The organism is Bradyrhizobium icense (assembly GCF_001693385.1).
Taxonomy (GTDB): Bacteria; Pseudomonadota; Alphaproteobacteria; order Rhizobiales; family Xanthobacteraceae; genus Bradyrhizobium; species Bradyrhizobium icense.
On the sequence record NZ_CP016428.1, the window covers coordinates 7,542,560 to 7,597,774 of the forward strand.

Genomic DNA, 55,215 nt, shown 5'->3' on the forward strand with positions numbered 1-55,215 from the left:
TAGGCCCGGCGCAGCGCTTCGTTCAGCTCGGGATCCCTGGGCTGGGGTTCAATCGCGGCGGTGGCGTAGCTGATCACCGCGAGGCGATCCTTCTTGCTTTCCTTGTTCGTGACCGGGCCCTGAACGGAGGAAGCCGACGCCAGTTCGTACCGAGCGGCAGGCACGCTGTCGCGGCCGAGAATGGCGGTGACGGCGGCGCCGGCCACGAGAAAGCAGATCAGCGCGACAATCGTCATAGTCTTGGTCAAAAAGGTCTCCATTCCCGCCGACGTTTGGTCCTTTTGCCGAAAACTGGATGACAATTGAGGCTATACGATGCCAATCGCCGCGCTGACGCGGTCGAAAAAGATGGGGAAAAAGTCCCGAAATTGTCCCGGAATCAGGCCGCTGCGGCCAATTCATAGGCCTCCTGGATATCGGCAACGATATCGGAGGCCTCCCACAGCGCGTCGGGGGCGACCTGCTGCAACGTGACGGTCCAGTTGCTCTTGCGGTTGCGCGGCATGCTGACGACGTCGAATTCGATCCCGCGGCACAGTGGATGCCGGTCGAGCGCAAACATCACCCGCCGCCGGATCTCCTCGAGGGTCGCCGGGGTTTTGGCAAAATGCCGATCGAAATCCATTCCTTACCCCTTCAATTTGCCGTCCGACCGTGGCAGCGGGCCATCGTCTGGGGCTATTGTTGGGGCCGATATGGTTAACGGAGCGTTAAGCCTTGGCAAGGCCGGGGACGCGAGCAAACGACGGAGCGGAACAGCCCGGCATGGCTGAAGCGACATCCCAGACGACGTCAGTCGCGGCCGGACCGTCGGTTCGCGCCGCGCTGGCAGCGGCCATCGCGATTTCAGTCTTCACGCTGTCGATTGCGACGTTCGAACTGTCGATGGCGGACTGGCCGTCCGGCCTCGTCCTGCTCGTCGTCGTGCCGCTGGTCGCGCTCGTGTTCTTCGGCTGCATGGTCTGGTCGGCTTCGCTACTCCCAAAGATCCGAACCAGTGGAGCGAAGTTCGCCCTCCCCTTCCTGATCTGCGCGCTGACGCTCGCCATTCTCGCCTACGCGCCGCTGCACCAGGTCGCGCTCCAGCAGAACTTCCGCTGGCACCGGGCCGACCGCGAACGGATCGTGGCGCGCGTCGAAGCCGGCGAACTGAAACCCAACGTCTCCGACAACAAGAGCCTGATCGCGCTCGGCAACCGCGAACCGAATGTTTCCGTAGGCAACGACATCGTCGTCGACGAGACGGATCAAGGCACCTATGTGCTGTTTTTGACCTCACGCGGCCTGAAGCACTATTTCACCGGCTTCCTTCACGTGCCGCCGGGCGGCGATCCCAAGCACTTCTTCGAATTCGCCAACAAGCCGCCGAGCCGGCTCGAGCGCTACGACGAGAATTGGTATTTCGTGGCGAATTAGGCGGCTTTCGCGCGAAGCGAGCCGCCAGCGACGCTGCCAAGCGCGATGCCGCCGATGATCAGCGCCATCGCCAGAAAAAGCGACGGCTCCAGCGGCTCGTTCAGGATGGCGGTCGCGCTGACGATTCCGAACAGCGGCGTCGCCAGCAGGCACAGCGAGGTGGTGACGGCTGGCAGGCTCCGGTTCACCATCGTCATCGCCCAGTTGGCGAATGCCGTGCAGATGATTCCGCTATAGAGCATCAACGCGGCAAGGCGCCATGTCCACGCGATATGTAGCGTGCCTTCCACGAACCACGCGATGGTCGCAAGCAGCGCGGCCGCCAGCAACACCTGCCAGAACACGAGCTGAAAGGGCGTCGAGATCCACTTGTGGGCGCGGACGTAAACGATGTTGCCGGCCCAGCAGAATGCCGCGAGCAGGATCAGGCCGCTGCCGAACAGCGCGTTGCGGTCGTCCCAGTTCAGCGTCTGCGGATTGAAGATGATCGCGAGACCCGCCAGGCCACAACCGATACCGATCGCGCGCCGGCGCGTGATCTGCTCAGACAGGAACATGGCTGCTCCGATCGCGACCCATAGCGGCGTCGTGTAGCCAAGCACGATCGCCCTTCCCGCCGGCACGAATTGCAGCCCGGCCGCGACCAGCGCGGAAAACGCCACCAGGTGCAGGATCGAGGTGCAGAACACGACCGGCAGATCGCCGCGCTTCGGCACGATGAAGGTCCCCTGCGCCCACAACATCGGCGCCAGCGTCGCGGCGGCGATCATGCAGCGCAGCGCCGTCGCCCATAGCGGGGACACGTCGTGCACGATCATCTTCGTCACCGGCCAGTTGGTTCCCCACGCGAACACGACGCCGGCAAGTAGCGCCGCCGCGCCGCGGGTTGAAAGTTCACTGGCCATCTCGAACAGGTCCCGTCATGAGCCGCTCGGCATTGCCTAGCCTTTCAACTGGCCCTAATGAAAGAACCAGTCTTGACGATTTGCTGGGGCCAGTTGTGGACGACCTGCTGCCCGGGATGCTGCATCTGGCGCGCGACAGCGGCGCGACGCTGACGCGCCAGCTCACTGACCAGTTGCGGCACCTCATCACGAAAGGACGCCTCGCGCCCGGCCAGCGCCTGCCCTCGAGCCGGCAACTGGCGCAATCGCTCGCCCTCTCACGGAACACGGTCTCGTTTGCGATCGAGCAATTGGCCGCGGAAGGCTATCTCTCGCTTGCCGCCGGACGACGTCCGGTCGTCGCCGCAGGCCTGTCGCTCGATCGCCGCAAGATGTCGCCGCGAAGCAGCCGCGCCGGAAGCGAGCGGATGGTGCTGTCGTCCTGGGCGCGCAGCCTGCAGCGGGCGGACTGGCCGCCTGTTCATGACGGACGGCCACGGCCGTTTCAGCCCGGGCTGGCGGATGAGCGCGAGTTTCCGCACGATGTGTGGAGCCGCTGCCTGCGGCGCGCGGCGCGAAACGCACCGCTGCGCCGCGACCGGCCCATCAATCATCGACCGCTGCAGGAAGCGCTGCTCGGGCATCTCGTGGTTCATCGCGGGATCAAAGCCAAGGCCGACCAGATACTGATCGTGCCGACGGCGCAATCCGGCCTGACGCTGGTCGCAGATGCGCTGCTCGAGCGCGGCGATCACGCCTGGATCGAAAGCCCGGGCTATGGCGGCGCCAACGTCGCATTGCATGCCGCCGGCGCGACCGTTTCCGCCATACCGCTCGACGCGCAGGGCATGGCCATCATCTCATCCCGCAAGGAGACCCCGCGGCTGATCTTCGTCACGCCGTCGCATCAGTATCCGACCGGACGGCTGATGCCGATCGGCCGTCGTCTCGAACTGCTGCGTTTCGCCGAAGCCACCGGCGCTTGCATCATCGAGGACGACTACGACGGCGAATTTCACTATGAGGCCCGCCCGGTGGCCGCCCTGCAGGGGCTCGCAACGTCGCCGCGCGTGTTCTATCTCGGCACCTTTTCGAAGGCGACGTATGCGGACATTCGCTTCGGTTATCTCGTCGTGCCGGAAGCGCTGATCGAGGTCTTCGAGCGCGCGCAGCGCCACACGGGAATGCTGACGTCGATCACGATGCAGGATGCGCTGGCCGAGTTCATCGCATCGGGCGCCTATCTCGGCCACATCAGAAGGATGACACGCCTGTACAAGAGCCGGCGCGACCGCATGCTGCGGGCGCTTGCCGCTGAGGCCGGCGACCGTCTCGCGACCGAAGCCCCGGCCGGCGGCATGCAATTGCTCGCAAGGTGCAGCGGACCGGTGAACGACCGGCAATTGTCCGCGCGCCTGCTCGACGCCGGCGTCGCCAGCCGGCCGCTATCGAGCATGATGTATCACAGGACAAATGAGCAGGGCCTGTTTCTCGGCTTTGCGGCATGGAATGAAAAGGAGATCGATCAGGCGGCGCGCATTCTTGGTCGAATTCTGCGTTGAGACGCGCGGATGACATTGCGTGACGAACTAGCCTGCCGCCCGCCGGGGCTGCGCATTCGCGACGGCGTCGGCTGGCGCCGGAACCTGCATCAGAATGGTTTGGCTAGCGGGTGCGATTTCCACGCCGTACTCCTGGAATCGCCGTTTCATGCGGCGGTTGAATTCGCGCTGCACCGGCCAGCGGCCGGCATCGGTGCAGCGGATCTGACCGACGATCGAAGCCATCGAGCCGTCCACCTTGTCGACGCCCCACAGCTCGAGATCGCCGCGGATCAGGTGCTGGAATTCGGGCTCGCGCCGCATCTCGGAGACGATGTCCTTCAGGATCTGGCCGGCGCGGTCGGTGTCTTCCTTGTAGGCCACGTTGACGCTGACCGCTGCATTGCCGGCGCCGCGGCTTGAATTGGTGATCGTCGTCACCGCGCTGAACGGCACGATATGCACGGAGCCGTCGCCGGCGCGCAGGCGAAGCGTACGGATCGAGACGTTCTCTACTACCCCCGATAGGCCTGACAGCGTGACGTTGTCACCGACCTGCACGGTGTTCTCGAGCAGGAGAAACAGCCCGGTTATGAGATCCTGCACCAGCTTCTGCGAGCCGAAGCCGATGGCGATACCGACGATGCCGGCGCCGGCGAGCAATGGGGCGACATTGACGCCGATCTCGCTGAGCGCGGTGAGGCCCACGACGACTACGATCAGACACAACAGCGCCGTTCGCAGCATTGGCTGAAAGGTGCGCAGCCGCGCCGCGCGCGCGTAGTGCCCCTCACGCGAGAGCGCGTTGATCTTGCGTTCCAGCAACGCGTTGGTGATTTCCCAGATCGCCGCCGCGGCCAGCGCGGCGACGCCGATCGTCATCACCGCCGAAAGCAACCGGCTGCCGATCTGGCCGCCATAGAACCAGACGACGGCATTGACGCCCCAAACTTCCAGCAGCGCGACGAAGCCGATGAAGGCAATTGCGGCTGAGACGATGTTGCGCAACAGCGGCAGATAGCGGTTGGCACGGGTCTCCAGGCCCGGGAAGCGGCGCTTGAGGTCCGGGCTGATGCGAAAGCCGCGGTCGATCAGGCTCAGCACCAGGATGGTGGCGAGGCGCACGATCAGCGCAACCGCGATGGAGCCGACGAAATATTGCAGCAATAGCGCGTAGCCGTTGCGGATGTTGAGCGCCCAAACCGCCCACAAGGCAAGGTCGAGCGCGATCGCAAGATAGTGCCACATGCCGGCGACGCGATTGCGCACCCTGGCGGCTGTGCCGTCGCGGCCGGCCGGTGCGCGAATGACGTCGGCGACCTGCCTTCGACACTGCAGGATCACGACGACAATAAAAAGATGCACGACCAGCATCACAAGGCGCAACAGTGCGGCGTAGCCGGCGCGATGCAGGCCCAGCAGCAGCGCCACGTTGGCGAAGGCAATCCCCGAGACGGCGACGGTGACGATGCGCCGCGCCCATATCTCGATGTAGGCCGCGGTCTCGGCGCGAACGCGAAATAGGCCGAAAGGTCCGGCCAGCGCCCGTACCAGGCAGATCAGCCCACGTATCAGCGCGTAAGCGTTGACGACCGCAAGGATCACGAGCCGGGTGGTCGCGAGGTCGCCGATATCGGTGCCCAGCAACATCGTGGCGATGCCGAGGAAGACCAGCACCGGGAGCAATTCAAGCACGAGACGTCCGAGAACGAAGGGCAGCCTGACCAGCGACTGCCAGGTGCGCGCCAGACTGAGGCGCCGCCGGTGTTGCTCGGGCGCGGCGGTGACATCAGCCGTGGAAGACGGCGGATCGGCCAAGGCCAGCGTCTGAACCGGGGCGCGCGCTGCTTGCGGAAGACGCGCTTCCAATAGCGCCACCGGCCGTTTGATGAGACGGAAAACCAGCCACTCGGCAGCGAAGGCGCAGAGGAACACCAGCGCCAGTTTCCAGGCGATATCAAACAATTGATGATAGGCCGACGGATCGTTGGCGGTCCGCACGAACCAGTAATAGAACGCCCGGAAATGCGTCAATGTCCGCGCCACGTCGGCGACCTCGCGCGAGATCTCGCGGACCTGCTCGGACACCGTCAGCAGGAGTTGCGCGCCGAGGCTGTCGGCAGTGAGCGGTATCGCGGATTTCTGTTCGGGCGCGGGAGTCGCGCCTTGCGATTGCTGTGAGGCATTGGCGACCGCACGCAGCGTCTCGATCACCTGCGCGCGCTTCTTGTCGTCGGACAGCGTATCGAGCGCCCGCTTCGCCTGTTCGGGCGTCAGGACGTCAGCTTTTTCGGCGGGGGCGGCCGGCGCTGCGCCTGGCTGCGCGAACGCCGGGAAGGCAAACAGCGCGCAGATGAACAGGATCGCGGGGAGGAGTCTGTGCGACACGAAGGCCTCGCTGAATAAAAACGCGCCCGACGGCAAAACCGGAACCGGTCTGCCTTCGCGCGTGCGTCATGTCGGATTGCCTGTTTTCGCCGTCATCCTGTGTCGGAAGTTTGCCACTGCAGCGGCTTTGTCTTGGCATTTGCCGCTTCGGCCCGCTGGGCATTGCTGCATCACAGAAATGCAGTGGCTCGATCGCAGGGAACTCTATTACGCTCTCTAGCCACATCATACGCGCGTGGAAGCTTCCCGATATTCCGCCGCTGTGCGCGCAATCATCTCGTCGACGGAGAGCACCTCCGCCACGCCCGAGACGGAATGGCCTGCGCTCCAGACGTCCTTCCAGCGTTTGGGGCGGTCCTCGCGCGCGCCGACGTCGATGTCCTTGCCGATATCGATCGCGCCACGCTGCGGCAGATTATCGGGATCAAGGCCGGCAGCCGCAATCGACGGCCGCAGCATGTTGGTCTGCAGCCCCGTGAACGCCGTGGTCAGAAAGATATCGTCGGCGCTGCTGGCGACCAGCATCGCCTTGTAGCGCGCGTCCGCCATGCTCTCGCGCGTGGCGATGAACTTGGTACCCATATAGGCGAGGTCGCAGCCGAGCGCCTCCGCTGCGCGCAACGCGTAGCCATCCGAGATGCCGCCCGCCAAGACCAGAGGTCCATCGAAGAAGGCGCGCACCGCGCGCACGAACACGAAGGGGTTGAGCCAGCCGGTCTGGCCTCCGGCCCCCGCCGTCAGCAGCACCAGCCCGTCGGCACCGGCAGCGACCGCACGCTCGGCATGGCGGATCGAGGCGACGTCGGCAAACACCAGCGCGCCGGCATCGTGCAAGGCATTGAGCACCGGCGCGGGCGAGCCGACCGAGGTGATGACCATCTCCGGCCGGTGGCGCAGCAACACTTCGATATCCCGCTCCAGCCGTGCATTGGAGCGATGCACGATCAAATTCGCACAGACCGGCGCTGGCTGCTTGCCGCTGGCATCCGCATGCGCCTTCAACCGGTTGCCGATGTCCGTCAGCCATTGATCAAGCTGTTCGGGACTGCGGCAATTCACCGTGGGAAACGAGCCGATCACGCCGTTGCGGCAAGCGGCTGCCACCAGCTCGACGCCGGAGACGAGAAACATCGGCGCCGCAATCAGTGGCAGGCTAAGGCGATCGCGAAAACGCGAGAGCAGATCAATCGACGGCAAGACGTTCTTCCTGACTTGAGCCACTTGCTTGTTGTGCTAGCGTTAGTTGTTGTCTTGACGCGCTTTCTTCACGCGAACCGGTATCCACTTCGCTCGAAAACGCTATGGACTGCAACCTTGGCACGGACGAAGGCCAATTACAAAACAGCGGGAGGAAGAAAGATGGGCAATCCGCTCTATGCGTTTCCGGCGGCATGCGAGCAGACATTGCGGGCGCTGGCGCGCTACCCGGAGCGCACGGCGTTCGCCTGGCCGGGCGGATCGATCACCTATCGCGGCGCGACCGACATGATCGGGCGCATGCAGAGCGTCTTCATGCAGCTCGGCTTCCAGCCCGGCACGCGCGTCGCGTTTCTCACCGCCAACCGCGCCGACACCTGGTGCGCCGGCGTTGCCGCGCAGTTGTCGCGATTTGCGATTACCTGGCTGCATCCTTTGGGTTCGCTGCACGACCAACTGTTTCAACTCGAAGATTCCGAAGCGCAGATGCTGGTGGTGGACGGGCTCACCTTCCGCGACCGCGGCGGCGAACTCGCGGCCAAAGCGACCGGCGTAAAGACAGTGTTCACGCTTGGCCCCGCCGGTTACGGAGCCGATCTCTTGCAGGCGATTGAAGCCGCAGGCAGCGCCACGGCACGCAACTTCGCCGGTCCCGACGACATCGCCACGCTCAATTACACCGGCGGCACCACGGGCAAATCCAAGGGCGCACTGCGCCATCACCGCGAATATGGCGGGTGGTCCAGCGCGATCCTCGCCGACTTCGAGATTCCGGATACCCCGCGCTATCTCACCGTCGCGCCGATCAGCCATGTCGCGGGGACAAAAGTGCTGCCGACGCTGATGCGTGGCGGCACCGTGCACATGCTGAAGGGCTTTGATCCCGAGGCCGTGTTCAAGACCATCGAGCGCGAGGAGATCAATTTCACGCTGTTCGTGCCGACGATGATCTACGTCATGCTGGATCATCCCTCGCTCGACAGGACCGACCTCTCCTCGCTCGAATTGTTGCTGTACGGCGCCTCTGCGATGTCGCCCAGCCGGCTGGTCGAAGGTATCGAGCGGATCGGGCCGGTGTTCTCGCAGCTCTACGGCCAGACCGAATGCTATCCGGTATCCGTGCTGCGCAAGGCCGACCACGATCCCAGGACGCCGGAATTGTTCCTGTCCTGCGGTTTCCCGATCGCCGCCTGCCAGGTGAAGATCCTCGACAATGACGACCAGGAAGTCGCAACCGGCGAGGCCGGCGAAATCTGCGTGCGCGGCACGCATGTGATGGCCGAATACTGGAAGCGGCCGGACACGACCGCGGAGACGCTGAAGAACGGTTGGCTGCACACCGGCGACATCGCGCGGTCAGACGAACGCGGCTACATGTTCATCCTCGACCGCAAGAAGGACATGATCGTCTCCGGCGGCTTCAACATCTATCCGCGCGAGGTCGAGGATGTCCTGTCGCAGCACGCCGACGTCGCCATGGTCGCCGTGGTCGGCGTACCCGACGACAAATGGGGCGAGGCGGTTACGGCTGTGATCGTGGCGCGCGAGGGTGCCAGGCCGAATCCGGACGAGTTGATCGACCTCGTGAGGGCGAAGAAGGGCTCGGCGCACGCGCCCAAGCACATCAAGTTCGTTAACGAGTTGCCGATGACCGGCGTCGGCAAGGTCGACAAGAAGGTGCTGAAGGCGGGCTTCTGGACCGGCCGGGAGCGGATGGTGGGCTAGCGCTTCCCTCGGCGGAGCGATCCGTGTCCCGGATCAGCGGCGCACCACGTCGCGAAGCATAGCGCGTCGAAGACGCGCGTGAACGCGCTGTTGGCGCTGCGCAGCATCCGGGACGCGAGAGCTATGTCCGCGGGAAGAACTCCGGCCACATCGCCCGCCACTTTTCAGCCAGCGGCCGGAAATCGCTTGGCCCGATCTCGTGGCATTCGGCATTGGCCGCGGGTTGGACCCAAGACTGTGCGCTTCGCATGAACATGTGGGCGGCCGGGTTCAACCATCTGGTCTCGTCGAGTGTCCCCGCGCGAATATTGATGGATTCCGGCCATCCCGCGCGTTCACCGTAGATTCGACCGCCACAATCTCCGCAGAACCAGGATGTGACGTCGGCACCGGTCGGAGACGGACGGCGCCATCCCTTCGGTTCGCCCTTCAGCACACGAAAGTCCTTAGTCGCCACTGGCATGTTGAGCGCAAAGGCGCTGCCGGACGCGGTTTGGCAATCCGTGCAATTGCAGGTGTAGAGCAGCAGCGGAAACGACGATATCTCGTAGCGGATCGCGCCGCACGAACATCCACCGGTCATTGGAAGAACAGGTTGCACCGAATTCATGGTCGGGCCGAAGCTAGACGGTGCAATCTTAAGCGTGAAGCCGCCCCCGCGCAACCTCATCGGCGTCGCCCCTCAGCCGACCGAGCGTCTTTCAGCCGGCCATGCGCTTTTCGGCGAGAGCCTTCTTGTCGAAATTATTGGGCACTTCGATATCGACTTCGAGCGTCGACACGGTCTTGCCGCGCTCCAGCTTAACCATCACCTTGTCGGGATCGAGCACCACGTGCTTCGACACCACAGCGAGGATTTCCTCCCGCAGCGTGGCCAGCAAGTCGGACTGACCGAGCAACCCACGCTCATGCGCCAGCAAGATCTGCAGCCGCTCCCGCGCAACGGGGGCGGATGCATTGCGGCCGCTAAACAGCCGCAGCAAGTTCAAGCTCATGCAGCCCTCCGTCCCAGCAGCCGGTTCATGAAGCCCTTGCGCTCGGCCGGCACAACCATCGCGACTTCCTCGCCCATCAGGCGGCGTGAGGCGTCGATATAGGCGCGGGCCGGCGCGCTCTCGGCGTTGTTGAGCGTCACCGGCGTGCCGACGTTGGACGCCTTCAGGACATCCTGGCTCTCGGGGATGATGCCGAGCAAAGGTGTCGCGAGGATTTCCAGGATGTCGTCGATGTTGAGCATCTCGCCGCGCGCGGCGCGCGCCGGGTCGTAGCGGGTGATCAGCACATGCTTTTCCACGCGCTCGCCGCGCTCCGCCCTCACCGTCTTCGAATCGAGCATGCCGATGATGCGGTCGGAATCGCGCACCGAGGAAACCTCGGGATTGGTAACGATGACGGCTTCGTCGGCATAGCGCATGGCGAGCGTCGCGCCGCGCTCGATGCCGGCCGGGCTGTCGCACAGGATCCAGTCGAACCGGCTCTTGAGCTCCGCAATGACGCGGCCGACGCCCTCGTCGGTGAGCGCGTCCTTGTCACGGGTCTGCGAGGCCGGCAAGAGCCAGAGATTTTCCAGCCGCTTGTCGCGGATCAAGGCCTGCGGCAGCTTGGCGACGCCCTGCACCACGTTGATGAGGTCGAACACCACGCGGCGTTCGGCGCCCATCACCAGATCGAGGTTGCGCAGGCCGACGTCGAAATCAACCACCACTACGCTCTGCCCGCTTTGCGCAAGCGCCGCGCCGAGTGCGGCCGTCGACGTGGTCTTTCCAACGCCCCCCTTGCCCGAGGTAACGACCAGGACCTTGGCCATACTTGATCTCCTTAGCCGGTTAATTCAGCGGTGTAATTTTCATGGTGTCGCCCTCCAGCCAGGCTTGCGCCGGGCGGTTGCGGAGCGCGACGTCGATTTCTTCTGCGGTCTGGTAGTAGCCGTCGATGGCGAGCAGTTCGGCCTCGATTTTCTGGCAATAGATCCGTGCGGCAGAATTGCCGTTGACGCCGGCCATCGCGCGGCCGCGCAACGTGCCGTAGATGTGGATCGATCCGCCGGCGACGATCTCCGCGCCCGACCCGACCGACCCCAACACCGTTACGTCGCCTTCCATGAAGACGATCGACTGGCCCGAACGTACCGGGTTCTCCAGCAGCAGCGAGGTCGGTTTCGGCTTCGGCTCGGGCTCCGCCTTCGTCGGCTCGCTTCGCGTGATCACGCAGGCACGGCCGCCGGTCAGCAACGGCGGCATGTTCGCCGCGAGGCGCTCCTCCTCCACACCCTCGATGCCGAGGACGCGAATATTGCGCTCACTGAGACTGCCGACGAGATGGGCGATGGCGGAGCTTGAGAGGTCGACGGCTGAGAGATCGAGCACGATCGGCTTGCCCACGAAGTATCCCGGCGAGCGCGCCAGCGTGGCGTCGATCTCGGCGAGCCATTCCACGATTGGTACGACAGGGCTGAATACAAACGCGACATAGGAACGGCCGCGCAGCCGGACCAGTTGACGCGTGGGATCCGCTCGGACGTCCATGATGTTCGACTCGCCTTTCTTATTGAATGGTTAACAATCGACGAACTTGGTTAACGAGTAATTAATGCGAAGACCCGCGCTGCGCGCAGAAATCAGCGAAACCGGCGGCGAATCCGGCGCATTTGTGGCTGATTCATGCTGCTTATCGTGCGGAAGGCGCGCAAAAGCCTATGAAAACAGGGGTCGCGTGAGTTGTAGTTAACGCGGACTCAACTTACTTTCGTCATGTTTCCGACCTAAATTAGTCCTCGCGCGGCTCCAACAAACTTATGTGTGCTGGCAGGCCTTTTCCGGTCTGGCAGCTCAATCCGTCGGGCAAGACGGACATTTGCCGGCAGGGGACGAGGCAGTGGAAGCCGTGAGCGTTGTGTGGTCGCGAGGTCCGATCTCGCAAACAGGTGTCGCCGGACGCAGGGACGACGCCGCGCATCTCGATTCAAATCTTCCAACCAAGCTCGATGGCGGACGGAAAGCGGACGTCGATGATCCCGCGCGTCTCTTCCGCGACCTGGAACTCCTGTCCGATAGGTCCGCAGCCGTTTCGCCGCCAGATAATCCGCCGGGCAATCCGCCAAGTGTTCCGTCATGTGTCATGAGGAGTAAGGATATGAGTAGTGTGAGTGAGCAGGACCATATCAATCCCCGCGATCCCCTGTACTACGCGCCGCGCTCGCTACGTGAGCGGTCGGCTTCCCAGCGCGATGCGAGACCTGCGACGACGCCGTTTTCTCCGGCGTCGTTCGATACCCAGCTCGAGAGCGCCGTATCGGATGCGCTGCGCCATCCCCTCGATCCCGAGATCATGCGCGAACCTCAACTGGAATCGAAGAAGGCGTTGTGGAGCGTCGCAGCCCGCTTTGGTGCCGCCATCGGCGTCTCGGCCCTCGTGGCACTGTTCTTCGTCATCGTCGTGCCGGGGTCGCGGCAGAGCGACGGTGAGCCGTCGACATCGGCCGGCATCGCTCAGTCGATCAGGGCAGCCCTGTTCCAATCCGGAGAGGCTTCGCCAAAGCCTGCAATCAACGAATTCCAGGCCCTTCTCGCCTCCACGCCACCGAGCGCTCCGCCTGCGTCCGAGCAGTCTCAGTTGCTCCAGCAATTCATGCAGTGGCGCGAGAAGCCGGACCCGGCGACGCCACAACGCACCAACCCATAATCCAGATGGAGGAATGACAATGCCTGAGAACCGACTTTCCGCCATCTCGTTCTCAAGGAGTTTTGCCATGACCTCGCACCGGATCGCCTTACTGGTCGGGGCCGTGCTCTTTGGTATCGCGGGCAGCGCCCAGGCTGCCGGCGACATTGCGATCGTGCGCGACCTTGCCGGCCGCGTCGGCCCCGTGATCGGTTCGGCCCAGGCCTGCCGCGACATTGCGCGCCCCCGCATCCAGACCATCGTCGACAAATTCTCACAGGTGATCCGGGAAGCCTCGTCGAACGAGGCGGAGCGTTCCGATCTCACCCAGGTGTTCGATCGCAGCGTCGCCGACGGCCGCGCCGCCATCAGCTCGGGCAAAATCGATTGCACCCGGGCCGACCGTCAGCTTGCCGATCTCGAACGCTCGATCTCGGGGCCAAGTCTGTCCAGCGTCATCGGCCCGTCGCCGGCCGCCGCGGCAACCGCAGCGAACGCGGCGACCGCGCCGACGGCCCCGGTCCCGACCGGACCGCTGCCGCGCGGCATCGGTGAAAAGGAAATCCGCTTCGGCATCGCTGCTCCCTTCTCCGGGGCGGCCCGCGAGCTGGGACGCCAGATGAAGCTCGGAATCGAGACCGCCTTCAACCGGATCAACGATGCCGGCGGCGTCGACGGCAGGATGCTCAAATTGTTCGCCGCCGACGACGGCTACGAACCCTCGCGCACCGGCGAGGCCATGAAGCAGCTCTACGAAAAGGACCAGGTGTTCGGCATCGTCGGCAACGTCGGAACGCCGACTGCGGTGGTGGCGATTCCCTATGCGCTCGAGCGCAAGATGCTGTTCTTCGGCGCCTTCACCGGCGCAAACATCCTGCGCAACGATCCGCCGGATCGCTACGTGTTCAACTATCGCGCCAGCTATGCCGAGGAAACCGACGCCGTCGTTCGATACCTCGTGAAGATACGCCGCATACCACCCAAGCAGATCGCGGTCTTCGCCCAGCAGGATTCCTACGGCGACGCCGGATTTGCGGGAGTGGCAAAGGCGTTTCGTGCCCTGGGCGTCAACGATGGCGCCATCCTCCGGCTCAACTACGCGCGAAACACCGTGGATGTGGAAGATGCGGTCAACCAGTTGAAGCAGCAGAAGCCGCCCATCAGGGCGATCGTCATGGTGCCTACCTATCGGGCCGCGGCAAGGTTCATCGAGAAGACGCGCGATCTCTTTCCCGGCATGATCTACACCAATGTCTCCTTCGTCGGCTCTACCGCGCTTGCCGAAGAACTGAAGCTGCTGGGACCGCGTTACACCAACGGCGTGATCGTGACGCAGGTGGTGCCGGCGGTGTCGGGCTATTCATCGGCGGTGCTCGAATACAAGAACGCGCTCGCCAAATATTTCCCGGGCGAGGCGCCGGACTACGTGTCGCTAGAAGGCTATATCGCCGCCAACGTCCTGATCCAGGGCATCAAGCGGGCCGGGCCGCAGCTCGACACCGAGAAGCTGATCGACACGCTGGAAACCATGCGCAATCTCGACCTCGGTCTCGGCACATCGCTCAGCTTCGGCCGTTCCGAGCACCAGGCCTCGCACAAGATCTGGGGCACGGCGTTGGATGAAAGCGGGCGCTTTCAGCCGATCGATCTCGAATGATCGGGAAGCCGCGATCCCCTTGATCGCGGCTTCATCACGCCGTCTGACGATGCTCAGCGCTTCTCGATGACAAGGCTCTGGATGGCGCGGCCGAAATAGCCGCGCTCGTCAGCAAGCCGCGCCATTGCGAGCCCCGCACCGTCGGGACCGATCCAGGACTCGGCATCGAGCAGGATCCAATCGCCGACCGGCTCACGCGAAAAATTCACGGTCAGGTCGGCGTTGAGAAACGTCCATTCGCGGAAATCCAGCACGGCCGAGGTGCCGTTGCAGAAATCCGCCGCTGCCAGCGCCCGCATCGCCTGCGATACCGGGGCGCCTTCCACGATCGGCCGGTCGACGCGATACCAGATGGCGCCAGGGCCGGGCGAGCCGAACCGGCCGCGCGCGGCACGCAGCGACATGCCTGATACGAACGGGCTGGAAGAAAAATCCGCCGGCTCGACGCGCGATTGATCAGGCCCCGGAAGCTCGACCGGCAGGATGGCAGCCTCCGGCGGCAATTCGTGAGCCTGCACCTTGATCTTCAGCACAGTCGCGCCGACGACGACGACGCCTTTGGCCAGCAGCCTGATCGCGCAAAGCTGAATCTTGCGTCCCTCGCGCAAGACCTCACCCTCAATTCTGAGCGGCGCCACCGGCACGGGACGCATCAGGTCCACGGTCACGCGCGCGACCCGCATCGCGACCGGTGTCGGAATCCGCTCCGCCGCCCACACCACCAGCGCCGCCGGCGGCGAGCCGTGCTGCATGCGCGGGTCCCACGGGCCCGCCGCAAAGGGACTGGTCACGACATCGTTGCCGTCAATGCGAAAAATGCCGTCCATGGAGTGAGAGGTCCTGTCGATCAAGGGACGAGCTTCTTGCCTGCTTCAGCGGAACGAGTCGAGGCCGCGGCATGCAGAGCACCGTGCACCATTCGCGTGAGAGGGCGAGCCAGGCTGCGCGTCAAATGAACGCCATGCCGCCGTTGAGGACGATGGTCTGGCCGGTCATGTAGCCGTTGCCGAGCACCATCGCGACGGCTTGCGCGACTTCCTCGGCCTGGCCCATGCGGCCGAGCGGGATGTTGCGCGCCAGATCCGTGCGGCCGCCCATCATGTCGGTCTCGATCAGCGACGGCGCCACCGCGTTCACCGTGATGCCTTCCTTGACGAGGCGCGCCGCATAGCCGCGCGTCAGTCCTTCCATGCCGGCCTTGGAGGCGTTGTAGTGCACGCCGATCGCGCCGGCGCCGCGCGCTGCGCCCGAGGAGATATTGACGATGCGGCCCCATTTGCGGGCCCGCATCGCCGGCAGCACCGCCTGCGTGCACAGGAACGCCGACTTCAGGTTCACCGCAATGGTGCGGTCGAAATCATCCTCGGTGAGATCGTCGACGCCGCGCACGATTGCTACGCCGGCATTGTTGACGAGAATGTCGACCGGGCCGAGCGCGGAAGCGACCTGATCGACCAGGCGCGCGACCGCCGCGGCCTGCGACACGTCGGCCGCGACTGCGATGGCGCGGCCGCCATTGGCGTTGATGCGGGCGACGACGGCATCGGCATCACCAGCACGCTCGCGGTAATTGACCGCGACCGCGGCGCCGGCTTCGGCAAGCGTCAAGGCAACCGCCGCGCCAATACCGCGGGACGCGCCCGCCACCAGCGCAACCCGCGCGCTCAAGTTCTGTCCGGTCATCACCGATCCTCCGTCGCATCCACGACGGGGCGCGAGCCGCAAGGCACCTCACAATGCGGGGTCGACCGCCTCGTCATATTCCTTCTTGAACCGCGCGATCAGCTCGGCAGCCGGCACCACCTTGCCGATGCTGCCGACGCCCTGGCCCGAGCCCCAGATTTCCTTCCAGGCTTTCGGCTTGGCGCGCTCGCCCGACGCATCCGTGCCGAAGCTCATCTTGGACGGATCGGAGGTCGGCAGATTGTCGGGATCCATGCCGGCCGCGACGATAGACGGCTTCAGATAATTGCCGTGCACGCCGGTGAACAGGTTGGAGTAGACGATGTCTTCGGCGGTAGAGGCCGTGATCATTTGCTTGTAGCCCTCGACGGCGTTGGCCTCCTGAGTGGCGATGAAGGCAGAGCCGATATAGGCGAAGTCGGCGCCGAGAATGCGCGCCGCGCGAATGGCGCGGCCGGTCGCGATCGCGCCCGACAGGGCGATCGGGCCATCGAACCAGGCCCGCGTCTCCGCCACGAAGGCCAGCGGTGAAATCTCGCCGGCATGGCCGCCGGCGCCGGCCGAGACCAGAATCAGGCCGTCGGCGCCCTTCTCGACCGCCTTGTGCGCGAACTTCTGGTTGATCACGTCATGAAAGACGATGCAGCCCCAATTATGCGCTGCCTGATTGAGTTCCTCGCGCGCGCCGAGCGAAGTGATCATCATCGGCACCTTGTGTTTTTCGCAAAGCGCCAAATCCTGATCGAGCCGGTTATTCGATTTGTGCACGATCTGGTTGACTGCAAACGGCGCCGACGGCCGCTCCGGATGCGCCTTGTCGTAAGCCGCGAGTTCCTCCTTGATCCGCGCCAGCCACTCGTCGAGCAGCGCCGGCGGCCGCGCATTCAGCGCCGGAAACGAGCCGACCACACCCGCCTTGCATTGCGCGATCACCAGATCGGGCACGGAGATGATGAAGAGCGGCGCACCGATCACGGGTAGCGACAGACGGCCCTTGAACAAGGCAGGCATGGACATTCGAGGAATCCTTATGTGTTTTTCGGCGGCGTTCAGGGCATGCCCTAGAGATGCCGGACGTCATACCAACAAGGCAATCTTTCCAGTGTCAAGTATTGCGTTTTGGCGCTACTGGCAGAGCGCCCTCGTCACGTAATTTTCGGTCTTGCAGTCGCCAGACTGCCGCTTGTAGCCGGGCAGGAACACTTTCGGCGAGCATTTCTCGGCCGCGTCGGTATCGAGGCTCTTGCCTTCCTTGTAGCCCTTGCTCTGGCACAGCCGGTCGGCGCCGGCCTTGCAGTCCGGCGCGCCGTTGGCCGCCACCAGGCACGCCGCCCGCCCACTCACCATGATCGAGGGCTTGGCGATGTTCGACAAGCTCTCGCCGGCGCCCTTGGCGCCTGCGTTGAAGTCATCGATGGTCTCACTCGGGCTCTTCAGCGGCGGCAGCAGCGATTTGGATTTCTCGAACAGCTTTCCGATTTCGTTGATCAGACCGGGATTTTCCTGCCGCGGCGCTTGCTGTGGCTCAGTCTGCTGCCGCTCTGGCTGAGACGGCACCGGCTGCTGGGCCGGCGACTGCAGGCCGAGCGACGGCTGCGGTGCGGCCTGCGCCCAGCCGGCATCGGGAGCGATCGCAAGCAGGGATACAACGAGGCCAACGCTCCCGCGTTGCGTCCCGAATAGCTTGATCAGACGGCCGATTCGATCGGGCATGGAACGAAACGTAGCCTGAAGCCGGGATGCCGGCAAAGCCTAGACCAGCTTGAACGCGACGTAAAAGCCGAGCACCAGGACGACGGCACCGATGGCCACCCAGGTGCCGAGCCGCCTTTCCAGCTCGGCCCGGATCACGTCGCCATAGCGGTTGAGCAGGACCGCGACCACGAAGAACCGCCCGCCGCGCGCCACGATCGAGCACAGGATGAACAGCCAGATGTTGTAGCCGGCAAACCCCGAGGTGATGGTGACGAGCTTGTAGGGGATCGGCGTCAGGCCCTTCAGCAGGATGATCACCGCGCCCCATTCGGCATAGGAGGCGCGGAAGGTTTCGACCTTGTCACTGAGACCGTAAACCGTGATCAGCCAGTGCCCCACCGAGTCATAGAGCAACGCACCGATCGCGTATCCGACCACGCCGCCGGCAACGGATGCGATGGTACAGACGGTCGCAAACCACCACGCCTTCTTCGGCCGCGCCAGCGACATCGGCAGCAGCATGACGTCAGGTGGAATCGGGAAAAACGAGCTTTCCGCGAAAGATACGGCCGCCATGATCCACAGCGCATAGGGCTTGTCGGCGGCGTCGATGAACCAGTCGTAAGTCCGTTTGAGCATGGGCGCATGAACCATCATGGAGCGAATTTGTCCATGCCGGAAAACGACGGGATTTGAGAGGATTTACTACCGCTTGCGTAAGGAACGGCCTTCCAGCGCGACAATTCGCCGCCGGACCGCGGGGCCTGCCGCCGCCTTGCGCAGCGGCTTGGTTGGCACCGGTTTCGGCGACTTGACGGGCTTCGGCAGCTTCTCGGCGATACCGAGCAGGTCCTCCCGCCGCTCCATCTCGCGCCAGACGTCCTCCGGCTTCACGCCGGCTGCTGCCCAGAGAACGGTCAGATTGTAGAGCAGATCGGCGCTCTCGCGGACCACCGCGTCGGCCTTGCCATTGACGGCGTCGATCACGACTTCGATGGCTTCCTCGGCGAGCTTCTTGGCCATCTTGGCGGGGCCGCGCTGAAACAGCCGGGCCGTGCGCGACGTTGCCGGATCGAGATCCCTGGCCGCGATGACCGCCTGATAGAGCCGCTCGAGCGAATCACTCATTCTCCGAACCTAATGCAAAGCCGTGGCCGGCGTGTTAACGGCCGGGCCTGCAACCATAAAAAACCCACCGGTCGACTCGGCCGGTGGGTTCATCTTTAACGGTCGCGATTTTAGCGGTCGCGTTTACCAGCCGCCATAGTATGGCCCGCCGCCGTAGTAGTAGGCGCGAGGCCGGTAATAATACGGGCTACCGTAATAGGCCGGTCGGCCATAGTAGCCGTAGTCGTCATAGTAGTAACGACGGTTCTGGGTGGCCGCAATCGCAAGGCCGGTGCCGACGATGCCGGCAAAGGCCGCCGCTGCCGCCGCACCGCCACCCCCGCGATAGTGCCGGCGGCGGGCGCTGATATCGGTCGCGTCGCTGGTCCCGGTCGAAGCGGTCACGCCCTTGCCTGAAGTCGCGGAGCCCGCAAAGGCCGTCGACGGTTCGAACGCCGTCAGTGCCACGGCCACAACCGTCGCCACCGCGCTGGCGCGGCCGATCGATGAAAACACACCCTTTCGCGCAAACATCTCGACATCCTCCGTGGGAGCTGGCCTGACAGGCCTTCGGTAACTAACCACCGAACGAATACTAGGTTCCTGAATCCGAACGGCAGCTGAACGATCCCTGGCAAAATCGTGGCAGTCATCAAGCATTCAGGTTAGATGCTGCACATAGCTCGTCAAAGGGCTAAGTCTGCTGTTGGCGATGTCACGAAGCCGGCATCGCCAGCGCGGCAACTTGTCCCACCTCTTGCTGATGTAACCTCGATGCGTGCGATCAGGACCAACGCGATCCGCTCTCGCCTGAGCGTTCTCCTGGCTTTCCTTGCCGGCCTGTGCGCCATGGCAGGCTTCACGGCGAACAGCGCCTTCGCCGCCGACGAACCTCGGCCTCCGCTCGCGATCCAGTTTTCGCTGGATCGTCCGATCGATGCCGCGGCGGCGCCGTTCGTGATGGCGGCAGCTGGCGGCCTGTTCAGCACCGAGGCGCTTGCGGTCACGACCAACATCGCCAGCGGATCGCCGGACGCGATTGCGCGCGTCGCGGCCGGCACCAGCGATTTCGCCCTGGTCGACATCAACGCATTGATGCGGTTTCGCGACAAGGACAAGCAGGGCGGCCCCAGGATCAAGGCCGTGTTCGTGCTGTTCAACAAGGCGCCCTATGCCATCATCGCCCGCAAGAGCCGCGGCATCCGTGCGCTGACGGACATTGAGGGCAAGACACTCGGCGTCGCCGAAGGCGACCTGTCGGCCCGGCTGTGGCCGGCGGTCGCGCACCAGAACGGCATCAAGATCAAGAGCGTGAAGCAGAGCAGCATCAGTGCCGCAGTGCGCGAGCCGATGCTGTCGGCAGGTCAGATCGATGCCGTGACCGGATTCTCCTATCTGTCGGCGGTCAATCTCAGGGATCGTGGCGTGCCTGCCGACGATCTGGCGGTGCTGAAATTCGCCGACTATGGCTGCGAGGCCTATGGTTTCGCTGTTATCGCCAATCCGGCGCTGGCGGCCGCCAAGCCCGAGGCGGTGAAAGGATTTGTGCGAGCCGTCATCGGCGGGTTGCATCTCGCGGTCAAGGACCCCGAACGCGCCGCGACCGAGGTCGCAAATCGCATGGACGGCGGCTCGAAGGATCTCGAACTCGAGCGGCTGCAAAGCATGCTGCGCGACTACATCCTGACCAGCGAAGTGAAGCGCAACGGCCTCGGCGCCATCGATCCGGCACGCTTCGAACGCTCGATCGACCAGGTCGCGGAAGACTTCAAGTTTCAGAAGCGGCCGCAGGCCTCCGACATTTTCGACGACCAGTTTCTGCCGCCGCGCAACGGCCGGCTGATTGATTGAGCGCCCTCTCCTGTTCCGCCACGACGTGGATATAGCTTCGCGCTCTCGCGGCGCTGATCGCCCGAGGCTTGCATCTTCTTTCCCGCCCTCTCGTTCAGAGGGTGCACGGAAGACCGGGTGCTGGCTGCACCCGCGGTCTCGCGTGCAATTGCGCACAAAGAGCACGCACACGAGCATAGCCGCGCATTGAAATTTTCGTTTGTGCGCGCACCAAATCAGTTCGTAGGGCAAAGCGACTTGTCCACCGTAGCTCAACGAGCGAAGGCGGAAAGCGTGCCCACCATCGGGAAGCGTGCTCGATGAGAGATGGTGGGCACGGCGCTATCGCGCCTTTGCCAACCCTATTGATCTCGCTTGGCGGCACGATGCCCCGCGCCGCGGCTCAGGTCACGCAGCGGCCGGGCTGGAGCAGTTTTGCGACTTCGGTCAACACGCTGACCGGCGGTTCGCAGGCGATCGTCGTCTTCGATTTGCCGGGCTTGTTGTCAGGCTTGGCCGGGGGCGCCGGGCGGTTCCGCGCCTCCTCCTGAACCACGGGAATACGTACCACCACGGACGTGTCCTCGAGGCCGACGGTCCGGATCGTAATCGTCTCGGTCTGGCCCGCCGCGGCTTTGACCGCCGCGCGGTCGGCCTTGGCGGCGCGGTTGATGTCCGTTCCGCTCGGGGTCGCGGCGAATTTCAGTCGGCCGGTGAGATCGTGGCCGGACGCGAGCTGAACGGCGCCAAACGTCCCGAAGACGGCAAGAAGGGCAAAAATTGCTTTGAAAATCTGTGACATGGCTCTGTGTCCCTCGCCCCATGGCGATCGCGGAAACAACCCGAACCGAGCCGCCGTAGGTCCGGCGCTTATCGATCACTTAACCGTGTACGAAAAATATTTGCGGCACCATGGAACGACTCCGGGGGGCTCGGAGTCTTCCCGGCAGCCGGTTATTCCCCCTGCCCCATTGACCGGCGACGTAGGGCGCGATCGTGGTGATGCCGATCGCGCCCTGCTTTTTTTATTTTGACTCCACTCGAGCTATCGTTACCGCCCCGCCGCCCGCATCTCCTCGCTCGGCTTCACATCCTGCGAGCGGCTGTAGATCGCAACCGCCACGATCAGCACCAGCGTCAGCGTGCCGAACAGCGCGCGGTATGCCTCCTCGGTTCGCGCGCCGCTCGCCAGCGGTTCGAATGCGCCGATGATGATTCCCGACAGCGTCTGCATGCAGGCGACGCCGAGCATCACTGAGGTGTTCATGGTTGAGATGCCGCGGCCGATCAGGCGGTCGGGGAAGATGCCGCGGCCGTGAGTCATCACCATGGTGCTGGAGGCGGAGAAGAAGCCCATGGCGACGATGACGGCGACCGGCAGCCAGACCGGCGGGTGGGAGAACAGCGCCAGAATCGCAAGCTGCAAAATGATCGCCGAGGTGCCGCCGATCGCGATCCATTTGCGGGTATCGAGCCGGCGGTCGAGCGGGCCGAAGACGAGCATGCCGGCCTGGTAGGCGACCACGGCGCAGAGCAGCACGTTGCCGGCCGCGATCGGGCTGAGGCCATGCACCTCGCGCAGGAACGCGCCGCCCCACAGGCCCTGCACGGTGAAGGTGCAGGCGTAGTTGCAGAAGTTCAGCGCCAATATCGGCTTCAGGCGCGGGTTGCGCAGCACCTCGATCAGGCCTTTGAGCATCTCGCCGGGCGGCTCCGCCTTGCGGCTCAGGAAGGGATGGCCGGGCGGAGCGTCGCGCACCACCAGAAAGATCGCGACCGTGGCCAGCGCGGTGAACATGACGACGGCGCCGAACACCGGCCGCCAGCCGACCGCCTCCGACGCCCAGGCGAGCGGCGTGGTGGCGGCGAGGTTGCCGAGCAGGCCGATCGACAGCACGAGCGCTGTCAGCGTGGAAAAACGATCCGGCGGAAACCAGCGCGAGATCACCACCATGCTGCCGATCAGCATCACGCCGCAGCCGGCGCCCATCAGGGCGCGACCGGTGAGCAGCACCGGCCAGCTCGGCGCCAGCGTGAACATCGCACCACCGATGCAGGCCACGATCAGCATGCCGACCACGGTATAGCGCGGCCCGAAACGGTCGAAGAAGAAGCCGCACGGGATCTGCATCGCGGCGAAGCCGAAGAAGAACGCGCCGGTCAGCGCCCCCAGCGCTTCCGGCCCGATGGCGAGATCGCGCATCAGGTCGAGGCCGATGGTGACGTTCGAGGCGCGGAAAAAATGGCTGGCGACATACGCTGTAGCCAGCGTCGCAACGATGATGAGGCCCCGGCGGTGGGGGAAAGGCCGCTCGGCAGGCTGCATCGGTGAAGGGACGTTTCCGTTTATTTTCTCGTTGCGGCGAGCCTATGCGGGCGCGGCACATAGTTCAACAAGCAATCGAACCCGATTGGCAGCCTCCACGTGGTGCGTGCATGGCCCTTGCCCGAAAAAAATCCGGCGCGCAGGTGGCGCGCCGGATAGTCCGACCAGCTTTCACATCGAAGCTGGTGGCCCGAGCCAGGGGGAGGTGCCTGGCCGAGAACACGGTAATGCCGGCGGTCGCCGATCCCACCGCGTGGAATTCCGGGATCGGCAGCTTGTTAAGTAGAAGCAATCATACCATCGGCCTCACAAGCCGGAGGTGAACTGCTTCACAGACGGCGTGCACAAAGACAGGCCATGCAGCGGGCGCTGCGGAATCCTTTCCAACTCTACGCAACAACGGCTCGGATCAGTCCCGCAGCCCGCGCTTCAACCGACCAATCAGAAATCATTCCGCAATGCCACCGCCATTGATCGCTCCGCGCGTCGCGAACGGCGGCAATTGCTGGCGGATTAGTCCCGGCCGCTCGGACGGGTCGCGCCCGAGCGTTGCCTTCAAGTCTGCAAGCTCGATGAAGGCGTCGGCCTGACGCCGCAGTTCGTCAGCCACCATCGGCGGCTGGCTGGTCAGGGTCGAGACCACCGTAACGTGCACGCCGCGGCGCTGCACCGCCTCCAGCAGCGGGCGGAAATCCCCATCGCCGGAAAACAGAAACATCCTGTCGATATGCTCGGCGAGCTCCATCGCATTGACGGCAAGCTCGATATGCATGCTGCCCTTCACCTTGCGGCGGCCACTGGCGTCAGTGAATTCCTTGGTCAGCTTGGTGACGACGGTGTAGCCGTTGTAGTCGAGCCAATCGATCAAGGGACGAATGGATGAATATTCCTGATCCTCGATAATGGTCGTGTAGTAGAACGCGCGCAACAATGCGCCGCGGCCCTGGAACTCCTTGAGCAGACGCCGGTAATCGATGTCGAAACCAAGTGTCCTGGCGGTCGCGTATAGATTGGCGCCGTCGATAAAGAGTGCGATTCTGTCGGACGGCATGATCAGACACTGGCCTCTCATTCAAGGGGACGCCGATGGAGCGAGCATTTGAAGGCTTGCCCGCACGTTGCTAGGTACCGAAGCTGACCGAGGTGACGAGGCAGGTGACGCCGACGATTTGGAGGAAAAATCGTACGATGCGCCGGTAATTCAATCGATAGGCATCCTGCCTCGACGCGCCAACGTTAAGGTACGTGCGCGCCGAGCGCAATTGTACCGAAGTAAGCCGCCGGTATAGAAACGGATGGACCGGCTATACAATGGTTTATGATCCGTTTCCGCGATGACGCCGCGGGGCAGACGTGATCCAGCCGAACTGCGACGCAGGCTGCGTCAGCCGCGCCTGGCGCCCGCGACGTAGCCGGCGGTAACCTCGCCCTTGTGGGCGGCGAAGGCTGCGAGGACCTCACCCTTCTCTCGCTTCGGCACCTTGAAGAAGTTCAGCGTCCGTCCGAGTTCGGCTGCCACCTCGTCGAATTCCGCAGGTGAGATCCGCAAGTTCCGGTGAGCCTCCTCGAGGCCGACCGGCGTCTTGCCGGGCCTGGTCGCGGTGAACTGGAACGGCCCGCCCGCAACGTTGCAGACCCACAGCGTCCGCATGAATTTGAGACCGGGCAGTCTTTGCAGGTTCTTGGTGTGCCATTCCCGCAGTTGCGGGTTTTTGGATTTTTGGCCGACGATGGGATTCTTCACGATGGCGTCGCTGAAGTGATCGACGACCGCTGCGATGGCGAAAACGCCGCCAAGACGCTCATACAGGCTTTTCTCCGGCGTTGCGTCCTTGGCCTGCGCGTGGGCGTTATCGGCCGCGGCCAAAGCCGCCGGCGCGGCGGCGAGCGCCAGTGCGGCGACCACGCTGCGTCTGGAAATGGAATTCGAACGAGCCTGTGCCATTGGTTATCTCCATGGTGCGGGTACGAAGGGCATTACCGTCCGGGCGCCTGGCGCTGAACCAGCTCGGTATCGTCCGGTGCCCATGGGTCGAGGCCCGTTGCGGCATCGGCGCTCTCCTCGCCGTGCCACTTGGATGGAGCTGAGGGAGAAACGTTCCTGATAAACCGGGCCAAGCGGGCGTTTTGTGCGCCGTAGCTAGCGCCGCGCCGGAAGCGCATCGGAATGCATTAGCTGGCCTGCCGACCCCTTTGCAGGACACCTTTCACGGCTTTCCACGCCGGCGCGAAGACGAATCCGACGACAGGAATCGATGCGGCGCCGATCAGTAATCCGATGACACCGGAGATGGCGGCCTCAACCGCCCATTCGACAATCGCGGCGATGGGCGGCACCGCATGTGCCGCAGCCTCCGCCGCCGCCTTGACGGCGTGTTCGATCGCGGGCGGGCCGTAGACTTCGAGGCCATGCAGGATGATGCCGCCACCAACCCAGATCATGGCGGCGGTGCCGACGACGCTGAGGATCTTCAGCAGCACGGGCATGCTGCGAACAATGCCGCGTCCGAGCGCGCGGCCAACAGCCGAGGCGCGGTCGCTCCGCGCCAGGGCCACGCCGACATCGTCGGCCTTTACGATCAGCGCGACCACGCCATACACGGCGACGGTGATTCCGATCGCCACGACCGCCAGCACGAGCGCCTGCTTCCAAATGCTCCCCGCTGGGAGCGCCGCCAGCGTGATCGCCATGATCTCGGCCGAGAGGATGAAGTCGGTCTTGACGGCGCTTGCGACCTTCTCGTCCTCGACCGACTGCGCGTTCAACGCCACCGAGCCGAGCTGGGCCTCATGCTGGTGCGCCTGATGGGGCATGACGGCCTCGAGTACCTTCTCCACCCCTTCGTAGCAGAGGTAGGCCCCGCCCAGCATCAGCAGCGGCGTGATCGTCCAGGGGAGGAAGTAGCTCAGCACCAAGGCGGCGGGCAGCAGCAGCAACAGCTTGTTGCGCAGCGATCCCGCGGCGATCCTGCCCACAATGGGAAGCTCGCGCTTCGGCTCGAACCCGATCACGTAGCCGGGCGTAACAGCGGTGTCGTCGATCACGACGCCTGCGGCCTTCGCGCCCGCCCTGGCGGCCTGGCTCGCGACATCGTCGAGGGAGGCTGCGGCTACCTTGGCGATACCAGCGATGTCGTCGAGAAGGCCGATCAGCCCGATACTCATCGAATTCCAACTCGCACCATTGATTGCCGCCAGCCTTGCGGGTTGTGACACCGCAAAAAATCCGGCGCGCCAGTTGAGGAGCGCGCCGGACCACTTCTACTCTACGCCAGAAAGCTCCCGTCAGCCAGTGGCCGCTCGCGGGGCGCGGTTGCGCGAATTGCGCTGGAAGAACAGCGCCTGGCTCGCGACCGCCGAAACCATCGCGGGCTGGAACGGTTTTGAGATCAGGAACGCAGGCTCGGGGCGTTCGCCGGTCAGGAAGCGCTCGGGGTAAGCAGTGATGAACACCACCGGCACCTCGAACGCGCGCAGCAATTCGTTGACGGCATCGAGGCCCGACGAGCCGTCGGCGAGCTGGATGTCGGCGAGGATCAGGCCGGGCTTCCTGTTCTTGGCGAGTGCGACCGCATCGGCATGGGTGCGGGCAACGCCGATCACGTTGTGACCGAGGTTCTTCACCAGGCTTTCGAGGTCCATTGCGATGAAGGTCTCGTCCTCGATGATCAGGACATCGGTGGCGATTTCAGCCGCCATCTCGCGGCCGGCGGCATCCGCCAAATGGCGAGTCTCGGCGATGTCGGTGTTGAGAATGAACGCCACCTCTTCCTCGGAGAAGCCTTCGAGCGACAGCAAGAGGAAGGCCTGCCGCGGCAGCGGCGTGATGTTCGACAGCCGCCGCTCCGGCGGCAGCGAGAGCGTCGCGACGTCAGGGTTGTCGTTGAGCGAGACCGAATTCCAGATCTGCGTGAACAGTTTGAACAGCCCGGCGCGCGGACCGAAGCGTTCGTCGAGCAGCGAGGAATCCTGCAGCAGGGCCTCCAGCATGGCGGCCACATAGGCATCGCCCGAGGCCTGGTTTCCGGTGAGCGCACGGGCATAGCGCCGCAACAGCGGCAGATGTTCAGCAACGAGCTGTGATCGGGACATCCCCATTCATCCTTGTCTAGGGCCGTATTCTTGGCCGTACTTAGGGTCGCATCTGGGCGGACGTAACCTCGAGCGCCGCGTCCGGCGCCAATTTAAGCATTCTCAAACCATTGATTCGGGGGGACCCGGTTCCCCTGTCACCCCGACTACTCGCGGAATGCAAAAAAGTTCCAGAAAAAGTTCCCAGATTTCGGAACCTTCCGCAGATATTCGCATTAGCCTTTGACCTATAACGCGGCGGCCTAGGCCCAATTTCGAGGTAACCTCTTGAAACCACAGAGAATTAACTCTCGGGGAAGCGTGGATCAGACCATGAAGGAAGCAAAAAAGCAGGGCGGGCTCAATGCCGAGATTCAATCGAGGATCGGCCACCAGCTCCGAGCCATGTACGATGATGTGGTCCGACAGGGCGTGCCGGACCGCTTTGCGGAGCTGATCCGGAAGCTCGACGGGCCGGAAGCGGCGGCGGCCCAGATCGACAACAAAGAAGACGGGAGGGACTAATGCCTCTCACAGACTCTCTTCGCGACGACATTTTGGCGTCGGTACCTAGCCTGCGCGCGTTCGCGATCTCGCTCTCGGGCAATGGCGACCGTGCGGACGACCTCGTGCAGGAAACGTTGCTGCGCGCCATTGCCAACATCGACTCGTTCCAGCCCGGCTCGAACCTGCCGGCCTGGTTGTTCACCATCCTGCGCAACCTGTTTCGCTCCGACTATCGCAAGCGGCGGCGCGAGGTGGAGGACGCCGAGGGCAATTACGCGAAAACCTTGAAGACCCAGCCGTCGCAAAACGCGCATCTGGAGTTCGAGGAGTTTCGCACGGCGCTCGACAAGCTGCCGCAGGACCAGCGCGAAGCGTTGATCCTGGTCGGTGCCTCCGGCTTCTCCTACGAGGACGCCGCTGCCATCTGCGGCTGCGCGGTCGGCACCATCAAGAGCCGCGTCAATCGCGCGCGCTCGAAGCTCTCAGCGTTGCTCTATGTCGAGGGCGCCGAGGATTTCGGACCTGACGAGACCGTGCGCGCCGTGATCGGCGGCAATGGCGGCTGATGACATCACCAAAGTGACACGAGAAAGGCGGCCCCGGGCGGGCTGCCTTTTTTGTTTAAGGTGATGTGAGATTTCTCGTCGTCCCTGCGGAACGCAGGGACCCATACGCCGCGGCCGGCGGAAGTGGCACAATGCGAGACGGCTTGTCTCACAATTCACAGCGGTGGTTATGGGTCGCTGCGTGCGCAGGGACGACGCGGGGATGGAGCGAGCGTTACCTTACCGAACCGGCGCGGAAATCTCTCCCGTGCGATCGCGCTCGGTCATGTCGACCACCGTTACCATCGGCGCGGTGAGTTCGTAGACGTAGCTGACATCGGTGAAGTAGCGTTTTGCGGTGCCACCGAGCGCTTCGGGGGCGACGCGGTCGAGCAGGATGAGGCCGAAATCCGAGTCTTCGCGCCGTGTCGCCGCGCTGGTGTTGAACTCTTCCCAACGGAAATGAAAGACCGTGTCGGGCTCCTCGCCCGAAACTTCCCAGTTCGCGACGATATGCGGGTGCTTGCCGACCAGCGACAGGCCCTCGTCGGAATGCGAGGCCAGCTCGAAAAACAACAGCGAGAGCGACTGGGCGGCACGCGCGCTGACGGCGATATCCGGGCCGTTGACGACGATGCGGTCGGCATGCGGAATCGCGCGCGACTCGAACAGGCCCTTGAGCTTGACGCCCTGCCACTGGCTTTCGCTGAGCAGCGTTACCACGTTCGACATCGCGTGAATGCGGCCGATCAACAGCTCGCGCGCCACATCCATGTCGGAGCCGTGACGCAGCGTGCGCGTCACGATCGACTGGATCACGGCGAGGATGTTCTTGACCCGATGGTTGAGCTCGTCGATGACGGCGGTCAAGCGCCGCTCGAAGCCGATCCGCACCTGGATCTCGCGGCTGAGCCGCAGGTTGTTGTAGGCGACATAGCCGAACAGCCCGCAGACGATTCCGGTGAGCGCCAGCCCAATGGCCGCAACGACGATCGCGGTCTGCTGCGCACGCTGCGCGGCGTTGTTCTTGGCGTAATAGCCGAGCGACCAGTCGCGGCCGCCGAACGTTACCGTCCGCACCACTGAAGGCAACGGATCGCCCTGCCTCACCGGCTGCAAGGTGACGACGCCCTGGTCGTTGGCGACATATTCGTCGTTGGCATCGCCAGGATCCTTCAACACCACCGAGAACAGCGAGCGGTCGTCGTCGGTCAGCATCAGCGGCGCCAGCTCGTAGGAAAAGGTGACGAAGCCGGCCGGCTCCGAACTGCCCTCCAGCAGAATCGGAGACGCCAGCACGAGACCGATCGGCCCGTTCTGGCGCAACAGCGGGATCGGGTCCGACGCCAGCGGCTTGCCGGTTGCCGCCGCCTGCGCCAGCATCGGCCCGATCACCGAGTGCCGGTCGTAGGCGCGGCCGGGAAAACCGAGCGTGTCCGGACTGCGCGGCTCGAGATCCATCAGCACGTCGATCGGGTTGTTGATGGTCCGGAGATCCAGCGGCTTGTCGTCGAAATCCCTGATCGTCGGGTTGGTGAAGCCGGCCCCCTTCAACTCCGCCTGCGCAGCCGCCAGATCGCCCGGCTTGAGGCGCGCAATCCAGGACGCAACCACAAAATCGGTCTTGAAGGCGTAGATCGCCGAGCGCAGCGGCTGCAGCATGTTGGCCTTCACTACCGATGGTGAGCGAAACAAGCCAGATGCAACGCGCGCGAGCAGTTCGCGCTCGGTCAGCCGGTCCTGCACCAGGCTGGCATGAACGTCGATGGCGCGCGACAGCGCGATGCCGTCGATCGCCAGTTCCTGTTCGTGCACGCGATAGGCCGCCAGACCGGAGAGCAAAACTCCGATCAGCGCGATAAAGCCGATAATGAAGCCCAGCCGAACCACTCGCTTACTCAGGAATGACGTGTTGGCGAAGACGTATTGGAAGCATTTCGAGGTCTGCCGGGGCAGAGACACGTGGCAATAGCGCGAAGGCCAAGCGCGGCGAATATGACGGAGCGATCATCAGCACGCAACTGACAGCTTGGCAGCGGGCAAACACACGGCAGCCGTTAACGCTGATTGGCGGCGCCAGAGATTGATAATCTGACAGCGGCGATTTGGTTCCTGCGCGGACGGACAAATCCACGGGCTGCGGCGGCGGACCGAGCATTAATGTTAACGCGCTGCTCACCCGCGGCTGGCCTGACCGCTCGTCCGGGCGCCTGTTCATCCGGGCCCGGTAGGGCCGGCTACCCCGGCCCTACCGGGCCTTCGCAGCCGGGCGCAGGCCGCCCTTGGTCTCGATGAAGCCGATGATGCGATCGAGGCCCTCGCTCTGCTTCAAATTGGTCATCACGAACGGCCGCTCCCCGCGCATACGCTTGGCGTCGTTCTCCATCTTCTCCAGCGACGCGCCGACATAAGGCGCGAGGTCGATCTTGTTGATGACGAGGAGGTCCGAGCGGGTGATGCCGGGCCCGCCCTTGGAGGGGATCTTGTCGCCGGCGGCAACGTCGATCACGTAGATCGTGAGATCGGCGAGTTCGGGAGAAAACGTCGCCGCAAGATTGTCGCCGCCGGATTCGATCAGCACCAGATCGAGATCGGGAAATTTCGCGCGCATGTCGGCGACCGCCGCGAGATTCATCGAGGCGTCCTCGCGGATCGCGGTGTGCGGGCAGCCGCCGGTCTCGACGCCGGCGATGCGGTCGGGCGTCAGCGAGCCGGAGCGGACCAGGAATTCCGCATCCCATTTGGTGTAGATGTCGTTGGTGATCGCGGCGATGTCGTAGCGCTCGCGCATCGACTTGCAGAGCAGGTCCATCAGCGCGGTCTTGCCGGAGCCGACGGGACCGCCGACGCCGATCCGAAGCGGGCCGTGAGAGGTTGCCATGTTATGCACTCTTTCCGTTTCCTCGTCCCTGCGAACGCAGGGACCCATAACCCCCAAACTTAATTGTTGCGCCGCGCTGGAGCCCCAGCCTGTCATAACCGCAAACATTTGTGGTTATGGGTCCCCGCGTTCGCGGGGACGACGGGTGGAGAGAACGGCGCGCCATCATGACCGAAACAGCCGCGTATATTGCGTCTCGTGGCGGAGGCTGGCGAGATCGGCGCGGAAGGTGGCGCTGCCGAGATCGTCCAACGAAGCCTCAAGGGCGCGCTTCGCAGTCGAAGCGACATCTGTTTCGAGACCTGCGAGAATGCGCTGGCTGTCGGTTTGCCCGAGCGGCACCAGCCGCGCGCCGGCGGAAATCCAGTTCGACACCACGGCATGCAGGAACGCGTGCATTGCCGGCGGAAGCGAAACGGCATGGGCGGCGCTGACGAGACCGACCGCGACGGGATAGACGATCGCGCCGCTGCAGGCGGCAACCATGCTGTCGAGCCCGTCGCAGCTCCAGGCGGCGCGCGCGATGTCGATGAAGGCCCGGCCCTGCGTAGAGGTCTCGAGCTGGCGTTCGCGTGAGGGAACGAAGGCAGCGGCGAGTTCGGCGATCTCGCGCAACGCAACGGCGTCCTGCACGGACGCGGCGCGATGCGCCTGCACCAGAAACACGGCATCGCAGAAGCCGGAACCGTCAACCAGCATCGCGGCCAGCCAGTCGCGCAGCGATGCGGCGTCGGTGATGTCACCGGCCTCCACCGCCCATTCGATGCCGCTGGAATAGGAAAATGCGCCGACCGGGAAGGACGGCGACAGCCAGGTCATCAGCCGGTACAGCGCCGCTGACTCGTCCGCATTCATTCCGCTGCTCGCGTCGGCGGGCGCAGGCTCACTTGTGGTCATGAGCATGGGAGTGATCGTGGTGGTGATGATCGTGGTCGCAATGTTCGTCGTGGTGATGATGATCATCGTGCCCGTGATCACCGTGATGATGATCATGATTGTGACTACCATGGTGGTGGTGGCCATGATCGTGCGCGTGGCTATCCGGCGCGTGCGCGTGACCACTGGCATACGCCCCGCCTTCGGGATCGAACGGCGCCTCGATCTCGATGATGCGTGCACCCAATCCCTTCACCATCGCCTCGATGACGTGATCGCGGCGAATACGCAGGCCCTTCGGCATGATCTGGGTCGGCAGATGGCGGTTGCCGAGATGCCAGGCGATGCGGACCAGATGCAAGGGATCGACGCCCCGGATCTCGATCAGGGGCTCGGCGGCCGCGACCACCTCGATCAGCCGGCCGTCCTCCAGCACCAGCGCGTCACCGCCGCGCAGCGCCACCGCATTCTCCAGGTCGAGCAGGAATTCCAGCCCGCGCGTTCCCGTCATCGCCATCCGCCGCCGGTGCCGGTCGTCGAAATCGAGCACGACGGTATCGGCGGCTGATTGCGTCCAGCGATGCTGGCCCAGGACTTTGGTCGCGCGGATCATAAGAGCCTTTTGTTCTGATGCGTTTTCTTCACGCCAACCGGTTCCCACTTCGCTTGAAAACGCTACGCTAAAACCTCTCCACCTTGCCGTCGCTGATGATCTCGATCACCGTCGGCGCCGTCTTCATCTGCGCGGAGTATTCCCGCCACACCTTCATGTGAGGCGCGCGGCCATGCGCATTGAGGTCGTCGCGGGTCTCCCAGCGCTCCACCACCACATACAGGTTTGGATCGTTCACACTGACATGGCCTTCATAGGAGATGCAGCCCTTCTCTTTCAGCGTTTCGGCGATGCAGGCCTTGTGTCCCTTGATGAAGTCGTCCTTGTTTTCCGGCTTCATCGGCGTGGTGGCGATGACGTAGATCATGGGTTTGTTCCGTTGTTCTTGATTAGCGGACGTCGACCTTTTCGGGGGTGATCACTTCGATCTTCGGTGGCGCCGACATGCATTTCACGGCGACGCGGCCAAAGGTCTTCATGTGCTCGGCGCCACGATGCGGCACCAGCGCCTCGGCATTTTCCCATTGCTCGACGAACACCATTTTTGCGGGATCGGTGACGCTCTCATGCAGGTCGTAGGCGATATTGCCCGGCTCCTTTCGGGTTTCCTTGATGCAGGCGGTCGCGGCCGCGATGAAATCGGCGCGCGTTTCGGGCTTGATGGTCAGCGTGGCAACGACGTAGATCACTTAGATCCTCCCGGACTTTTGTTCTGGATATAGTTCCGGGATCAACCTTAGAACATGAAATACCTCTGCGCCATGGGCAGTACCTCGGCGGGCGCGCATGTCAGGAGTTCGCCGTCTGCGCGCACCTCATAGGTCTCGGCATCGACCTCGATTTTAGGCGTCGCGCCGTTATGGATCATGCTCTTCTTGGAGATGCCGCCACGGGTGTTCTTCACAGGGTAGAGCGTCTTGTTAATCCCGAGCTTGCGCGCCAGCCCGCCGGTGATGGCCGCCTTCGAGGTGAACACGACGGAAGACGCCGTCAGCGACTTGCCGAAAGCCGCAAACATCGGCTGGTAATGCACGGGCTGCGGTGTCGGGATCGATGCGTTGGGATCGCCCATCGGTGCCGCCACGATCGAGCCGCCCTTGATGATGCAATCCGGCTTGACGCCGAAGAAGGCCGGCGACCACAGCACGAGGTCGGCGAGCTTGCCCTTCTCCACCGAGCCGATCAGTTTCGAGACGCCATGCGCGATCGCGGGGTTGATGGTGTATTTCGAAATGTAGCGCTTGACGCGGAAATTGTCGTTGTCGTTGCCCTTGTCCTCCGGCAGCGCGCCGCGCTGCTTCTTCATCTTGTCAGCGGTCTGCCAGGTGCGGATGATGACTTCGCCCAGCCGGCCCATCGCCTGCGAGTCCGACGACATCATCGAGAGTGCGCCCAGATCGTGCAGGATGTCTTCCGCGGCGATGGTCTCTTTGCGAATACGGCTTTCGGCAAATGCGAGATCTTCCGCGATCGAGGGATCGAGATGGTGGCACACCATCAGCATGTCCAGATGCTCGTCGATCGTGTTGCGAGTAAAGGGGCGCGTCGGATTGGTCGAGGACGGCAGCACGTTCTTCAACCCGGCGATCTTGATGATATCAGGCGCGTGCCCGCCGCCGGCGCCTTCGGTGTGAAAGGCGTGGATGGTGCGGCCCCTGAACGCCTTCATCGTGTCCTCGACGAAGCCGGATTCGTTCAGCGTGTCCGAATGCAGCATCACCTGCACGTCGTAATCGTCGGCAACGCTGAGGCAGTTGTCGATCGCCGCTGGCGTCGTGCCCCAATCCTCATGCAGCTTCAGCGCGCAGGCGCCGCCCCTGATCATCTCGACCAGCGCGGCCGGGCGCGCGGCGTTGCCCTTGCCCGAGATGCCGAGATTGACCGGAAAGGCGTCGAAAGACTGGATCATCCTGCCCATGTGCCAGGGGCCCGGCGTGCATGTCGTCGCAAACGTGCCGTGCGAGGGCCCGGTGCCGCCGCCCAGCATCGAGGTGACGCCACTCATCAGCGCGTGCTCGATCTGCTGCGGGCAAATGAAATGGATGTGGCTGTCGAAGCCGCCGGCGGTGAGGATTTTTCCTTCGCCCGCGACCACGTCGGTGCCGGGGCCGATCACGATGGTCACGCCGGGCTGGATGTCGGGATTGCCGGCCTTGCCGATCGCGGAGATCATCCCCTCCTTGATCGCGACGTCGGCCTTCACGATGCCCCAGTGGTCGACGATCAGCGCGTTGGTGATAACGGTATCGGCCGCGCCCTGCCGGTTGGTGACTTGCGATTGCCCCATGCCATCGCGGATCACCTTGCCGCCGCCGAATTTCACCTCCTCGCCATAGGTGGTGAAATCCTTTTCCACCTCGATGATGAGATCGGTGTCGGCCAGCCGCACCTTGTCGCCGGTGGTCGGCCCGAACATGTCGGCATAGACGGAACGTTTGATTTTTACAGACATGACGGACTCCAGCCCCTATCGCATCGGTGTTTCATTACTGGCATCTTGGCACCCTCTCCCCAACCCTCCTCCGCATCCGCCTTCGCCAGGCTTCGGCGGACACGAGGGGAGGGAGCCTGACCAATGTGCTCACCTCACTGCAACTCATCACGACGCTGCTCTCGATCACATGCTACAGCTTGCCCATCACGTCGCCGCGAAAACCGTAGATGATGCGCTTGCCGGCGAGCGCGACGAGTTGCACGTCGCGCGTTTGCCCCGGCTCGAAGCGCACCGCGGTGCCGGCGGCGATGTCCAGGCGCATGCCGCGGGCTTTCCTGCGGTCGAATTTCAGCGCGGGGTTGGTTTCGAAGAAGTGGTAGTGCGAGCCGACCTGGATCGGGCGGTCGCCGGTGTTGGCGACGGTCAGCGTCACGGTCTTGCGGCCGGCATTGAGTTCGATCTCGCCGTCCTTGATGAAGCGTTCGCCGGGGATCATGTACCCTCCTCTGTCATTCCGGGGCGATGCGCAGTAGCGAACCCGGAATCTCGAAATGATTAACCTCTGGATTCTCAGATGTGCAATTGCACATCATAGTTCGGCCGCTTTGCAGCCGCCCCGGAATGACGATGACTATCTGATCGGCTCGTGCACGGTGACGAGCTTGGTCCCATCCGGAAACGTCGCTTCGACCTGGATGTCGTGGATCATTTCGGGAATGCCATCCATCACCTGCGCGCGGGTCAGGACCTGGGCGCCGGCCTGCATCAGCTCGGCGACGGTGCGGCCGTCGCGGGCGCCTTCGACGATGAAATCTGAAATGATGGCGACCGCCTCGGGGTGGTTGAGTTTGACGCCGCGCTCCAGCCGGCGGCGCGCCACCATGGCCGCCATCGAGATCAAGAGCTTGTCCTTTTCGCGGGGGGAGAGATTCATGCGAGCACTCGGATGATTGATAGACCTAGTTGAGCCACGCCTCTAGTTTAACCAAAGCCTTGGCAGCGCCACGCCGCTGGCACGGCCGAGCACTGTCATCATGTCGGCGCGCAGCCGCGCCGCATCTTGGGCACAGAAGCGCGCCATTGCAAATCCATTCCAGCAGGAGATGCCGACCTCGCCGCCAAACGTTTCCGAGGCTTCGCGGATGCGCTGCACGACTGCCTCATTGCCGGGCACGATCAGCGCGGTGCCGATGGCAACGCCACCATTGGCCATGGCTGGCCGCGCCAATTTTGCGCCGATGTCGCCATCGAGCCGGACGGTCTCCGCAAAGACCAGCTTGCCGCCGCGGCGCAGGCGCCAGCGGTCGACGAACTCGCCGTGCAGCATCCTTTCGCCCATAGCGGCGCGACCGAACACCACGATTTCACAGAGCAGAAGCGAGGCGTCGTCGGCCAGATCGATGTCGATACGCCTGACGATCCGCGCGCGGTCGAACAGGATCGTCTCCTGCGGCAGCCAGGCAAGATGCGCGCCCGCTTCCACCTTCAGCGCTATGCCGAGCTGCGCGGCGGGACCGGCGGCGCGATAGACCTTTTCGGCCGCCGCCGTCGTCAGCGTCAGCCGCGTCCCCTCGCCGGCCCCGATGTCGATATCGAAACGGTCGCCGCCGGCAATGCCGCCGGCCGTGTTGACGAACACGCCGGACAGGCCTTCCGCCTCGGGCGAAGGAAAGCGCACGCGCAGCGAGCCGGATTCATGCAAGCTTCCGCGGCGGGTGACGCCATCCTGCAGATGCACGCCGAACCGCACCGCGCCCTGCGCCCGGTTGGCCGCGAACGTTGCTGAAGCCGCGCGCGTGATATCGGTCCGCATCCGTCCCCCAAACGGTGTGTTCCGCGCTCGAAAACGTTACAGCGCCATCTGGCGGCTGATCTCCGCGGGATCGAGATTGGCGCGGTCGCAGGCATATTTCACCGCGCCGCGGTCCATGACCGCGAAATTGTCGCCGAGCTCGCAGGCAAAGTCGAGATATTGTTCGACCAGCACGATCGCGATGTTGCCGAGGCTGCGCAGATATGAGATCGCGCGGCCGATGTCCTTGATGATCGAGGGCTGGATGCCCTCGGTAGGCTCGTCCAATAGCAGCAGTTTCGGCCGCATCACCAGCGCACGGCCGATCGCGAGCTGCTGCTGTTGCCCGCCGGAGAGGTCGCCGCCCCGCCGCCCCAGCATCGTATTCAGTACCGGAAACAGCGAAAACACGTCGTCGGGGATATGGCGATCCTCGCGCTTGAGCGGGCCGAAGCCGGTCTTGAGATTTTCCTCAACCGTGAGCAGCGGAAAAATTTCGCGGCCCTGCGGCACGAAGCCGATGCCGCGCCGCGCGCGCTCGTAGGGCTTCAGCCCGGTGATGTCGTTGCCTTCGAGCGTAATGGAGCCACTCGCGATCGGGTACTGGCCTACGAGCGCGCGCAACAGCGAAGTCTTGCCGACGCCGTTGCGCCCGAGCACGCACGTCACCTTGCCGGGCTCCGCGGACAGCGAGACGCCGCGCAGGGCTTGCGCCGCGCCGTAATAGAGATTGATGTTGTCGACCCTCAGCATGCCCTAGGCCTTCCCATCTCGTGTCCCGCGCGCGGTGCAGCACGCAGTGATGCACCGCAGATGCGGGACCCAGAGTGGGTCCCGGTTCTGGAGCGCACCATTCCGCTGCGCTCATGCTGCGCTCTGCCCGGGACACGAAACTGAATATTTGCTTCCACGCCTACCGTCCCAGATACACTTCTATCACGCGCTCGTTCGACGAGACCTGATCGATGGTGCCCTCGGCCAACACCGTGCCTTCATGCAGGCAGGTGACCTTGACGCCGAGTTCGCGCACGAAGGTCATGTCGTGCTCGACGACCATGACCGTCTTTTCCTTGTTGATTTCCTTCAACAGCTCGGCGGTCTGATGGGTCTCGACGTCGGTCATGCCGGCGACCGGTTCGTCGACGAGCAGCAGTTTTGGGTCCTGCGCCAGCAGCATGCCGATCTCCAGCCACTGCTTCTGGCCGTGCGACAGGCTGCCCGCCAAACGATTGCGCGCATCGGTCAGACGGATGGTTTGCAGCACGCGGTCGATCCGCTCGGATTCGTTCCTGTTGCCGCGCCAGAACAGCGTGCCTTTGACGCTGTGATCGACGTTGAGGGCCAGCAACAGATTGTCCTCGATGGTCTGGCTCTCGAACACCGTCGGCTTCTGGAATTTGCGACCGATGCCGAGCTCGGCGATATGGGTCTCATCCAGCCGCGTCAGGTCGGTCATGCCGTCGAACAGCACGGTGCCCTCGTCCGGCTTGGTCTTGCCGGTGATGATGTCCATCATCGTGGTCTTGCCGGCGCCGTTCGGGCCGATGACGGCGCGCATCTCGCCTGGCTCGAGGGTGAGCGACAGGTTATTGATGGCGTGAAAGCCGTCGAACGAGACGTGCACGCCGTCGAGGTAGAGCAGCGCCGAAGTGGTCCTTCCCTCCATGACACTCATGCGCTCACTCCGCGGGCTTCGGTTCGCCGACGCCGTCTTCGAGCGCGGCACTTTCGGCATTGGCCTTTTCCGCTTCCTTCCGCGACTCCCGCCAGGCGTTGAAGGTGCCGACGATTCCCTTCGGCAGCAACAGCGTCACCAGGATAAAGAGCGCACCCAGCATGAACAGCCAGTACGGCGCCAGCGGACCCGAGGTGAAGTAGGTTTTTGCGTAGTTGACGACGACAGCGCCGAGCGCGGCGCCCACCAGCGTGCCGCGGCCACCGACGGCGACCCAGATCACCGCTTCAATCGAGTTGCCCGGTGCAAATTCGCTCGGATTGATGATGCCGACCTGCGGCACGTAGAGCGCACCCGCAACGCCGGCCATGCAGGCCGACAGCGTGAACACGAACAGCTTGTAGGATTCGACGCGGTAGCCGAGAAAGCGCGTGCGCGATTCGGCATCGCGGATTGCAATTAGAACCTTGCCGAGCTTCGACGTCACCACCGCCCGGCAGATCAGGAAGGCCAGGATCAGCGCCAGGCAGCTCAGCGCGAACAACGCGGCGCGGGTGCCGTCGGCCTGTACGTTGAAGCCGAGGATGTCCTTGAAGTCGGTCAGGCCGTTGTTGCCGCCGAAACCGAAATCGTTGCGGAAGAACGCCAGCAGCAGCGCATAGGTCATCGCCTGGGTGATGATCGAGAGATAGACGCCGGTAACGCGGGAGCGGAACGCCAGCCAGCCGAAGCAGAACGCGAGCAGGCCGGGAACAAGAATGACCATCAGCGCCGCGAACCAGAACATGTCGAAGCCGTGCCAGTACCAGGGCAGCGCCGGATAGTTCAGGAACACCATGAAATCGGGCAGGATCGGATTGCCGTAGACGCCGCGGCTGCCGATCTGGCGCATCAGGTACATGCCCATGGCGTAGCCGCCGAGCGCGAAGAACGCGCCATGGCCGAGCGAGAGAATACCGCAATAGCCCCAGATCAGGTCGATCGAGAGCGCTAGGATGGCGTAGCAGGCATATTTGCCGAACAGCGCGACCAGATAGGTCGGCACCTGCAGCGCCGAGCCGGCCGGCAACAAGAGGTTGGATAGCGGGATCAGCAGGCCGAGGCCGGCGACCACCACCAGGAAGATGGTGGCGCTGCGATCGAGCGAACGCGTGAGGATATGCGGCGTCATGCTTCCACCGCCCGGCCCTTCAGCGCGAACAGGCCGCGCGGACGTTTCTGGATGAACAGGATGATCAGCACCAGAATGGCGATCTTGCCGAGTACGGCGCCCGCCACCGGCTCCAGGAACTTGTTGGCAATGCCGAGTGTGAAGGCGCCGACCAGCGTGCCCCAGAGATTACCGACGCCGCCGAACACGACGACCATGAAGCTGTCGATGATGTAGCTCTGGCCGAGATTGGGACTGACATTGTCGATCTGCGATAGCGCCACGCCGGCAATCCCGGCGATCCCCGAGCCGAGACCGAAGGTCAGCGCATCGACGCGCGAGGTGGCGATGCCCATCGAGGCCGCCATCCGGCGGTTCTGCGTCACCGCGCGCATCTCGAGCCCGAGCGCGGTGTAACGCAGCATCGCGAGCAGGATGACGAACACGGCGAGCGTGAAGCAGAGGATCCAGAGCCGGTTATAGGTGATGGTGATCTGGCCGAGCTCGAACGCGCCGCTCATCCATGAGGGATTGCCGACCTCGCGGTTGGTGGGGCCGAACGCGGTGCGCACGGCCTGCTGCAATACCAGCGACAGGCCCCAGGTCGCGAGCAGCGTCTCCAGCGGGCGGCCGTAGAGGAAGCGGATGATGCCGCGCTCGATCGCTACGCCGACCGCGCCGGCGACGAGGAACGCCAGCGGTACCGCGATCAGCAGTGAATAGTCGAACAGGCCGGGATAATGGCTGCGAATGACCTCCTGCACCACGAAAGTGGTGTAGGCCCCCAACATCACCATCTCGCCATGGGCCATGTTGATGACGCCCATGACCCCGAAGGTGATGGCGAGCCCGATCGCGGCAAGCAGCAACACCGATCCCAGCGACAGGCCGTACCAGGCGTTCTGCACCATCGACCACATCTGCAGATTGCTCTGGATCGAAGCGATCGCGCTTGCTACGGCAGGCGCGACGTTGGGCGGCAGGTCGCTGCCCAAGCCCGTCAGCAGCGCCATTGCCTCCTGATCGCCGCGCGCCTTGACGACGGCGACCGCTTCGAGCTTCTCGACCTCGGTCGCGTCGGATTTGTAGAGCAGGATAGCGGCGCGGGCTTCCGCGAAGGCGGCCTTGACGGACTTGTTGGTCTCCTTCGCCAGGGCGCCGTCGATCACGGGCAGCGCACTCTCCTCATGGCTCTTGAACACCGATTGCGCCGCCGCGATCCGCTTGGCCGGATCGGGTGACAACAGCGTCAACCCGCCGAGCGCGGCTTCGACGGCGCGGCGCAAGCGATTGTTGAGGCGCACGGCGGCCGCATTGTCCGGCAGCTTGTCCACGGCAGCGCCGGTCGCGGCATCGATGACCTTGCCGTCGGCCTGCGTGACGAAAACCTTCTTGGTATCCGGATCGGCCGACAGCCGGCCTTCCTGCAGAGCGCTGATGATCGGAAAGGCGAGCGGATTGCCTGATGTCGCGACCGCGCCGATCGCCTCGTCGGTATCGGAAAAATCGTCGTTGGCGAACTTGGCGACCGCGTCCTCGAACGGGCCTGCCAGCGCCGGCGCTGCAAAGGCGACGGCAAGAGAAATCGCGAGCAAAAGCGCGCGAAGGCGATCAAGGAAATTGGCAGACACAATACGACCCCGGCAGGAGTATGGGGAGAAGGCGGCGGCAGCGCCGCCTTCCCCGGTCTTGTTGGAGCTCTTGGAAGCTATCGTTGCAACTCAGGTGATCATGATCCTGTCGGATCAGATCGGGATCATGATCTGTCGGATCAGATCGGGATCAGGAGCCCTGACCGCCGCACTTGTTGGTCTTGGTGTTGTAGTTGCCGCACTTCTTGCCAACCCAGTCGCCGATCAGGTCCTTGGAGCCCTCGAGCTCCTTCGACCAGGCGTCGCCAGCGACCAGCGACGGCGTCTTCCACACCACGTCGAACTGGCCGTTGGCTTTGATTTCGCCAATGAACACCGGCTTGGTGATGTGATGGTTGGGCAGCATCTTGGAGGTGCCGCCGGTCAGGTTCTTGGCCTCGATGCCGGGCAGCGCGTCGATCACCTTGTCCGGATCGGTCGACTTCACCTTCTCGACCGCCTTGACCCACATTTCGAAGCCGATGACGTGCGCTTCCATCGGATCGTTGGTCACGCGCTTCGGGTTCTTGGTGTAGGCCTGCCAGGCCTTGATGAACTTGTCGTTCTCCGGCGACTTGATCGACTGGAAGTAGTTCCAGGCGGCGAGATGGCCAAGCAGCGGCTTGGTGTCGATGCCGGCGAGCTCTTCTTCACCGACCGAGAACGCGACCACCGGAATGTCGGTCGCCTTGATGCCCTGGTTGCCCAGCTCCTTGTAGAAGGGAACGTTGGCGTCGCCGTTGATGGTGGAGACCACAGCGGTCTTCTTGCCGGCCGAGCCGAACTTCTTGATGTCGGCCACGATCGTCTGCCAGTCCGAGTGACCGAACGGCGTGTAGTTGATCATGATGTCTTCCTGCTTGACGCCCTTCGACTTCAAGTAGGCTTCGAGAATCTTGTTGGTGGTACGCGGATAGACGTAGTCGGTGCCGGCCAGCACCCAGCGCTTCACCTTTTCGTCCTTCATCAGGTAGTCGACGGCCGGGATCGCCTGCTGGTTCGGCGCAGCGCCGGTGTAGAACACGTTGCGCTCGCTCTCCTCACCCTCGTATTGCACGGGATAGAACAGGATCGAGTTCAGCTCCTTGAACACCGGCAGCACGGACTTGCGCGACACCGAGGTCCAGCAGCCGAACACGACCGAAACCTTGTCCTTGGTGATCAGCTCCCGCGCCTTTTCCGCAAACAGCGGCCAGTTCGAGGCGGGGTCGACCACGACGGCTTCGAGCTTCTTGCCGAGCACGCCGCCCTTCTTGTTCTGCTCGTCGATCAGGAAGAGAATCGTGTCCTTCAGCGTGGTTTCGCTGATGGCCATGGTGCCGGAGAGCGAGTGCAGGACGCCGACCTTGATGGTCTCCTGCGCTTGGGCGTTCGAGAATGCAGCCAGACCCAAAACCAGGCCGGCGGTGGCCGCCAACCAGCGGCGGCGGCTTAGCGTCGCTATATCGTGAGTTAATTTTGTAAGCATGAAATGTCATCTCCCTGACGCAGGCGTTGAACGCTGCGAACGGCCCCACGGCCGCCTGCGTTAAGGGAATCGCAAGAACCATGCCACGGCTCAATGGCAGGATAAGCTCCTATAATCGCACGGAAATTCCGGCTGCGCGAAAACCGCCGGCGGGAAATCTGCCCATTTATTGGACGGTAGAAATGTATGCTTTGGCGGCAAACTATCTAATTTTTGTGCAAATGCCGCAATTTGGCTAAATTTCTTGCACGAATTTTGATCGTTTGGATTGACCGGGCGGCACAGCGCGATCTGGCCGATCGGTTTCTTTAACCGCGCTGGCGAGGCGGGCCGAATTCACCTTGAAAGCGGCGCGCAGGTGCTCCATATGACTGTCGTGACCTAGAGAATCATCAGGTCCCTGCGAGCCGCGTGTTCTGATCCCGTTTTGCGGTTTCTGGCTTGCCCCCTTCAGCTAGCAAAACCGACGCCCCAAACACGCGGGTGTCTCTGACACACTCGCGCGCTCCTGGCTGACATCGCCGGGCGCCTGCCCTTTTTAATGGAAAGAACCACCCTTTTGACCTCCTTTCAGGATTTCGGCCTTGCCGATCCCATCTCGCGTGCGCTCAAGGAAGAGAATTACCACACGCCCACGCCCATCCAGGCCCAGACCATCCCCATCGCATTGACCGGCCGTGACGTCGTCGGCATCGCCCAGACCGGCACCGGCAAAACCGCGGCGTTTGCGCTGCCGATCCTCCACCGGATCCTGGAAAACCGCATCCGGCCGCAGCCGAAGAGCTGCCGCGTGCTGGTGCTGTCGCCGACCCGCGAACTGTCAGGCCAGATCCTCGACAGCTTCAATGCCTATGGCCGCCACATCCGCCTGACCTCGGCGCTCGCGATCGGCGGCGTGCCGATGGGCCGCCAGGTCCGCTCGGTCATGCAGGGCGTCGAAGTGATGGTGGCGACCCCCGGCCGCCTGCTCGACCTCGTCCAGAGCAACGGGCTGAAGCTGAACCAGGTCGAGTTCCTGGTGCTCGACGAAGCCGACCGCATGCTCGACATGGGCTTCATCAACGACATCCGCAAAGTCGTCGCCAAGCTGCCGATCAAGCGGCAGACGCTGTTCTTCTCGGCCACCATGCCGAAGGATATCGCGGAACTCGCCGAATCCATGCTGCGCGACCCCGCCCGCGTGGCGGTGACGCCGGTGGCCTCGACGGCCGACCGGATCGCCCAGCGTATCATCCAGGTCGATTTCGCGGCCAAGCCGGCGGTGCTGGCGCAGCTCCTGAAGCAGGAACCGGTCGATCGCGCGCTGGTGTTTACCCGCACCAAGCACGGCGCCGACAAGGTGGTGAAGGTACTGACCAAGGCCGGCATCGAAGCCAACGCCATCCACGGCAACAAGTCGCAGAACCACCGGGAACGCGTGCTGGCAGCGTTCCGCTCCGGCGAGATCCGCACGTTGGTCGCCACCGATATCGCCGCCCGCGGCATCGATGTCGACGGCATCAGCCATGTGGTGAATTTCGACCTGCCCAATGTTCCCGAAACCTATGTCCACCGCATCGGCCGCACCGCGCGCGCCGGCGCCGAGGGCGTTGCGATCTCGCTGATCGCGGGCGCCGAGGAAATGGGCTATCTGCGCGACATCGAGCGACTGATTCGCATCGCACTGCCGCGGGAAGACCGCCGCACGCCCGGCAGAAGCGACGCCGCGCCGGCGCCTGCCCAACACCGGGGTGGACGCTCGGCGCCACGTGCCCATACCGTGAGGTCCAATGACGCGGGCCAGCCTTCAAAAGGCCCTCGCCGACGCCGCCGCGGTGGTGGTAATAATGCGCCGCCGCAGCCGAACCGGCACGAAGGGCCGCGTCCGGCGCAGCAGGGCGGCAAGAGCCAGGCCGGCCACAGCGAAGGCATTCAGGGCGTCGCCTTCTTGCATCGCGAGAGCCGTCCGAATAATCAACCGAACCGTAGCCACCGAACGCAGCGCTAGCCTCGATCGACCTGGAGACCACCATGGCTAAAGAAGAGCTGATCCAGTTCGAAGGACTGGTGACCGAAATCCTCCCCGACGCGCGCTACCGCGTGCAGCTCGATGCCGGACACGAGATCGTTGCCTATACCGCGGGCAAGATGAAGAAGAACCGGATCAAGACGCTGGCAGGCGATCGCGTGACGATCGAAATGTCGCCGTACGATTTGGAGAAGGGTCGCCTGATCTTCCGACACAAGGATGAGCGTCCCTCGACACCGGGCGCCCCGCGTGGTGCGCCGCCGCGCGGCGGCCAGTTCCGCCGACGGTAAACGCATCGTAAACGTCCCTCGAAACCGCGCGCGACGAGGCCCCGTCGCGCGCGAGCGAGGGCGGCTGGCCGCCCGAATCAAAAAATCGCACGTCAGGATTGTTTTGGACCCTACTATCGAATAATATTAGGTATCGATTTTCGGCCGGACGACATTAGCTATCCACCGGTACAGCCGGTTTAGACGCTGACGACCCTTCCAAAAATTCGATCTCACCAGCCCGTCGAGAGGTGGGCTACGACTTGTATATCTGAGAAGGGACTACCCCCGTGAGCATGGGAACCGTGAAGTGGTTTAACGCAACCAAGGGCTATGGCTTCATCCAGCCGGACGACGGCGGCAATGACGTGTTCGTGCACATCAGCGCTGTCGAGCGTGCCGGCCTCGGAACGTTGCGTGAAGGCCAGAAGATCTCCTACGAAATCGTGGCAGATCGCCGCTCTGGCAAATCTTCGGCCGACAATCTGCGCGCCGCCGGATAAACGATTTTTCGGGGCGCGCATGCGACAGCGCCCCGGAGATCGCTCCTGAATAAATCAAAAGGCCGCGCTTTTTGGCGCGGCCTTTTTATTTGCATTCTCTTCGACGCACTCATCCGATCAGCGGCGGTCGCCTCACTTCGTGGTGCAGTCCGTCTTGTACTTCACGCAAAGCCCCTGGCGCGGACGGGTGTAGGAGACGTCGCTCAGCGTGATGCCACTCACCTTGTTGATGAACCAGGCGACGCTCGGCACGTATTTGTACTTCACCTCGCTGTAGATCAGATAGGTTCCGCCGATCTTGAGAGCATCCGGGATCTCGATGATGGTGCCGTCCGCATGCAATTCGGCGCCCTTGCTCCACTGCACCCGCGCCTTCAGCGTGTCCGGATTGATCCAGAGTTCCGAGATTGTGCCCTGCACCGGCGTCGACGAATACGGCGTCATGATCGACTTGCCGGCATTGAAGAAGTTCGTCAATTTCGCGTCGTCGACCTCGGTGTTCTGCGACGTCAGGTCCGACAGCGTGCGCGCCATGATCGTCACCTTGCGGTCGATGGCAACGCCCGTGGAAAACTCGTACGTTCCGAGGAAAAGCATAGCCATGAGCGGGATGATCATGGCGAATTCGACCGCCGCGAGACCGCTGTTGTTCCTGCGCAGAGCGGCAACGTGGCGCCGCAGGCGCGACAACCAAATCGATGACGGCATTTTCGTTTTCATTGAGGCGCTCATGAGCAGGTGGTACCGCCGGTAGGGAACGGCTCGTTCTGGAATGCAGCGGTGGCGGTCAGAAGACGCTTGCCGCCGACCATGTTCGTCAGATTGAAGCCGAGCCCGGTGACGAACACCGGCCATGGATAGAACAGCCGCACCACGACCACATCGCCGTCCTTGCCGGGACAATATTTCATATCGTTGATGAAGGTCTTCGAAGAAGAATCGATCGGTTCGTCGATATTCACACCGGCAAACGAAGGATAGCTCCGCACATCGATCGAGACACCGTTCGCACAATCGAACATCACGGTGAGCTTGCCGCAAACGGCGTCCTTGAACTGCTCCTTGGTGAGGGAAGCGCCCTGCGCCTGGCCGGTCATGACCAGACGCGCCGAGTCCTGCGTCACGGTTTCGAGGATCTGGCTGGCAAAGAACACCAGCGCCAGTTCGATGATCGCGAACAGAACAGCGAAGAATATCGGCGCAACCAGTGCAAACTCGACAGCAGCCGCGCCCTTTCGGTTGCGACCAAACCGGCGCAGGATGTTTGTCTTGGACGCTGTGGAAGGCGGCATTGAAGAGACCTCAGAACGCGAGGGGAATTGCCGCGAAAACCTATCCGAAACTGATTGTTGAATTGTTTCGTCCGATCCAGACAGAACGGCCTGCGCCCTTAAACGGATCTTAACCGTGCCGGAAGACCAGCGCCGACGCCGCCCGTCGAACGGGACGGCGAGGCCTGCGCAACTGGTCAGTTTACTTGCTGCCCGCGGACCCGGCGGCCTGGCTGGAGAGCGAGCCGGCCTGATCGATGGCGGTCTTGAAGTAGCCGTCGCCGTCGCCAAGGGTGACACGGCGCTGGCAGATCGGCATGCAGCTATAGGATTCCCGTTCGACGCCACGGTAGACGGTGACGAGTTGATCGGTCGGGCCTTCGACCTGGATCTGGCGGTCCACCAGCACTTCGCCGTTGCGGTCCATGGCGATGAAATTGGTCGCGCCGTAGCCCTTGCCGGTGACGACGATGATGCCGCCGCTCTGCAGGGTCACGTCTGCGATCAGTGGATTTCCGACTACGATGGTGGAGACCTTGGCGGGAAGCTTCACAAGCTTCGCCTGATCGACATAGACGGCGATTCGGTCGGGATCGGGCGAGGCCAGGCCGACGGCCGGCCACAGCAGGATTCCTGCAGCGAGGGAACGCAATCCTGAACGCGCGCGTGCGCGAATACGCGGGAACTTGAACGACATATTTTACCCCGGGGCATCAACAAGCCGGCGATGGCGATACGCAGCGGAACCGGCGCCCGACAAGGTGAATCTGACGACAATTCATGAACAAACGGCAAATAGGCCCCGCCGTGCGGCAAGAAATCCGCCACCAGCCTATTTGCGGAATGGGTAAGCCAGTTGCCCAATGATTTCGCGCGGGAACGAGGGCTGATCGTCCACGCCGTACTGCTCCGGCAGGCGATCCGGCGGCATTCGGAAGGTCCCGAACAGGATGTCCCAGAGCGGAAAGGTGCCTGCGAAGTTGGTGTCCCCGCCCTCCTCGCGGGAGGTGTGGTGCCAGCGGTGAAACACCGGCGTCGCCACGACGAATTTGAACGGCCCCAGCGTCCAGTTGAGGTTGGCGTGAACGAATGCCGAATGGAAGATGTTGAACGGCCCGAGCCACAGCATCACGCCCGGCGATATGCCGGCTATCAGCAGCACGACGTCGACCCCAATGGTACCTAACAGCAGGTTGACGGGGTGGAAGCGTGCCGCCGAGATCCAGTCCACATCTTCCGACGAATGATGAATGGCGTGGTATTTCCAGAATCCGCCGCCGTGAAACATGCGGTGCAGCCAGTACATCATGAAGTCGGCAGCGACCAGGTACAGGAGCGCCTGCAGCCACAAGGGCATCCTCGACAATGGGCCGTGGCCGTTGTCGTAGAAGGCAATCAGCTCGTCGGCGTCGTGAATACCAAACAGCAAAGCGGTGCCGAGCACCAACAGTCCGATGCGGAACACGCGCGCGAACAGCGGCACCAGAAACCAGTAGCAGATGTCGGTGACGAGTTCGCGCTTGCGCCACCACGGCTGGCCGGGATTGCAGGCCCAGAAATGCGAAAGCAGCGAGAACACGAGCGCCAGCGCGATCGTGACCGGCACCACCTTGGCCATGGTCTGGCCCAGCATCTCCACGACTTCGATTGGCAGGTTCATCCGGCCCGCGTACCAGAATCCCGGCTCGCCCGCCAGCTCGCCTCCCGGAGATCGGCCGGATCAGTGGGGCGTGCGAACGTGCAGCACCGCGTTCTCGTCGGCGTAGGCGCGCCGCCAGCCGCTGATATTATCGAGCAGGCTGACCGCGGGAGTGTGCGGCGTCAGCAGTACGGCGTCGACCTCCCAGGTCTTGAGAATGTCGAGAAACTGGTTGACGTCCTTGAGCTGCATGGCGCGGTAATAGGCCATGTCGAAGGCTTCGCCATAGAGCTCGGCGCGCCCGTCGACGAAGACGGGAATCTGCCGCCAGATCAGATAGCCGCCGAACGGAAGATCGTTGAGAACCCGCTTGGGATTATGCGCTTTCAGCGCGTCGACGGCCGCGGAAGGCGACTGGCTTTCCGGCGGTGCAAACGTTGTGTTGGCGGCGAGCAGCCATGTCCAGCCGCCGAGCAGGACCATCACCGCGGCCATTACTCCCGCTGGAGCGGCGATACGGGCAGGCCAGGCCGGCCGCAGCGCGAACTGCGACGCCACCGGTGCGAGCACCACGATCGGCAGCAACAGCGCGAAGATCTCGACGTTCCGGACATGCGACAGCGCCATGTGCAAAAGGCCGAGCACCAGCGCGATCCGTGGCGGCGTGAGCTTGACGCCGCCGTAAAGTGCGCCGGCGATCAGCGTGAGGATCGCCGCCTCGAACGTGCCGAATTTGCTGAAGTCCGCCGGCATCCATTCATAGATCAGATGCAGGAGTTCGCCGAGATCGAGAATCTTGCGTGCGGCAAGGATCGATCCCCAGCCGTACGGCGTGGCGCAGCAGGCCGCCAGCGCGCCGAGGCCGAACAGCGCCCAGCGCAACGCCAGCGACCTCTGCTGCGCGCGATCGGCGTTCCACAACGCATCGAGCGCGAACGCGCCGACCAGCACCAGGCCGAAGACGAATCCGCCGTGCAGGTTCGCCCACAACGCGATCAACGGCAAAAGCCATGGCGACGGCGCCTGGCCGCGCTCGCTCGCCGACATCAGCCCGTACGCCCATGCCAGCATGATCGGCAGCACCAGCACATGCGGGCGGGCCAGAAAATGCCCCATCGACAGCACCATCGCCGCGATCGCGACCGCGACCGCATAGACCGCGGGAATGCGGCGGCCGAGAATATGGGCGAACAATGCAAAGGTTGCGGCGATAGAGGTCGCGGCGAGAACCACCGGCCCGGTCCAGCCCGCCAGATTGTAGCTCACCGCATACAGAACCTGCGACAGCCAGGACGATGATGTCCACGGCTCTCCGGTCTTGGTGAAGGAATAGATGTCGACGCGAGGCAAAGCGTGGTGGTCGAGGATCCACTGGCCCACCGCGATCTGCCAGTAGGTATCGGAATCGTTCAAAAGCGCCCGTCCGCCGATCAGCATCAGCGCGTAGACGCCGATTCCGAGCCAGAGCCATGCCGGGACATCGGCGAGGCTGAAGGCTTTGTCCCGCTGGATCGCCCCGGCTTCAGTGCTCATGCGCAATTACCGGCCGGATTATTGACGGAAAGGATAGGCCAATTGTCCGCCGATCTCGGCAGGGATATCCTGATCGTTCACGCCGTAATTGTCGGGCAGGCGGTTCTCCGGCATCCGGAACGTTCCGAACAGAATGTCCCAGAGCGGGAAGGTGCCCGCGAAATTGGTATTGCCGCCCTCTTCGAGCGAGGTGTGATGCCAGCGATGGAAGACCGGCGTGGCAAGCACATATTTCAACGGTCCGAGCGTCCAGTTCAGATTGGCGTGAACGAAGGCGGAGTGGAAGGTCGTGAACGGCCCGACCCACAGCATGATGTTGGGAGAAATGCCCGCCATCAGCAGGATGACGTCGACCAGGATCGTTCCGATAAACAGGTTGACGGGGTGAAACCGCGCAGCCGAGATCCACTCGAGATCTTCGGAAGAATGATGGATGGCATGATACTTCCAGAACCCGCCGCCGTGAAACATGCGGTGCAGCCAGTACAGCATGAAGTCGGATGCAACGAGGAACAACAGCGCCTGCACCAAGAGCGGAAGCTGCGACAGCGGTCCATGGCCATTGTCGTAGAATGCGATCAGTTCGTCGACCTCGTGAATGTTGAAGACGACCGCAGCGCCGAGCACCAACAGTCCGATGCGGAAGATGCGCGCGAACACCGGAACGAGAAACCAGTAGCAGATATCGGTGATGAGCTCGCGCTTGCGCCACCAGGGTTTGCCCGGATTGCAGGCCCAGAAATGCGAGAGTACCGTGAACACGAGGGCGAGCGCGATCGTGACAGGAACGACCTTCGCTATCGTCTGGCCCACTACCTCGATGACTTCCATTGGGAAACTGGACATGACGACCTCGTTCAATCGGACACAGCAAGGGGTATCCGCTCGCGCTTAAGGAGCCGTGAATCAAGGGAAGCGATCGACACGACGGGGCCGCAACGAACGCGTCGTGAAGTCGCGCTTGCATTTTATCGGATGCCTTAATGCAGTGTTTACTGTGCTCAAGAACTGCAAGTTCCAAGCATTTTTGCGGGATCGAATTAACTGCGCCGAAATTGTCGCACCCTAGGGTGACGCCATGGTCACGGCGCTGAGAACGCCGGCGAGACCAAACTTAAGTTCGACCAGCCACGTGTGTACACAGGAGTTATCATGAAGAATCTCGTTTCGCGTTTCGTGAAGGATGAGTCCGGCGCCACCGCCATCGAATACGGTCTGATTGCCGCCGGCATCGCGATCGCGATCATCACCGCCGTTCAGGGCGTCGGCACCCAACTCTCGACCAACTTCAACACCATCTCGACCTCGCTGAAGTAAGCGACGGTTGCGAGCTAGCTTCAGGGGCCCCGGCATGCCGGGGCCCTCGTTGTTTTCCCAAGGTCCGCGCACCGGACTCAGAAGGCCGCATCCGATGCGGACGACCTGCGATTTCCGGCGTTTCCCGATTGTTCATTTCTCGTGACTAGGCTCGGCCAGAGCCTGAACCCCCGGGTCAACCGCAGCCTGCGTGATTTCATGATTCTCGATACCGCCCGCCTCCTGCTGTTTCCGGCCCTGATGGCGTTCGCAGCCGCGAGCGACCTCTTCACCATGACGATTTCGAACCGGGTGTCGCTGGCGCTGATCGCCGGCTTTGTGGCGCTTGCGCTGCTGGGCGGCATGGGCCTGCACGACATGCTGCTGCATTTCGGCGCCGGCGCCGCCGTTCTCGTCGTAGCCTTTGCCTGCTTCGCGATGGGATGGGTCGGCGGCGGCGACGCCAAGGTCGCGGCCAGCGTGGCGCTCTGGTTGGGCTTCGACCACCTCCTCAATTATCTGGTCTATGTCTCGCTGCTCGGCGGAGCGCTGACGGTCTTGCTGATTCAGTTCCGACAATGGCCGCTACCCTCCCTGCTGACGGGACAAGCCTGGCTGAACCGGTTGCACGACAAGCAGAGCGGAATCCCCTATGGCATCGCACTCGCCCTCGGCGCGCTGATCGTCTATCCGGAAACCGAATGGATCAAGGCGGTCGACCTCATTCACCTCGCGATGCGCTGATCCGGCGTCGCTAACTTTCCGTTAAGGCAATTTACACACGCCTCATTAACCATGCTTTGACGAATAGCTGGTCAACTCCCATCACGGCGGCGGAAGCGTCGCGGCGTAATGTGGAAAGTGAAGCGTAATGAATACCGCACGCATTGTGGTCCTGGCCATCGCGATCGGCGCCGGCGGCATTGCCGCATATCTCGCCAGCGGGTCCGGCAACAAGCCTGCGCCGGCCCAGCCGGTCGCGCAGCTTCAGACGGTCGATATTCTCGTCGCAAAATCGGATATCGGCCTCGGCCAGTCGGTCAAGCCCGACGATCTGCAATGGCAGACCTGGCCGGCCGCGACCGCCAGCAACAATTTCATCAGCCGCGCCAGCAAGGCCGACGCCATCAAGGAGATCACCGGCTCGATCGCGCGCGCGCCGTTCATCGCGGGCGAGCCGATTCGCGAGCAGAAGCTGGTGAAGGCCGACGGCTCCGGTTTCATGGCGGCGATCCTGCCCGCAGGCTATCGGGCCATTTCCACCGAAATTTCGCCGGAAACCGGCGCCGGCGGCTTCATCCTGCCGAACGACCGCGTCGACGTAATTCTTACCAAGCGCGAGAAGAACCCGGACAGCACTGGCCCGGATATCTCCAGTTCGGAGATCATTCTCAGCAATGTTCGCGTTCTGGCGATCGACCAGGCACCGAAGGAAAAAGAAGGCGCCAGCTCGCTGGTCGGCAGGACGGTCACCCTCGAGCTGAAGCCCGAGCAGGCTGAGACGCTGGCGCGGTCGCGCCAGAGCGGCACGCTGACGCTGGCGCTGCGCAGCATTGCCGACATAAACGCGGTCGAAAGGCCGGACGAACAATTCAACAAGCGCGGCGAAAGCCTCAACGTCATTCGTTACGGCGTTGCCAGCCAGCAGACGATGCAGAAGTGACCGAAAGGACGCACGATATGAAGTGCAGGGAAATTCAGCCGATGATGCGAACGTTCATCGTCCGCGCCCTGTCGTTTTCGGCCGTGGCTGCTCTCACGCTCAATCCGGCGCTGACGCCGGTGGTGGCGAGCGACTATCGCGTCGCCCCGGTGTCCACCGATGGGCAGATGAACGCGCGTTTCGTTTCTCTCGGGATCGGCAAATCGATCGTGATCGACCTGCCGCGCGAGATCAAGGACGTGCTGGTTGCCGATCCGAAGATCGCCAACGCCGTGGTGCGTTCGACCCAGCGCGCCTATATCATCGGCGCCGCGGTCGGCCAGACCAATATCGTTTTCTTCGATTCCACCGGTGCGCAGATCGCGGCCTACGACATCGCCGTCAAGCGAGACCTCAACGGCGTGCGCGCGGCGCTGAAGCAGTCGTTGCCGAATTCGGACATTCTGATCGAAGGTGTCGGCGACGGCGTGCTGTTGAGCGGCAGCGCGGCGAGTCCGGTCGAGGCGCAACAGGCCGCCGACATTGCCGCCCGCCTGGTGGGCGGCGCCGAAAAGGTCGTCAATTCGATCGCTGTTCGCGGCCGCGACCAGGTGATGTTGAAGGTCACGCTCGCGGAAGTCCAGCGCTCGATCATCAAGCAGATGGGCATCGATCTCAGCGCCAACCTGACCTACGGCACATCCGTTGTCAGGTTCGCCAACAATAACCCGTTCACCGCGAACAGTGCGCCGCTCGTCGCCGGCAATGGCCTTCAAGCGGCTTTCGGCGCGACGCCATCCGTGCAGGCGACGCTGCGCGCGATGGAAAGCGCCGGCGTGGTCCGGACCCTTGCCGAGCCCAACCTCACGGCCATATCCGGCGAGTCCGCAACCTTCATCTCCGGCGGCGAATTTCCAATTCCGACCGGCGTGACCTGCCAAACAACAGCGTCCGGTGGCATCGGACAATGCGTCCAGACAGTCAGCTTCAAGAAATTCGGCATCTCCCTCAACTTTACGCCGGTCGTGCTCACGGAGGGACGGATCAGCCTTCGGGTGATGACCGAAGTGTCGGAAGTCTCGACCGAGAACGCTTTAACCGGCGGTGCCGGTGGAACGACCATTCCCTCCATCAAGACCCGCCGCGCCGAGACCACGCTGGAAATACCGTCCGGCGGCGCGATGGCGATGGCCGGCCTGATCCAGGACCAGACCAAGCAGGCCATCAACGGCTTTCCGGGCCTGGCGCAACTGCCGGTTCTCGGCACGCTGTTCCGCAGCCGCGACTTCGTCAACAACCAGACCGAACTGATGGTTCTGGTCACGCCCTATGTGGTGCGCGCGGTGGCGCAGAAGGACCTCTCGCGCCCCGATGACGGCTTTGCCAGCGCGTCGGATCCGCAGGCCGACCTGCTCGGCAGCATCAATCGCATCTACGGCGTTCCGGGCCGCGTCGAGAAGGCACGGAATTATCGCGGCACCTACGGCTTTATTACGGACTGAGGCGGGACGATGACACCACAGAGCACAAAACCCGCCGATCGCAAGCGCGCGCTCCGCCTGACCGCAGCGCTGATCGGTGTTTCCGTGGCGCTCGGCGCCTGCAAGCATACCGTCGTCGATCCCGTGACGACGGCCGGCGTGCCCGACGATTACCGCCAGCGCCATCCGATCGCGGTCCAGGAAGCCGACCGCTCGATCGTCGTCTTCGTCGGTCGTGGACGCGGCGGCTTGTCCGCCTCTCAGCGCGCCGACGTCATGGGCCTGGCCCAGGACTGGCTTCGCGAAGGCACCGGCGCCATCAGCGTCGACGTGCCCATCAATACGCCGAACGCGCGAGCGGCCGAGGATTCATTGCGCGAGATCCGGGCGACCTTTGCCGCTGCGGGCGTGCCGCCGCGCGCGATCAATGTCCGTCAGTATCACCCGGAAGATCCCAGGCATATGGCCGCGATTCGCCTCAACTATCCGAAGATCTCGGCGGTGGCCGGCCCATGCGGGCTGTGGCCGGAGGACCTCGGACCCTCGATCCACAACAAGGGCTATTTCGACAACAAGCAGTATTACAATTTCGGCTGCTCCAACCAGCGCAACCTGGCGGCGATGGTCGACAACCCATCCGACCTCGCGCAGCCGCGTCCCGAAACCCCAGCCTTTGCGCCGCGCCGTGGCACAGCCTTCGAAAAGTATCGCAAGGGTACGTCCACCGCGACCACCTATCCCGAGAGCGACAAGGCCAAACTCAGCGATACCGGCAAATGATCACTTACTCGCGCCAGAATACAGAATCGCAGCCGGAAATC

Annotated in this window: 60 protein-coding genes (2 of these 60 only partly in view); 17 read left to right on the forward strand and 43 right to left on the reverse strand. The window is 63.4% G+C overall.

The window, feature by feature from the left end:
• Together LMTR13_RS34990 and LMTR13_RS34995 are read right to left on the reverse strand one after the other, a co-directional pair.
• Positions 1-248: the beginning of a hypothetical protein gene (locus LMTR13_RS34990; RefSeq protein ID WP_065733230.1), read on the reverse strand. 457 nt of this gene lie to the left of the window's left edge; the window shows 248 of its 705 coding nt (coding positions 1-248); it begins with the start codon at positions 246-248; its stop codon lies beyond the left edge, outside the window.
• Positions 249-379: 131 nt separating this feature from the next.
• Positions 380-625, reverse strand: coding sequence for a hypothetical protein (locus LMTR13_RS34995; protein ID WP_065731712.1), 246 nt, complete (start codon positions 623-625; stop codon positions 380-382).
• 140 nt (positions 626-765) lie between these two features.
• Between LMTR13_RS34995 and LMTR13_RS35000 the strand changes: the two genes are divergently transcribed.
• A complete protein-coding gene (locus LMTR13_RS35000; protein ID WP_065731713.1) occupies positions 766-1,416 on the forward strand; it encodes a hypothetical protein in 651 nt (216 codons plus the stop codon).
• On the opposite strand, the gene LMTR13_RS35005 is transcribed toward LMTR13_RS35000, so the two are convergent.
• Positions 1,413-2,321 (reverse strand): DMT family transporter, encoded by a 909-nt coding sequence (locus LMTR13_RS35005; RefSeq protein WP_065731714.1) that lies wholly within the window; start codon positions 2,319-2,321, stop codon positions 1,413-1,415. The genes LMTR13_RS35000 and LMTR13_RS35005 overlap by 4 nt on opposite strands.
• A gap of 95 nt (positions 2,322-2,416) precedes the next feature.
• Between LMTR13_RS35005 and pdxR the strand changes: the two genes are divergently transcribed.
• Positions 2,417-3,862, forward strand: a complete 1,446-nt coding sequence (gene pdxR / locus LMTR13_RS35010) for a MocR-like pyridoxine biosynthesis transcription factor PdxR (protein ID WP_236843232.1) — start codon at positions 2,417-2,419, stop codon at positions 3,860-3,862.
• 27 nt (positions 3,863-3,889) lie between these two features.
• On the opposite strand, the gene LMTR13_RS35015 is transcribed toward pdxR, so the two are convergent.
• Both LMTR13_RS35015 and LMTR13_RS35020 read right to left on the reverse strand, forming a co-directional pair.
• Positions 3,890-6,229 carry a mechanosensitive ion channel domain-containing protein gene (locus LMTR13_RS35015; protein ID WP_065733232.1) on the reverse strand — a complete coding sequence of 780 codons (2,340 nt, stop codon included), beginning with the start codon at positions 6,227-6,229 and terminating at the stop codon, positions 3,890-3,892.
• A 225-nt stretch (positions 6,230-6,454) separates the two neighbouring features.
• The gene (locus LMTR13_RS35020; RefSeq protein ID WP_065731715.1) at positions 6,455-7,426 is read right to left on the reverse strand and encodes an NAD(P)H-dependent flavin oxidoreductase; all 972 of its coding nucleotides are present in this window, start codon (positions 7,424-7,426) and stop codon (positions 6,455-6,457) included.
• 162 nt (positions 7,427-7,588) lie between these two features.
• Between LMTR13_RS35020 and LMTR13_RS35025 the strand changes: the two genes are divergently transcribed.
• Positions 7,589-9,151 (forward strand): AMP-binding protein, encoded by a 1,563-nt coding sequence (locus LMTR13_RS35025; RefSeq protein WP_065731716.1) that lies wholly within the window; start codon positions 7,589-7,591, stop codon positions 9,149-9,151.
• Between the two features lie 121 nt (positions 9,152-9,272).
• Here the strand turns inward: LMTR13_RS35025 and LMTR13_RS35030 are convergent, their stop codons facing one another.
• From LMTR13_RS35030 to minC, 4 genes are read right to left on the reverse strand one after another with little or no spacing between them, the layout of a single operon-like run.
• Positions 9,273-9,821 (reverse strand): GFA family protein, encoded by a 549-nt coding sequence (locus LMTR13_RS35030; protein ID WP_083219358.1) that lies wholly within the window; start codon positions 9,819-9,821, stop codon positions 9,273-9,275.
• Positions 9,822-9,852: 31 nt separating this feature from the next.
• Complete coding sequence (gene minE / locus LMTR13_RS35035) at positions 9,853-10,146, reverse strand: cell division topological specificity factor MinE (RefSeq protein WP_065731718.1); 294 nt, start codon at positions 10,144-10,146, stop codon at positions 9,853-9,855.
• The gene (minD, locus tag LMTR13_RS35040) at positions 10,143-10,958 is read right to left on the reverse strand and encodes a septum site-determining protein MinD (protein ID WP_065731719.1); all 816 of its coding nucleotides are present in this window, start codon (positions 10,956-10,958) and stop codon (positions 10,143-10,145) included. Before minD ends, minE begins: the two co-directional genes overlap by 4 nt.
• Positions 10,959-10,977: 19 nt before the next feature.
• Positions 10,978-11,676, reverse strand: coding sequence for a septum site-determining protein MinC (minC, locus tag LMTR13_RS35045; RefSeq protein ID WP_065731720.1), 699 nt, complete (start codon positions 11,674-11,676; stop codon positions 10,978-10,980).
• Between the two features lie 607 nt (positions 11,677-12,283).
• Between minC and LMTR13_RS35050 the strand changes: the two genes are divergently transcribed.
• Together LMTR13_RS35050 and LMTR13_RS35055 are read left to right on the forward strand one after the other, a co-directional pair.
• Entirely contained in the window at positions 12,284-12,832 is a 549-nt protein-coding gene (locus LMTR13_RS35050) for a hypothetical protein (protein WP_065733233.1), read from the forward strand.
• Positions 12,833-12,899: 67 nt separating this feature from the next.
• Positions 12,900-14,468, forward strand: coding sequence for an ABC transporter substrate-binding protein (locus tag LMTR13_RS35055; RefSeq protein ID WP_197521189.1), 1,569 nt, complete (start codon positions 12,900-12,902; stop codon positions 14,466-14,468).
• A 53-nt stretch (positions 14,469-14,521) separates the two neighbouring features.
• Here LMTR13_RS35055 and LMTR13_RS35060 read toward each other — a convergent pair whose 3' ends face one another.
• The 7 genes from LMTR13_RS35060 to LMTR13_RS35090 form a co-directional block, all read right to left on the reverse strand.
• Positions 14,522-15,295, reverse strand: a complete 774-nt coding sequence (locus LMTR13_RS35060; RefSeq protein WP_065731721.1) for a thioesterase family protein — start codon at positions 15,293-15,295, stop codon at positions 14,522-14,524.
• 121 nt (positions 15,296-15,416) lie between these two features.
• On the reverse strand, positions 15,417-16,151 hold the full coding sequence (locus LMTR13_RS35065; RefSeq protein ID WP_065731722.1) for an SDR family NAD(P)-dependent oxidoreductase: 735 nt from the start codon (positions 16,149-16,151) through the stop codon (positions 15,417-15,419).
• Positions 16,152-16,199: 48 nt separating this feature from the next.
• Positions 16,200-17,168, reverse strand: coding sequence for an NAD(P)H-dependent flavin oxidoreductase (locus LMTR13_RS35070; protein WP_065731723.1), 969 nt, complete (start codon positions 17,166-17,168; stop codon positions 16,200-16,202).
• 108 nt (positions 17,169-17,276) lie between these two features.
• Complete coding sequence (locus LMTR13_RS35075) at positions 17,277-17,864, reverse strand: hypothetical protein (RefSeq protein WP_065731724.1); 588 nt, start codon at positions 17,862-17,864, stop codon at positions 17,277-17,279.
• A gap of 39 nt (positions 17,865-17,903) precedes the next feature.
• Entirely contained in the window at positions 17,904-18,485 is a 582-nt protein-coding gene (locus LMTR13_RS35080) for a YqaA family protein (RefSeq protein WP_065733235.1), read from the reverse strand.
• A 66-nt stretch (positions 18,486-18,551) separates the two neighbouring features.
• Positions 18,552-18,974: a phosphoribosyl-ATP diphosphatase gene (gene hisE, locus LMTR13_RS35085; RefSeq protein ID WP_065731725.1), complete on the reverse strand. Its 423-nt coding sequence runs from the start codon at positions 18,972-18,974 to the stop codon at positions 18,552-18,554.
• A gap of 123 nt (positions 18,975-19,097) precedes the next feature.
• Positions 19,098-19,487, reverse strand: coding sequence for a hypothetical protein (locus tag LMTR13_RS35090; protein WP_065731726.1), 390 nt, complete (start codon positions 19,485-19,487; stop codon positions 19,098-19,100).
• Between the two features lie 240 nt (positions 19,488-19,727).
• Here LMTR13_RS35090 and LMTR13_RS35095 point away from each other — a divergent pair, with 240 nt between their 5' ends.
• Positions 19,728-20,804: an ABC transporter substrate-binding protein gene (locus LMTR13_RS35095; RefSeq protein ID WP_065731727.1), complete on the forward strand. Its 1,077-nt coding sequence runs from the start codon at positions 19,728-19,730 to the stop codon at positions 20,802-20,804.
• Positions 20,805-21,186: 382 nt separating this feature from the next.
• Here the strand turns inward: LMTR13_RS35095 and LMTR13_RS35100 are convergent, their stop codons facing one another.
• The 6 genes from LMTR13_RS35100 to LMTR13_RS35125 form a co-directional block, all read right to left on the reverse strand.
• Entirely contained in the window at positions 21,187-21,585 is a 399-nt protein-coding gene (locus tag LMTR13_RS35100; RefSeq protein ID WP_065731728.1) for a hypothetical protein, read from the reverse strand.
• A gap of 249 nt (positions 21,586-21,834) precedes the next feature.
• Positions 21,835-23,109 carry an MFS transporter gene (locus LMTR13_RS35105; RefSeq protein ID WP_065731729.1) on the reverse strand — a complete coding sequence of 425 codons (1,275 nt, stop codon included), beginning with the start codon at positions 23,107-23,109 and terminating at the stop codon, positions 21,835-21,837.
• A 448-nt stretch (positions 23,110-23,557) separates the two neighbouring features.
• Positions 23,558-24,160 (reverse strand): LabA-like NYN domain-containing protein, encoded by a 603-nt coding sequence (locus tag LMTR13_RS35110; RefSeq protein WP_156795910.1) that lies wholly within the window; start codon positions 24,158-24,160, stop codon positions 23,558-23,560.
• A 333-nt stretch (positions 24,161-24,493) separates the two neighbouring features.
• Complete coding sequence (locus tag LMTR13_RS35115) at positions 24,494-25,054, reverse strand: group I truncated hemoglobin (protein ID WP_065731730.1); 561 nt, start codon at positions 25,052-25,054, stop codon at positions 24,494-24,496.
• A 227-nt stretch (positions 25,055-25,281) separates the two neighbouring features.
• Positions 25,282-26,274 carry a DUF808 domain-containing protein gene (locus LMTR13_RS35120; protein ID WP_065731731.1) on the reverse strand — a complete coding sequence of 331 codons (993 nt, stop codon included), beginning with the start codon at positions 26,272-26,274 and terminating at the stop codon, positions 25,282-25,284.
• A 120-nt stretch (positions 26,275-26,394) separates the two neighbouring features.
• Positions 26,395-27,201 (reverse strand): response regulator, encoded by an 807-nt coding sequence (locus LMTR13_RS35125; protein ID WP_065731732.1) that lies wholly within the window; start codon positions 27,199-27,201, stop codon positions 26,395-26,397.
• Positions 27,202-27,513: 312 nt separating this feature from the next.
• Here LMTR13_RS35125 and LMTR13_RS35130 point away from each other — a divergent pair, with 312 nt between their 5' ends.
• Positions 27,514-27,705, forward strand: a complete 192-nt coding sequence (locus LMTR13_RS35130; RefSeq protein WP_065731733.1) for a NepR family anti-sigma factor — start codon at positions 27,514-27,516, stop codon at positions 27,703-27,705.
• On the forward strand, positions 27,705-28,253 hold the full coding sequence (locus LMTR13_RS35135; RefSeq protein ID WP_028349310.1) for a sigma-70 family RNA polymerase sigma factor: 549 nt from the start codon (positions 27,705-27,707) through the stop codon (positions 28,251-28,253). The genes LMTR13_RS35130 and LMTR13_RS35135 overlap by 1 nt, the downstream gene beginning before the upstream one ends.
• Before the next feature lie 219 nt (positions 28,254-28,472).
• Here the strand turns inward: LMTR13_RS35135 and LMTR13_RS35140 are convergent, their stop codons facing one another.
• From LMTR13_RS35140 to urtA, 15 genes are all read right to left on the reverse strand, one after another.
• Positions 28,473-30,122 carry a CHASE domain-containing protein gene (locus LMTR13_RS35140; RefSeq protein ID WP_065731734.1) on the reverse strand — a complete coding sequence of 550 codons (1,650 nt, stop codon included), beginning with the start codon at positions 30,120-30,122 and terminating at the stop codon, positions 28,473-28,475.
• Between the two features lie 358 nt (positions 30,123-30,480).
• A complete protein-coding gene (ureG, locus tag LMTR13_RS35145; RefSeq protein ID WP_065731735.1) occupies positions 30,481-31,113 on the reverse strand; it encodes an urease accessory protein UreG in 633 nt (210 codons plus the stop codon).
• A 165-nt stretch (positions 31,114-31,278) separates the two neighbouring features.
• On the reverse strand, positions 31,279-32,016 hold the full coding sequence (locus tag LMTR13_RS35150; protein ID WP_065733236.1) for an urease accessory protein UreF: 738 nt from the start codon (positions 32,014-32,016) through the stop codon (positions 31,279-31,281).
• A complete protein-coding gene (locus LMTR13_RS40115) occupies positions 31,997-32,602 on the reverse strand; it encodes an urease accessory protein UreE (protein WP_083219360.1) in 606 nt (201 codons plus the stop codon). The genes LMTR13_RS35150 and LMTR13_RS40115 overlap by 20 nt, the downstream gene beginning before the upstream one ends.
• Positions 32,603-32,669: 67 nt before the next feature.
• Positions 32,670-32,969 carry a putative quinol monooxygenase gene (locus LMTR13_RS35160; protein ID WP_065731737.1) on the reverse strand — a complete coding sequence of 100 codons (300 nt, stop codon included), beginning with the start codon at positions 32,967-32,969 and terminating at the stop codon, positions 32,670-32,672.
• A gap of 22 nt (positions 32,970-32,991) precedes the next feature.
• A complete protein-coding gene (locus LMTR13_RS35165) occupies positions 32,992-33,291 on the reverse strand; it encodes a putative quinol monooxygenase (RefSeq protein ID WP_065731738.1) in 300 nt (99 codons plus the stop codon).
• Positions 33,292-33,338: 47 nt separating this feature from the next.
• Positions 33,339-35,054, reverse strand: coding sequence for an urease subunit alpha (ureC, locus tag LMTR13_RS35170; RefSeq protein WP_065731739.1), 1,716 nt, complete (start codon positions 35,052-35,054; stop codon positions 33,339-33,341).
• A 172-nt stretch (positions 35,055-35,226) separates the two neighbouring features.
• On the reverse strand, positions 35,227-35,532 hold the full coding sequence (locus LMTR13_RS35175; protein WP_065731740.1) for an urease subunit beta: 306 nt from the start codon (positions 35,530-35,532) through the stop codon (positions 35,227-35,229).
• Positions 35,533-35,667: 135 nt separating this feature from the next.
• On the reverse strand, positions 35,668-35,970 hold the full coding sequence (locus tag LMTR13_RS35180) for an urease subunit gamma (RefSeq protein ID WP_028349318.1): 303 nt from the start codon (positions 35,968-35,970) through the stop codon (positions 35,668-35,670).
• A 42-nt stretch (positions 35,971-36,012) separates the two neighbouring features.
• Positions 36,013-36,849 carry an urease accessory protein UreD gene (locus LMTR13_RS35185; protein WP_065731741.1) on the reverse strand — a complete coding sequence of 279 codons (837 nt, stop codon included), beginning with the start codon at positions 36,847-36,849 and terminating at the stop codon, positions 36,013-36,015.
• Positions 36,850-36,885: 36 nt separating this feature from the next.
• Positions 36,886-37,581, reverse strand: a complete 696-nt coding sequence (urtE, locus tag LMTR13_RS35190) for an urea ABC transporter ATP-binding subunit UrtE (RefSeq protein ID WP_065731742.1) — start codon at positions 37,579-37,581, stop codon at positions 36,886-36,888.
• A gap of 160 nt (positions 37,582-37,741) precedes the next feature.
• Positions 37,742-38,503, reverse strand: coding sequence for an urea ABC transporter ATP-binding protein UrtD (gene urtD, locus LMTR13_RS35195; protein ID WP_065731743.1), 762 nt, complete (start codon positions 38,501-38,503; stop codon positions 37,742-37,744).
• A gap of 4 nt (positions 38,504-38,507) precedes the next feature.
• Complete coding sequence (gene urtC, locus LMTR13_RS35200) at positions 38,508-39,674, reverse strand: urea ABC transporter permease subunit UrtC (RefSeq protein ID WP_065731744.1); 1,167 nt, start codon at positions 39,672-39,674, stop codon at positions 38,508-38,510.
• The gene (gene urtB / locus LMTR13_RS35205) at positions 39,671-41,284 is read right to left on the reverse strand and encodes an urea ABC transporter permease subunit UrtB (protein ID WP_065731745.1); all 1,614 of its coding nucleotides are present in this window, start codon (positions 41,282-41,284) and stop codon (positions 39,671-39,673) included. The genes urtC and urtB overlap by 4 nt, the downstream gene beginning before the upstream one ends.
• A 151-nt stretch (positions 41,285-41,435) precedes the next feature.
• On the reverse strand, positions 41,436-42,752 hold the full coding sequence (gene urtA, locus LMTR13_RS35210) for an urea ABC transporter substrate-binding protein (protein WP_065731746.1): 1,317 nt from the start codon (positions 42,750-42,752) through the stop codon (positions 41,436-41,438).
• 541 nt (positions 42,753-43,293) lie between these two features.
• On the opposite strand from urtA, the gene LMTR13_RS35215 reads away from it, so the two are divergent.
• The 3 genes from LMTR13_RS35215 to LMTR13_RS35225 all read left to right on the forward strand — a co-directional run bounded on the left by LMTR13_RS35215 (position 43,294) and on the right by LMTR13_RS35225 (position 45,532).
• Positions 43,294-44,739: a DEAD/DEAH box helicase gene (locus tag LMTR13_RS35215; RefSeq protein ID WP_156795911.1), complete on the forward strand. Its 1,446-nt coding sequence runs from the start codon at positions 43,294-43,296 to the stop codon at positions 44,737-44,739.
• A gap of 23 nt (positions 44,740-44,762) precedes the next feature.
• Positions 44,763-45,050 (forward strand): translation initiation factor IF-1, encoded by a 288-nt coding sequence (gene infA, locus LMTR13_RS35220; RefSeq protein ID WP_028349326.1) that lies wholly within the window; start codon positions 44,763-44,765, stop codon positions 45,048-45,050.
• A gap of 269 nt (positions 45,051-45,319) precedes the next feature.
• Positions 45,320-45,532, forward strand: coding sequence for a cold-shock protein (locus tag LMTR13_RS35225; RefSeq protein WP_002714433.1), 213 nt, complete (start codon positions 45,320-45,322; stop codon positions 45,530-45,532).
• A 132-nt stretch (positions 45,533-45,664) separates the two neighbouring features.
• Here LMTR13_RS35225 and LMTR13_RS35230 read toward each other — a convergent pair whose 3' ends face one another.
• From LMTR13_RS35230 to LMTR13_RS35255, 6 genes are all read right to left on the reverse strand, one after another.
• Entirely contained in the window at positions 45,665-46,240 is a 576-nt protein-coding gene (locus LMTR13_RS35230; RefSeq protein WP_065733238.1) for a TadE/TadG family type IV pilus assembly protein, read from the reverse strand.
• Positions 46,241-46,260: 20 nt separating this feature from the next.
• Positions 46,261-46,824, reverse strand: a complete 564-nt coding sequence (locus LMTR13_RS35235) for a TadE/TadG family type IV pilus assembly protein (protein WP_065731747.1) — start codon at positions 46,822-46,824, stop codon at positions 46,261-46,263.
• Positions 46,825-47,005: 181 nt separating this feature from the next.
• Positions 47,006-47,500 (reverse strand): pilus assembly protein N-terminal domain-containing protein, encoded by a 495-nt coding sequence (locus LMTR13_RS35240; protein WP_065731748.1) that lies wholly within the window; start codon positions 47,498-47,500, stop codon positions 47,006-47,008.
• A 135-nt stretch (positions 47,501-47,635) separates the two neighbouring features.
• Positions 47,636-48,463: a sterol desaturase family protein gene (locus tag LMTR13_RS35245; RefSeq protein WP_065731749.1), complete on the reverse strand. Its 828-nt coding sequence runs from the start codon at positions 48,461-48,463 to the stop codon at positions 47,636-47,638.
• 60 nt (positions 48,464-48,523) lie between these two features.
• Positions 48,524-49,975: a hypothetical protein gene (locus LMTR13_RS35250; RefSeq protein ID WP_065731750.1), complete on the reverse strand. Its 1,452-nt coding sequence runs from the start codon at positions 49,973-49,975 to the stop codon at positions 48,524-48,526.
• Positions 49,976-49,993: 18 nt separating this feature from the next.
• Entirely contained in the window at positions 49,994-50,821 is an 828-nt protein-coding gene (locus LMTR13_RS35255; RefSeq protein WP_065731751.1) for a sterol desaturase family protein, read from the reverse strand.
• A 306-nt stretch (positions 50,822-51,127) separates the two neighbouring features.
• Here LMTR13_RS35255 and LMTR13_RS35260 point away from each other — a divergent pair, with 306 nt between their 5' ends.
• From LMTR13_RS35260 to LMTR13_RS35285, 6 genes are all read left to right on the forward strand, one after another.
• Positions 51,128-51,292 carry a Flp family type IVb pilin gene (locus LMTR13_RS35260; protein WP_065731752.1) on the forward strand — a complete coding sequence of 55 codons (165 nt, stop codon included), beginning with the start codon at positions 51,128-51,130 and terminating at the stop codon, positions 51,290-51,292.
• Positions 51,293-51,490: 198 nt separating this feature from the next.
• On the forward strand, positions 51,491-52,015 hold the full coding sequence (locus LMTR13_RS35265; RefSeq protein WP_065731753.1) for an A24 family peptidase: 525 nt from the start codon (positions 51,491-51,493) through the stop codon (positions 52,013-52,015).
• Positions 52,016-52,142: 127 nt separating this feature from the next.
• Positions 52,143-52,934, forward strand: coding sequence for a Flp pilus assembly protein CpaB (gene cpaB, locus LMTR13_RS35270; RefSeq protein WP_065731754.1), 792 nt, complete (start codon positions 52,143-52,145; stop codon positions 52,932-52,934).
• A gap of 17 nt (positions 52,935-52,951) precedes the next feature.
• Complete coding sequence (locus LMTR13_RS35275; RefSeq protein WP_065733239.1) at positions 52,952-54,415, forward strand: type II and III secretion system protein family protein; 1,464 nt, start codon at positions 52,952-52,954, stop codon at positions 54,413-54,415.
• Positions 54,416-54,424: 9 nt separating this feature from the next.
• Positions 54,425-55,174, forward strand: a complete 750-nt coding sequence (locus LMTR13_RS35280; RefSeq protein ID WP_065731755.1) for a CpaD family pilus assembly protein — start codon at positions 54,425-54,427, stop codon at positions 55,172-55,174.
• Positions 55,171-55,215: the 5' portion of a CpaE/TadZ family protein gene (locus LMTR13_RS35285; protein WP_065731756.1), read on the forward strand. It continues 1,227 nt past the right edge of the window; 45 of the gene's 1,272 nt are visible here — the first part of the coding sequence; its start codon is at positions 55,171-55,173; the stop codon falls past the right edge of the window. Before LMTR13_RS35280 ends, LMTR13_RS35285 begins: the two co-directional genes overlap by 4 nt.

Excerpts from the sequence above, each read along its gene's own strand:
- LMTR13_RS35215 (WP_156795911.1), top strand. The coding sequence starts at position 43,294 with ATGGAAAGAACCACCCTTTTGACCTCCTTTCAGGATTTCGGCCTTGCC.
- LMTR13_RS35255 (WP_065731751.1), bottom strand. The coding sequence starts at position 50,821 with ATGTCCAGTTTCCCAATGGAAGTCATCGAGGTAGTGGGCCAGACGATA.
- LMTR13_RS35120 (WP_065731731.1), bottom strand. The coding sequence starts at position 26,274 with ATGAGTATCGGGCTGATCGGCCTTCTCGACGACATCGCTGGTATCGCC.
- LMTR13_RS35240 (WP_065731748.1), bottom strand. The coding sequence starts at position 47,500 with ATGTCGTTCAAGTTCCCGCGTATTCGCGCACGCGCGCGTTCAGGATTG.
- LMTR13_RS35245 (WP_065731749.1), bottom strand. The coding sequence starts at position 48,463 with ATGAACCTGCCAATCGAAGTCGTGGAGATGCTGGGCCAGACCATGGCC.
- LMTR13_RS40115 (WP_083219360.1), bottom strand. The coding sequence starts at position 32,602 with ATGATCCGCGCGACCAAAGTCCTGGGCCAGCATCGCTGGACGCAATCA.
- ureC (WP_065731739.1), bottom strand. The coding sequence starts at position 35,054 with ATGTCTGTAAAAATCAAACGTTCCGTCTATGCCGACATGTTCGGGCCG.
- hisE (WP_065731725.1), bottom strand. The coding sequence starts at position 18,974 with ATGAGTGATTCGCTCGAGCGGCTCTATCAGGCGGTCATCGCGGCCAGG.
- urtC (WP_065731744.1), bottom strand. The coding sequence starts at position 39,674 with ATGACGCCGCATATCCTCACGCGTTCGCTCGATCGCAGCGCCACCATC.
- minC (WP_065731720.1), bottom strand. The coding sequence starts at position 11,676 with ATGGACGTCCGAGCGGATCCCACGCGTCAACTGGTCCGGCTGCGCGGC.
- LMTR13_RS35065 (WP_065731722.1), bottom strand. The coding sequence starts at position 16,151 with ATGACCGGACAGAACTTGAGCGCGCGGGTTGCGCTGGTGGCGGGCGCG.
- LMTR13_RS35100 (WP_065731728.1), bottom strand. The coding sequence starts at position 21,585 with ATGTCACAGATTTTCAAAGCAATTTTTGCCCTTCTTGCCGTCTTCGGG.
- minD (WP_065731719.1), bottom strand. The coding sequence starts at position 10,958 with ATGGCCAAGGTCCTGGTCGTTACCTCGGGCAAGGGGGGCGTTGGAAAG.
- LMTR13_RS35175 (WP_065731740.1), bottom strand. The coding sequence starts at position 35,532 with ATGATCCCCGGCGAACGCTTCATCAAGGACGGCGAGATCGAACTCAAT.
- urtA (WP_065731746.1), bottom strand. The coding sequence starts at position 42,752 with ATGCTTACAAAATTAACTCACGATATAGCGACGCTAAGCCGCCGCCGC.
- LMTR13_RS35070 (WP_065731723.1), bottom strand. The coding sequence starts at position 17,168 with ATGTCCATGCCTGCCTTGTTCAAGGGCCGTCTGTCGCTACCCGTGATC.
- LMTR13_RS35275 (WP_065733239.1), top strand. The coding sequence starts at position 52,952 with ATGAAGTGCAGGGAAATTCAGCCGATGATGCGAACGTTCATCGTCCGC.
- ureG (WP_065731735.1), bottom strand. The coding sequence starts at position 31,113 with ATGGCAACCTCTCACGGCCCGCTTCGGATCGGCGTCGGCGGTCCCGTC.
- LMTR13_RS35115 (WP_065731730.1), bottom strand. The coding sequence starts at position 25,054 with ATGGCACAGGCTCGTTCGAATTCCATTTCCAGACGCAGCGTGGTCGCC.
- LMTR13_RS35265 (WP_065731753.1), top strand. The coding sequence starts at position 51,491 with ATGATTCTCGATACCGCCCGCCTCCTGCTGTTTCCGGCCCTGATGGCG.
- LMTR13_RS35025 (WP_065731716.1), top strand. The coding sequence starts at position 7,589 with ATGGGCAATCCGCTCTATGCGTTTCCGGCGGCATGCGAGCAGACATTG.
- LMTR13_RS34995 (WP_065731712.1), bottom strand. The coding sequence starts at position 625 with ATGGATTTCGATCGGCATTTTGCCAAAACCCCGGCGACCCTCGAGGAG.
- urtD (WP_065731743.1), bottom strand. The coding sequence starts at position 38,503 with ATGAGTGTCATGGAGGGAAGGACCACTTCGGCGCTGCTCTACCTCGAC.
- LMTR13_RS35060 (WP_065731721.1), bottom strand. The coding sequence starts at position 15,295 with ATGGACGGCATTTTTCGCATTGACGGCAACGATGTCGTGACCAGTCCC.
- LMTR13_RS35280 (WP_065731755.1), top strand. The coding sequence starts at position 54,425 with ATGACACCACAGAGCACAAAACCCGCCGATCGCAAGCGCGCGCTCCGC.
- minE (WP_065731718.1), bottom strand. The coding sequence starts at position 10,146 with ATGAGCTTGAACTTGCTGCGGCTGTTTAGCGGCCGCAATGCATCCGCC.
- LMTR13_RS35075 (WP_065731724.1), bottom strand. The coding sequence starts at position 17,864 with ATGCCCGATCGAATCGGCCGTCTGATCAAGCTATTCGGGACGCAACGC.
- LMTR13_RS35105 (WP_065731729.1), bottom strand. The coding sequence starts at position 23,109 with ATGCAGCCTGCCGAGCGGCCTTTCCCCCACCGCCGGGGCCTCATCATC.
- LMTR13_RS35125 (WP_065731732.1), bottom strand. The coding sequence starts at position 27,201 with ATGTCCCGATCACAGCTCGTTGCTGAACATCTGCCGCTGTTGCGGCGC.
- LMTR13_RS35160 (WP_065731737.1), bottom strand. The coding sequence starts at position 32,969 with ATGATCTACGTCATCGCCACCACGCCGATGAAGCCGGAAAACAAGGAC.
- LMTR13_RS35150 (WP_065733236.1), bottom strand. The coding sequence starts at position 32,016 with ATGCTCATGACCACAAGTGAGCCTGCGCCCGCCGACGCGAGCAGCGGA.
- infA (WP_028349326.1), top strand. The coding sequence starts at position 44,763 with ATGGCTAAAGAAGAGCTGATCCAGTTCGAAGGACTGGTGACCGAAATC.
- LMTR13_RS35235 (WP_065731747.1), bottom strand. The coding sequence starts at position 46,824 with ATGCCGCCTTCCACAGCGTCCAAGACAAACATCCTGCGCCGGTTTGGT.
- LMTR13_RS35110 (WP_156795910.1), bottom strand. The coding sequence starts at position 24,160 with ATGCCGTCCGACAGAATCGCACTCTTTATCGACGGCGCCAATCTATAC.
- LMTR13_RS35005 (WP_065731714.1), bottom strand. The coding sequence starts at position 2,321 with ATGGCCAGTGAACTTTCAACCCGCGGCGCGGCGGCGCTACTTGCCGGC.
- LMTR13_RS35135 (WP_028349310.1), top strand. The coding sequence starts at position 27,705 with ATGCCTCTCACAGACTCTCTTCGCGACGACATTTTGGCGTCGGTACCT.
- LMTR13_RS35030 (WP_083219358.1), bottom strand. The coding sequence starts at position 9,821 with ATGAGGTTGCGCGGGGGCGGCTTCACGCTTAAGATTGCACCGTCTAGC.
- LMTR13_RS35185 (WP_065731741.1), bottom strand. The coding sequence starts at position 36,849 with ATGCGGACCGATATCACGCGCGCGGCTTCAGCAACGTTCGCGGCCAAC.
- LMTR13_RS35080 (WP_065733235.1), bottom strand. The coding sequence starts at position 18,485 with ATGCTCAAACGGACTTACGACTGGTTCATCGACGCCGCCGACAAGCCC.
- LMTR13_RS35250 (WP_065731750.1), bottom strand. The coding sequence starts at position 49,975 with ATGAGCACTGAAGCCGGGGCGATCCAGCGGGACAAAGCCTTCAGCCTC.
- LMTR13_RS35180 (WP_028349318.1), bottom strand. The coding sequence starts at position 35,970 with ATGAATCTCTCCCCCCGCGAAAAGGACAAGCTCTTGATCTCGATGGCG.
- cpaB (WP_065731754.1), top strand. The coding sequence starts at position 52,143 with ATGAATACCGCACGCATTGTGGTCCTGGCCATCGCGATCGGCGCCGGC.
- LMTR13_RS35260 (WP_065731752.1), top strand. The coding sequence starts at position 51,128 with ATGAAGAATCTCGTTTCGCGTTTCGTGAAGGATGAGTCCGGCGCCACC.
- LMTR13_RS35095 (WP_065731727.1), top strand. The coding sequence starts at position 19,728 with ATGCGTGCGATCAGGACCAACGCGATCCGCTCTCGCCTGAGCGTTCTC.
- LMTR13_RS35130 (WP_065731733.1), top strand. The coding sequence starts at position 27,514 with ATGAAGGAAGCAAAAAAGCAGGGCGGGCTCAATGCCGAGATTCAATCG.
- LMTR13_RS35050 (WP_065733233.1), top strand. The coding sequence starts at position 12,284 with ATGAGTAGTGTGAGTGAGCAGGACCATATCAATCCCCGCGATCCCCTG.
- LMTR13_RS35055 (WP_197521189.1), top strand. The coding sequence starts at position 12,900 with ATGACCTCGCACCGGATCGCCTTACTGGTCGGGGCCGTGCTCTTTGGT.
- LMTR13_RS35000 (WP_065731713.1), top strand. The coding sequence starts at position 766 with ATGGCTGAAGCGACATCCCAGACGACGTCAGTCGCGGCCGGACCGTCG.
- LMTR13_RS35090 (WP_065731726.1), bottom strand. The coding sequence starts at position 19,487 with ATGTTTGCGCGAAAGGGTGTGTTTTCATCGATCGGCCGCGCCAGCGCG.
- LMTR13_RS35230 (WP_065733238.1), bottom strand. The coding sequence starts at position 46,240 with ATGCCGTCATCGATTTGGTTGTCGCGCCTGCGGCGCCACGTTGCCGCT.
- urtE (WP_065731742.1), bottom strand. The coding sequence starts at position 37,581 with ATGCTGAGGGTCGACAACATCAATCTCTATTACGGCGCGGCGCAAGCC.